We start from the raw sequence: 56361 nt of genomic DNA, 5'->3' as shown, positions 1-56361 counted from the left end.
GAGTTCACCCGGGAGACCGGGGCCGCCACCACCCGGCAGCTCCTGGAGGAGCACCCGGACCTCGACGCGCTGTTCGTCGCCTGCGACCTGATGGCCTCCGGCGCGCTGCAGACCCTCGCCGCGGCCGGGCGGCGGGTGCCGCAGGACGTCGCGGTCATCGCCTTCGACGACAGCCTCATCGCCGCGTGCACGACCCCGCCGCTGACGTCGGTGCGCCAGCCCGTCGAGGAGATGGCGGCCGCCGCGACCCGGGCGCTGGTCGCCGGCGAGGTCGGCAGCGGCTGGCAGAGCACGTTCCCGACCACACTGACCGTCCGCGACAGTTCAGGCTGAGTTCTCCCGGCCGTATTCGAGCCGGGGTTACCGTGCGGGCATGGCTGCCCGTCAGACATTGATCTCGGGGGTACTGACCACCGCCGCCGCCGGCACACTCGTGCTGCAACTGCTGATCCTGCCGGTGTGGCTGCTGCCCGCCGACCCACGCTGGGGCTGGCTGCTCGTCCCGGTCGTGCTCACCACCGTCCCGCTGTGGTCGCTCATCCACGAGGGGATCCACGGCACCCTGCTGCGCGACCGCGGCTGGAACGACCGCCTCGCCCGGATCCTCGCCACCGGCTACGGCGCGCCCTTCGCGCTGCTGAAGGTCGGGCACCTGCTGCACCACCGCTACAGCCGGACCCGCCGCGAACGGACCGAGGTCTACGACCCGGCGGTCACCACCTGGCTCGCGGCGGCCCGTGGCTACTATCCGCGGCTGCTCGGCGGGCTCTACCTGCTCGAGGCCGCGTCGGTGGTCCTCGCGGTCGTGCCCGCCGCCGGGTGGCGGTGGCTGGTGCGCCGCACCGACTCCCTTGACTCCGTCACCGGGCTGCTCTTCGAACGGGTGTCGCGGCGCGACACGCTGCGCCGCTTCCGCATCGAGGCCGTCGCCGTCGTCGCGACCTACGCCGCCGCCGTCGCCGGCTACGGACGGCACACGTGGATGCTCGCCGCCGCCGTCGGCGGCCGGGCGCTGCTGGTGTCCCTGGCCGACAACGCCTACCACTACCGCACCCGCCTCGAGCGGCCCCTTGACGCGATGAACCTGCGGCTGCCAAGGCCGCTGGAGCTGTTCGTCCTCGCGTTCAACCTGCACAGCGTGCACCACCGGCACCCGGGGCTGCACTGGTTCGAGCTGCGCGCCGCCTTCCACGCCGACGCCGACGAGTGGCATCTCGGCTGGGCCACCGCCGTCGCCCGGCAGCTGCGCGGGCCGGTCCCCGAACCGGCCCTGCTGACGCTGGAGCCGCTCACTCCGTCACGGTGACGAATCCCTCCGTCCACTGGTCGTCGTCGAGGACCGAGGCGGCGATGAGGAAGCACTCCGGCTCCTCGGCGAACCCCGGCAGCTCGCGCGCCCGCGCGATGCGCTGCCGGGCGCGCTCCTCGGTCGAATAGACGCCGAGGATCTTCACGTCGTCACCGTCGGCCTCGTCCCAGCTCAGCTCGCCGTCACTGTCACGGTGGTCAGGGCCCGCATGGTGCACGTGCCACAGCAGGAACACGTCCATGCCCGGTAACCTACATCGATGCCGGGCACCCCCGCCGGGTGAGATGCACCGAGTGCGCACAGCGCATACCGACGGTGACCACGGCGGCGGGAAACGTTCAGTGGCGCGGCTACGAGGTCGCGGACCGGACGCCGGGCGCCGGCGGCGGGGTGTCGGGCGCCGCCTGAGGCAATGGGCGGGCGCCCCGGGCCCACCCGCCGCGCTCCCCGTGGCGGGGGCGGTCGGCGTGGGGAGCCCGGGCGCCCCACGGTGCCGGGCTCGGCGGAAGGGCCGCCTGGTCGCCGCCGGCGTCGAACGCGACGCGGTGACCGCCTCGGACACTGCGGGTGCCGGCCACCACGAGCGCCGCCGGCACGGCTTCCAGGAAGCGTTCCAGGTTGTAGTGGCATTCCCTGGCGCGCAGATAGGAACGGCTGGACATGCCGACGGTCGTGCCGCCGACCTCCGCCCGCCAGACCCACTGCCCGTTGGACTCGACGGCGGCGACGGTGCTCCGTACATCGGCGAACCCGGCACGCAGGTGCAGCACCGCGTCGCGGCACGCCCCGTAGGTGTCGAACGTCCGTGCCGCCCTGCCCAGCGGCCGGTTGTTGGGCGACACCAGCATCCAGGTCATGGCCTCGGCGACCGTGCCGTCACCGGTGACCGCCCCGGCCAGTGCTAAGAAGACGAACCTCGATTGGTGCACCCGTTGCCCCCTGCTCGCCATGCGCTCCCACCCGCTGGGACAAACGTTCGGGACAGCGCATGACCAACAGGCGCGGGGGCACGCGCACACCGGACATGCATGAGGTGAACAACGGGAAGGGGCAGTCCCGTTGCTATACCGCCGATCCATCCGCAATCGGGCGGGCGTCGCGGCGAATTGCGGCGGTCCGCGCCGGACCGCTCCGGCCGCACCGGAGCCGGCCCGCGGCCTTGACGAAGACATCGACATCCGTTAGACCTCTTGGAGATTCCCAAACTTCGATGGAGGACAACGTGGTCCGGATCCGTCTCGCCGTGGTCGTGCTCGCCGTGCTTGCCGCGTCCGCGTTCGCCGTCACCCCCGCCCAGGCGGCGACCGGCACGCCAGGGCCGACCGGCGGGCCGTGCGCGTACACGCCGACACCCGAGGATCCGGCGGTCCGGCCGGTGCCGCTGCCCAGGGACCCGCGGCACACGCCGTCCCGGGGCACGGTCACCGTCACGCTGTTCACCAATCTCGGCATCGTCCCGCTGACGCTGGACCGGGCGCAGGCGCCGTGCACGGTGCAGAGCTTCCTGCACCTGACCCGGCACGGGTTCTACAACCGCACCATCTGCCACCGGCTGACGACCTACCCGACGCTGAAGGTCCTGCAGTGCGGCGACCCGTCCGGCACCGGTGAGGGCGGGCCGGGGTACAAGTACAAGGACGAGCTGCCGACCGACCTGCCGCCGGCGCCGACCGACCCGACGGGGGTCCGCAAGGTGTACGCCCGCGGCGTCCTCGCGATGGCCAACGCCGGCCCCGACACCAACGGCAGCCAGTTCTTCCTCGTCTTCGCCGACTCGGCGCTGCGCCCCAACTACACGATCTTCGGCAGCGTCCGGCCGCTGGGCCTGCACACCCTGGACCGGATCGCGGCCGGAGGGGTCGCCCCGACGCCCGAGGACCCGGCCCCCGTCGACAGCGCCCCGGCGCTGCGCACGTCGATCCTGCTGGCCGCCTGACGCCCCCGGTACATTCTGGGCCGTGGCTCACTACAGCAGGCTCTACACGATCGTCCTGGACGTGCCCGCCGCCGACCACGACGCGACGGTGACCTTCTGGCGGGGCGCCCTGAGCGCCCCGCTGGAGCAGGTCGCGAAGTATCCGGAGTTCCACGGCGCGCTGATCCCGCACCACGACCTGGTGCTGCTCGCCCAGCAGCTCGGCGACGGCGCCCCGCGCGTGCACGTCGACATCCACACCGACGACCTCGACGCCGAGGTGGCCCGCCTGGAGGCCCTCGGCGCGACCCGGGTCGAGCGCCAGGACCGCTGGTGGGTCATGCGCGACCCGGCCGGCCTCACCTTCTGCGTCGTCCTGGACCGCCCCGGCACCCTGACCGACGCCAACGCCACCCGCTGGCCCTGATAGCGGCTTGCAGACTAGTGCTCATAAGCCTATAGTTGTTGCATGTCAGCACCGACACCAGATTGCATCCCGTCTCGGTACCATTCTGGTATGACGACACAGATCGCGGTTCGCCTGCCGGACGACATCGTGAAATACATCGATCAGGAGATCGCCGACGGCACCGCATCGAGTCGTGCGGCCGTCGTGCTCCGCGCCCTTGAACGGGATCGTCGGCGGCAGGAGGCGGAGCACGACGCGCGGATCTACGCGGCGGACCCGGATTCCGAATTCGACGACCTCGCCGCATGGGCCGCACGACGGCCGATGGACATCGACTGATGCGGCCGATTCATCTGGCCCGCCTGGACAAGACCCGCCCGGTCGTCATCCTCACCCGCGAGCGAGTCAGGCCCTACCTTCAGCGGGTGACCGTTGCCCCCATCACCACGACCATCCGTGGCCTGCACACCGAGGTCGAAGTTGGCCCGCGCAACGGTCTTGAGCGGGATTCCGTCATCGCCTGCGACAACATCGTCACGATGCCGCGAAGCGACATCGGCCGCATGCTGGGTTACCTGCTCCCCGATCAGGAGCAGGCACTCACCAGGGCGATCACGACCGCGTTCGACCTCGAGTCCTGACGCGGCAGGACCTCAGGCGACCGTGTTGCGCCAGGCGCGGCCGCTGCGTTCGATGAGGCGGTTGGCCTCGGTCGGGCCCCAGGAGGCAGCCTCGTAGGTGGGGATCGGGCCGGTGTCCTCGGCCCAGCGCTCCAGGATCGGGTCGACGATCCGCCAGCACTGCTCGACCTCGTCGGAGCGGATGAACAGGGTCGTGTCGCCGATGAGGGCGTCGAGCAGGAGGCGCTCGTAGGCCTCCGGGGACTCCTCGCGGAAGGTCTTGTCGTAGGAGAAGTCCATGCTCGCGGAGCGGACGCGGAACGAGTGGCCCGGGACCTTCGCGCCGAAGCGCAGGGCGATGCCCTCGTCGGGCTGGATGCGCAGGATGAGGGCGTCGGGCTGCAGCTCGGTCAGCTGCCGGTTGGGGATCGGCAGGTGCGGCGGGCGCTGGAACTGCAGGGCCACCTCGGTGACCCGGCTCGGCAGGCGCTTGCCGGTGCGCACGTAGAAGGGCACGCCCGCCCAGCGCCAGTTGTCGACGTCCAAGCGCAGCGCCGCGTAGGTCTCGGTGCGCGACAGGGGGTCGACGCCGGGCTCCTCGCGGTAGCCGGCCATGAGCTCCTCGCGGGAGCCGCCGCGGGTGTACTGCCCACGCACCGCGATGTCGTCGATCGCGCGGCCGCTGGGCAGGCGGATCGCCTGCAGGAGCTTGACCTTCTCGTTGCGGACCGCCTCGGCGCTGAACGACGCCGGCGGCTCCATCAGCGCGAGGGCGAGGACCTGCAGCACGTGGTTCTGCACGATGTCGCGCATCGCGCCGGCGTGCTCGTAGAAGCTGCCGCGGGTGCCGACGCCGAGGGTCTCCGCGACGGTGATCTGCACGTGGTCGACCCAGGTGCGGTCCCAGATCGGCTGGAAGATGGCGTTGGCGAAGCGCAGGGCCAGCACGTTCTGGACGGTGTCCTTGCCCAGGTAGTGGTCGATGCGGAAGACCTGCGTCTCGTCGAACGCGGCGTGCACGGTGGCGTCGAGCTGCTTGGCGCTGGCCTCGTCGTGTCCGTAGGGCTTCTCGATCACGAGCCGGGCGAAGGAGTCCTCGCCCGCCTGGTGCAGGCCGGCGCCGGCGAGGCCGTTGATGACGAGCGGGAACGCCTCGGCGGGCGTGGACAGGTAGAAGATCCGGTTGCCGGCGGTGCCGCGGTCGCGGTCGAGCTCGTCGAGCACGGTCGCGAGGCGCTTGTAGGTCTCCGGGTCGTCGTAGCCACCGGAGAGATACCGCACGGCGCCGGCCAGCTGCGGCATGCCGGACAGCCCCCGGTCGCCGAGCACCGCGTGGATGAACTGGTCGTCGTCCATCGGGGTCCGGGCGACGCCGACGACGGCGAACTGCTCGGTGAGCCGGTTGTGCCGGGCGAGGCTCTCGATCGCGGGGATCAGCTTGCGCCGCGTCAGGTCGCCCGAGGCGCCGAAGATGACGACGGTCGCCGGTGGGGCATGCCGGTCGTCGGACTCCTGGGGGATGGTGACGTGCTCGCCGATCGTGCCGTTGTCGCTGGGCATGGATGCGCGCCTCTCCTCGGACTGCCGCCGTGACACTACGAGTCAACCGCCGCGCACAGCAACGATTCCAGAACGTGACCGGCGTCTCGCGAATCTCAGCCTACGGTCCGGCAAGCGTTTGCATGACCCTCGATTCCCCCGCCGCGTCCCACGCACCGGGATCAAGCGCCCTCATCGAACACACGGGTAACACTGGGCACCCGGTGGGCGGTCGGCTGGTTACGAACGATCACGGCGGGTAACCTGGAGTCGTCAAGAGCATTCGGAGAGTAATCGGGTCGCAGGACGGGGATGCGCGATGTCGATCACACCGGTAGCAGCCACCACCACCGGTATCACGGCCACCCAGGTGCAGCAGCAGCGCCAGGCCGACCAGGTGGATCAGCAGCGCCTGGACGACCAGCGGTCGCAGGGCCGGCTGCAGGACCAGCGGGTGCAGGACCAGCGCAGGGTCGAGGACCAGCAGGACGTCCGCCAGGATCTGGTGCGCCAGGACCAGCAGCGCGCCGACGACGTGCAGCAGTACCGCGACGACCAGTACCGCGTCCAGCAGCAGCGGGTCCAGGACCAGCAGCGGCTCGACGACCAGCAGCGCATCCAGGAGCAGCTGCGCCTGGAGGATCAGCTGCGGCAGCGGGCGGAGGACACCCGCCTGCAGTTCGAGCGGACCACCGACGCCGCGGCGGCCCGGCTCGCCCAGGGCAACGGCATGTTCAGCGGCCGCCTGGACGTCTACCTCTAGGCAGCAGCCGCCAGCCGGGCCAGCCGCTCGGGGGTCGGCCAGCGCACGTCCCAGGCCCAGCCGGCCCGTTCGAAGCGCCGGATCAGCCACGCCGACACGTCGATCTGCCCGGGCAGTACGCCGTGCCGGGCGCTGGTCGGGTCGGCGTGGTGCAGGTTGTGCCATGACTCGCCCATGCTGAGGATCGCCAGGGGCCAGAAGTTCGCGGACCGGTCCCGGGCCGCGAACGGCCGTTCGCCGATCATGTGGCAGACCGAGTTCACCGACCACGTGACGTGGTGCAGGGCGGTGACGCGCACGAGACCCGCCCAGAAGAACGCGGTGACCGCGCCCCACCAGCTCCAGGTGACGAGCCCGCCGATGACGGCCGGCGCGAGCAGCGTCACCACGGTCAGCGGGCCGAAGAGCCGGTGCATCAGCCGGATGTCGCGGTCGGCCAGGAGATCGGGGATGAACCGCTGCTGGTTGGTGAGGTCCCGGTCGAGCACCCAGCCCAGGTGCGCGTGCCAGAACCCCCGTACCAGCGCCGCCGGCGACGTGCCGAACAGCCATGGGGAATGCGGGTCGCCCTCCTTGTCCGCGAACGCGTGGTGCCGTCGGTGGTCGGCGACCCAGTGCAGGATCGGGCCCTGCACCGCCATGCTGCCGGTCACCGCGAGGGCGATGCGCAGCCACCGGCGGGCCTTGAACGCGCCGTGCGTGAAGTACCGGTGGAAGCCGACCGTCGCGCCGAGACACGTCACGGTGTAGAAGACCGCCGCGAGGGCGACGTCGAGCCAGGTGAGGCCCCACCCCCAGGCGAACGGGACCGCGGCGCACAGGGCCAGGAACGGCACGATCACGAACGCGTAGACCGCCACCTGGGCCGGCAGGGGCCGCTTCGCGGCCAGCATCGGGAGTGCCACGCCCGGCACGCTAGCGCGCCGCGGTGACCGGCACCCCGCGAACAGGATGCCGGTCGGGGACGTTCAGGAGGACGTTCAGATGCCGTGGTTGGCGACGAACAGCCCCGACGGGTCGACCGCGGCCCGGATCGCCCGGAGGCGGCGCAGCGCGGCCGGCTCGTACGCGGTCTCCGCCGCAACCCGCTCCTCGGCGAAGTTCAGATACTGCGACCCCGTCGCCCACGGCTGCAGCGCCGACACGACCCGTCCCGCGTCGGCGACGGCGGCCGCGCCCATCTCGGGTGTGGCCGCGATCCCGCACGAGAACAGCGCGAACGCGCCGTCGAGACGGGCGAGGGCGCCGGCGCCCTCGCCCGCTCGGCCCAGCGCCCCGCCGAGCTGGCGCAGCTCGGCCGGGACCAGCAGGGACGTGCCGGAGTCGGGGCCGGCCGCGCCGAGCAGCGCGTCGACGGCGGCCGCGGGCAGGTCGCCGAGCATCGCCGTCTTCGACACCGCCGGCGTCGGGCCCTCCGGGTCGAGGTGCAGCCGGATCAGCGACGCGGGCGGCGCGTCGTCGAACGTGTCCAGGAACGGCTTGAGCGCCCGCAGCGGCGCGAGGATGTCGCGGCCGGCGGAGCCGAGGACGGCGCCGTCGACGACGAGCAGCTGGCGGCCCTGCAGCACCGGCGGCAGCTGCGGCATCGGCGGGATCTGCAGCAGCCGCAGCGAGGTGGTCACCTCGTCGGGGGCGGTCGCGGCCCAGTCGAGCCACGCCGGCAGGACCCGGGCGGCCTCGCGCCAGTCCCAGGCCAGCAGTCCCGCGTACACGGTGCTGATCGGGAACAGGTCGAACTCGACGGCGGTGACGACGCCGAAGTTGCCGCCGCCGCCGCGCAGCGCCCAGAACAGGTCCGGTTCGTGGGTCGCGTCGACGCGCAGCTGGGTGCCGTCGGCGGTGACCAGATCGACCGCGGTGAGGGCGTTGGCCTGCATGCCGAGGGCGCGGGCGTACCAGCCGAGGCCGCCGCCGAGGGAGTACCCGACGACGCCGACGTCCGGCGACGAGCCGTGCAGCGCGGCGAGCCCGTGCGGCGCGGCCTGCTCGACCACGTCGATCCACAGCGCGCCGGCCTCGACGCGGGCGGTGGGCCGCGTTCCGGGGGTGACGGTGACGCCGGTCATCGCGGACGTGCGCACCAGGACGACGTCGTCGAGGGGGCCGAGCGGGCCCGCGTTGTGGCCGGTGCCCTGCGCCGCGACCCGCAGCCCGGCGCCGGCGGCGGCGCGGACGACCGCGGCGACCTCGTCGGCGTCGGCGGGGTACGCGACGGCCGCGGGACGCTGGTCGACCGTGACGTTCCAGGGGGTGCGTGCGGTGTCGTAGCCCGGGTCGCCGGGAAGGTGGAGCGCGCCGCCGCACAGGCCGCGCAGTGAGTTCGCAACAGTGGTCATGCCGTACACGCTGCGGGAACGCTCTTGGGCCGGACTTGCGAGCGACCTGAGTCAGACGTGGGCTTGCAGCTCGGCGAGGGTGGTGACGCCCAGTTTGCGGCGGATCGCGGCGAGGGTGTCGTTCACGGTGTGCGGGGTGAGGAACAGCGCCTGCGCGATGTCGCGGTCGTCGGCGCCGCCGACGGCGAGGGAGACGATACGGCGTTCGCCGGTGGTCAGCGACGCCGACGGCTGCGCCGGCACCTGCTCGCCGAGGCCGGCCAGGGCGGCGGCGACGCGGGCCCGCAGCGGCGCGGCGCCGCACTGCTCGGCGAGGCGCAGCGCGTCGCGGAGCATGGCCGCGTCGCGGTCGAGGCCGCCGAGCGCGGCCAGGGCCTGCGCGTGTTCGAGCCGGGCGGCGGTGCCCGCGAGCAGCTCCACCGCCCCGAGCAGGTCCGAGCGGTCCCGGCGCAGCTCGCCGACGGCCCGCAGCGCCCGCCCGACGCCGCGCGGCGACCCCCAGCGCCGCATGTCGGACAGGTCGAGCAGCGCCAGCTCCAGCGCCTCGCCGGTGCGGCCCAGCCCGGCCAGGGCCTCGGCGCGCAGCGACCGCTCCTCGAACCACATCGGGTTGCCCTCGTGCCACGTGCTGAGCAGCGCCAGGGCCAGGTCGTGGCGGCCCTCCGCCATCAGCAGCTTCGCCTGCGACTGGTGGAACAGCCGGATCCCGTCGCCGATGCGCGGCCGGTCGTGCCGCTCGTCGACGAACGCGCGCGCCTCGGCCAGCTCGCCCCGGTCGACGAGGGCCCGCACCAGGAACGCCTCGCCGTACGCGATGCCGATCGCGGGCACGCCGCCCCAGCGCAGGTTCTGATCGTTGGCGGCGACCAGTGACGTGCACGCCTCCGGAAGGTCGCCGCGCTGCCATTCCCGCCACCCGCGCCACAGGTGCGCGGCGAGGACGGTGAACATCGACCCGCGGGTGTGCCCGAGCGTCAGCGCGTCGTCCCAGAGCGTGCCGACGTCCTGCTCGGCCTCCTCCAGGACCAGACCCGCGATGACCCAGAAGAGCCCCGGGTCGCCGCGCAGGAGAACCCCGTCGGCGAGCGCGAACCTGGCCAGCCGCACCGCGTCGTCGAACCGTTCACCCTGGACGAACGCCTGCCAGGACTGGCACACGGCGAGCATCCGCGCGCCGAGCCCGTCGCCGGACAGCACCGCCTCCTCGGCCGGGAACGAGCCCGGGTCGCCGCTGTACATGTACCCGGCGATGCGTTCCAGGGCCTGCAACCCCTGCCGCTCGTCGGTGAACGAGGCGTGCAGCCGCGCCGACGCCCGCCGCGCGAACACCGGCGCGTTGCCCTCCGGCCCCATGAAGATCAGCGTGTGGATGAGCATCCGTGCCACCGCGGCGAACGTCGCCGGGTCGGTGATCGGGTCGTCGTACGCGGCCCGCAGGTGCGCGATCGCCGCCGGGCCGTTGTTGAGCGTCTCGACCTGCCCGAGCGCCAGCAGCACCGCCGGTCGCTGCTGCGGCGCGGGCGGCTCGGCCAGGGCCCGGCGCAGGTACGCGGCGGCGCCCTCGGGCGCACCCCGGTGCAGCGCCGTGTCGGCCGCGGCCCGCAGCACGTCGACGACCCACTGGTCGGCGCGGTGCGGGATCTGCAGCAGGTGCGCGGCGACCTGCTCCGGGGCCGCCGACAGGCCGCTGAGGACCCGGGCGGCCCGCTCGTGGTGCAGCTGCCGCTCCCCCGGCGGCAGGTCCTGGTAGACCGCGTCGCGCACGAGCGGGTGCACGAACCCGACCGGGTACTCGTGCCGCACCACCTCGGCCCGCGCGAGCGCCGCGACCGCCGCCGCGGCGGCCGGCTCGTCGACCCCGGCGAGGGCGGCGATCGTCGGCAGGCCCGCGCCGTCGCCGAGGACCGCGATCGCCCGCGCGACGGCGGTGCTCGTCGCCGGCATCCGCCGCAGCCGGATGAGCACCATGCTGGACACCGCCCGCGACCCGATCGCGGTGACCGTGCCGGCGTGCGCGTCGGTGGGCCGCACCCCGTTGGTCTCCAGGGCGCGCAGCAACTGCCGCAGCAGCAGCGGGTTGCCCGACGTGGTCCGGTGGCACGCGGCGACGAACCGGGGTTCGGCGCCGTCGCCGAGCCGCTCCCGCACGAGGTCGGCGACGCCCTCGGCACTCAGCGGCCCGGGCCGCACCGGCGTGGCCGCCGGGTCCAGCTGCAGCTCGGAGATCAGCGCGTCGTCGTCGTACTGCTCCCCGGTGCGCAGCGTCGCCACCAGCAGCACCGGCAGCCCGTCGAGGCGGCGCACCAGGTATGCCAGGAACCGCAGCGAGCCGGTGTCGCACCACTGCAGGTCGTCCACGACGACGGCGACGGGCCGGGTCGCGGCGACGTTCGCGGTCAGCCAGTAGAGCCCGTGCAGCGCCGCGAACGTGTGGTCGCCGCGCTCGCTGTGCGCACCAAGGTCGAACACCGACGCGGCCGACGCGGCGGCACCGCCCAGCAGCTGCTCCCGCGCCGCCGGGTCGGTGAGCAGCGCCTCGAACAGCTGCCGCACCACCCCGAAGCCGAACTCCTTCTCCAGCTGGCTGCCCCGCGCCGTGAGCGTCAGCGCGCCGTGACCGTCCGCGATCCGGCGCGCCTCGGTCAGCAGCCGGCTCTTGCCGATCCCGGCCGGCCCTTCGATCATCACCAGTCGCGGCACCCCGCCGAACGCGTCGCCGGCCGCGACCCGGAGCTCCGCGACCTCCCCGTCCCGGTCCACAAGGTGCTCGCCAGTCGTTTTCCGCGTCGGTACCGCAGGCCCGTCCTGTGCCGCCTGCGGCGCCCGGGCCGGACCGGTCGCCGCCACCGGCGGGGCGTCGCCCCCGGAGGTGCGGCCCACTGCTCCTGATCCGCCCGCAAGGCCGGCCCCGCCATCCGCCTCCGGTGGGCCCGCCGGCCGCTGCGGCGCGTCGAGGGTCTCCGCCTGCGCCAGGACCTCCGCCTCCAGGGCCCGCAGCGCCGGCCCGGGGTCGACGCCGAGCTGGTCGGACAGCGTCTGCCGGGCCCGCCGCAGCGCCGCGAGGGCGTCACCCTGCCGGTGCGCCCGGTACAGGGCCAGGACCAGCAGCCGCCAGCGCTGCTCCCGCAGCGGCTCCTCCGCGACGAGCTGCTCCAGCTCCGGCACCAGCAGCGCGCTGTCGCCGAGCGCGAGCCGCGCCGCGAGCAGCTGCTCCCGGGCGAGCTCCCGCAGCTCCGCCAGCCGCGCCGCCTCGGCCTGCGCCCACGGCTCGTCGGCGTACTCCGCGTACGGCGGCCCCTGCCACAGCTGCAACGCCGCGCTGAGCAGGTCCCGCTGCGCGCCGTGCTCGCCGGTGCCGAGCGCCGCGGTGATGCCCCGCTCGAAGCGCCACGCGTCGACCGCCTCCGCGTCCAGCGTCAGCGCGTAGCCGGGCGGCCGCGACACGATCACGTTGCCGCGCGCCCGGGCCGTCGCGCCGGGTTCGAGGCGGCGGCGCAGGTGCGACACGTACGCCTGCAGCGCCCCGGCCGCGTTCGCCGGCGGCCGGCCGCCCCACACGCAGTCGATGAGCCGGTCGGTGGGCACGATGTCGCCCCGGTGCAGCACCAGCACCGCGAGCACGGCCCGCTGGCGCCGCCCGCCGAGGTCGACGAACGCGCCGTCGACCGTCGCGGTCATGTCCCCGAGCACGCTGACCCACAGCCTGCCGGACACCGGCGTGACCTGCACCGATCCTCCCCGTCCGCACCGACCCGAGCGATCAAGGTACCGCGGTTTCCCCGAACGCATCCTCAGCCGTTCACCCGGATCACCCACCGTCCATGCGGACCTGCGTCACCGGCGTACCTTCAATCACGGTCGGGTCGTGCCGGATCGGGAGGTTTCCGCCATGGAGGAACGTTCGCCGCGGATCGTCGACGCGAGCTGGGGACGCATCGAGGTGGAAGGGCTCGGCGTGGTCAAGGACCTCAAGGTGTGGCCCGGCGGCGGGCGGGAGTGGGACTGGGGCGAGACGGGCACCCGCCACTCCCCCGGGATCCAGCCCGCCGACGCCGAGGAGCTCCTCGAACACGGCGCGACGGTCGTGGTGCTGTCGCTGGGCATGGACGAGCAGCTCGGCGTACCCGACGCCACCGTTGCCGCGCTGGAGGCCCGTGGGGTCGAGGTGCACGTCGCCGAGACCCGCGAGGCCATCGAGCTGTATAACAGCCTGGTCGGGTCCGCGGCGGTCGGCGGGTTGTTCCACAGCACCTGCTGACCGCACACGACAGGAACGGGGCGGCCGGTGCGACGGGTGTCGGTGGTGGGCAACTCGGGTTCGGGCAAGTCGACCCTCGGCAGGGCCCTGGCGGCGCGGCTCGGGGTGCCGTTCGTGGAGCTGGACGCGATCCATCACCTCGCCGGCTGGGAGCCGATCGACGCCACCGAGTTCCGCAGGAAGGTCGGCGAGATCGTCGACGGCGACGGCTGGGTGATCGACGGCAACTACAGCGCCGTGCGGGACCTGGTGTGGTCACGGGCGGACACGGTGATCTGGTTCGACCTGCCGCGGCGCACGGTCATCCGGCAGGTGCTGTGGCGCACGATCCGCCGCGGCGTCACCCGCGAGGAGCTGTGGAACGGCAACCGGGAGCGGCTCACCAGCCTGTTCCGGCTCGACCCGGAGGTGTCGCTGCTGCGCTGGTCCTGGACCCGGCACCAGGTCTACCGCGACCGGTACGCGAAGGCCGCGGCCGAACGCCAGGATCTCGCGTTCATCCGCATCGGCTCCCGCAAGGACGCCGGCCGGCTTCTCAACTGAAAGTTTCGCCGTCTTTTTCGGTACACAACCGGAAAAATGCGGCAGGTGGCTCCCGTCCCGACCGGACAGCACTCATGGTGCTCGATGGAAGGGAGACACCATGGGCATTCGCCTCCGCGCTGGCCTCGCCGCCATCGGGCTCCTCGCCGCGACCGGGACCGCCATCCTGGCCGGCGCGACCAGCGCACACGCCGACACGACCATCTGTGAGAAGTACGGCTCCACGACCATCCAGGGTGGCCGGTACGTGGTGCAGAACAACGTCTGGGGCACCGACCAGACGCAGTGCATCAACGTCACCAGCACCGGCTTCAGCATCTCGCAGGCGAACCACAACGTGCCGACCAACGGGGCGCCCGCCTCGTATCCGTCGGTGTTCTACGGCTGCCACTACACCAACTGCAGCAGCGGCACGATCCTGCCGCTGCGGGTCAGCGACTCCCGGTTCGCCGGCATCCAGACCAGCGTCAGCATGAGCTACCCGGGCTCCGGCCAGTGGGACGCCGCATACGACATCTGGTTCGACCCGACGCCCCGCACCGACGGGCAGAACACCGGCGCCGAGATCATGGTGTGGGTGAACCACGCCGGCGCCCCGCAGCCGGTCGGCAGCCGCGTCGCGACCGTGAACCTCGCGAACGGGACGTGGGACGTCTGGTTCGGCAACATCGGCTGGAACGTCATCTCCTACGTGCGCACGCAGGGCACCGGCTCGGTGAGCTTCGCCCCGTCGGCGTTCCTCAACGACGCGGTGAGCCGTGGCTACGCGCAGACCAGCTGGTACCTGACCAGCATCCAGGCCGGCTTCGAGCCGTGGACCGGCGGCCAGGGCCTGGCCGTCAACAACTTCTCCGTCACCACCGGCGGCACCCCGCCGACCAGCAACCCGCCGACGTCGTCGTCCCCGCCGCCGAACCCGGGCAACGGCAAGTGCGCCGTCACGTACACGAAGAACGACTGGGGCGGCGGCTTCACCGCCGACGTGAAGGTGACCAACACCGGTAGCGCGGCCCTGAACGGCTGGACGGTCGGCTGGACGTTCAGCGGCAACCAGCGCATCACCAGCTCCTGGAACGCCACGGTGACCCAGTCTGGCACCGCCGTGACGGCCCGCAACATGTCCTACAACGCGACGATCCCGCCGGGCGGTTCGACTACGTTCGGCTTCCAGGGCACCTACTCCGGCGCCAACCCGGTCCCGTCGATCACCTGCAGCTGAACGCTTGAGGGGGCGGCCCGCCGGCCGCCCCCTCACCTTTTACTGCGTTGCCGCGTCGGTGCCCGGGTCCGTCGTGCCGGCGAGTTCCGTGAGCCGGCGTTCGAGGAAGCGCCGCTCGGCACCGTCGTCGGTGAGGTCCCTCGCCCGCCGGTACGCGGTGCGTGCCGCCTCGGTCCGCCCGAGCCGCCGCAGCAGGTCGGCCCGGGTCGCGTGCAGATAGCGGAAGTCGTCCAGGCCGAGCCCGTCGACGATGCAGAGACCGGCCTCGGGTCCTTCGGTCTCGGCGACCGCGATGGCCCGGTTGAGCTCGACGACCGGCGAGCCGGTCAGGCGGGCGAGCTCGCCGTAGAGCGCGGCGATCTGCGCCCAGTCGCACGGCGTCTCGGCGTGCAGCGAGGCGATCGCGGCCTGCAGGACGTAGGGCCCGCGACCGCCGAGGGCGATCGCCCGGTCGAGCTCGCCACGCCCGCGGGCGATCTGCGCGGCGTTCCACCGGGACCGGTCCTGATCGTCGAGCAGCACGATCTCGCCGTCGCGGAACCGCGTCTCGCGGCGGGAGTCGTGCAGCAGCATCATCGCCAGCAGCCCACGAACCTCGGGATCGGCGGGGAGCAGCTCACTCAGCGCCCGCCCCAACCAGATCGCCTCGGCCGCGAGCTCGTCCCGACCGCCGTACCCTTCGTTGAAGATCAGGTACACCACGGCGAGCACGGCGTCGAGCCGCTCGCGGAGCAGATGCTCCGGCGGCACCCGGAACGGGATCCCCGCCGCCTTGATCTTCCGCTTGGCCCGCACCAGCCGCTGCGCCATGGTCCGCTCCGGCACCAGGAACGCGCGGGCGATCTCGTCGGTGCTCAGGCCGCCCAGGGTGCGCAGCGTCAACGCCACCTGCGACTCGAGCGCGAGCGCCGGATGGCAGCAGGTGAAGATGAGCTCCAGACGCTCGTCCGGAAACGCGGTGGTGGTCATCGGCACCTCAACGGGGCGGGCAGCGGCGAGCAGACCGACCTTGGCGGCGAGGGCCCGGTCGCGGCGGATACGGTCGGTGGCGCGGTTGCGTGCCGTCGTCATCAGCCAGGCGCGCGGGTTGGCCGGCACGCCGTCACGCGGCCAGCGATCGGCGGCGATGGCGAACGCCTCCTGCGCGGCTTCCTCGGCAAGGTCGAAGTCGCCGAGGAAGCCGATCAGGGTAGCCAGGACGCGGCCCCACTCCTCGCGGAAGACCTCGTCGAGCGTCGCTACCAATAGACCTCCGACGGCCGGATCTCGACGGCACCGCCGTAACGGGCCGCCGGGACACGGGCGGCCACCTCGATCGCCGCGTCGAGGTCGTCGGCCTCAAGGATGAACAGACCGCCCACGGCCTCCTTCATCCCGACGAACGGCCCGTCGGTGGTCAGAGTCCTGCCGTCCTCAACCCGCACCGTGGTCGCGTGCTCCGCAAGCCCCATCGGCGGCATCGAGGTGACCCCCGGCGTCTGGTTGATCCGTTGATAATCGGCGTAGACCTGCTGCTGCTCATCCTCCGCAAGCGCAGCCTGCCGCTCCAGCGCCGGACCTTGATAGATCAACATGATGTACTTCATCTTCACCACCTGCTCGATATCAGCATCGTCGCAGTGAGACGAACAACAAGCCGAGAAATCGACAGCTCACCACGAAAACACGCCCAGCTACGCCTCGCCACCATCCCCGGGCGCTCCCGTTGGCGTCTCACCTTCAGTGCGGGTTACCTCGCTCAGCCTCTCCCGGCTGAATGCCAGATCGCGTTGCCATTCGATGTTGGTGGGGTCGGCGGCGACAAGCCGTTCGCGGATTGCGAGGGCGGCTTGGTAGTGCTCGGTGGCGGTGGTGAGGTCCCCGGCAGCCTGCGCCACATCACCCAGCTTGTTGCGGCTGACGGACAGGTCACGCTGCCATCCGCTGTTGGTGGGGTCGGCGGCAGCAAGCCGTTCGGCGATGGCCAGGTCGGCTTGGTAGTGCTCGGCGGCGGCAGTGAGGTCCCCGGCCGCCTGCGCCACATCACCCAACTTGTTGCGGCTGATGGACAGGTCACGCTGCCATCGGCTGTTGGTGGGGTCGGCGGCGGCAAGCCGTTCGGCGATGACGAGGGCGGCTTGGTGGTGCTCGGCGGCGGCGGTGAGGTCGCCGGCAGCCTGCGCCACATCGCCGAGCCGTTCCCAGCTGATGGATAGATCGCGTTGCCATTGGCTGTTCGTATGGTCGGCGGCAGCAAGCCGTTCGGCGATGACAAGGCCGGCCCGGTAGTGCTCGGTGGCAGCAGTGAGGTCCCCAGCCAGCCGCGCCACATCGCCCAGCTTGTTGCGGCTGATGGACAGGTCGCGTTGCCATTGGCTGTCGGTGGGGTCGGCGGCGGCAAGCCGTTCGGCGATGACAAGGCCGGCTCGGTAGCGCTCGGTGGCAGCAGTGAGGTCCCCAGCCGCCCGCGCCACATCGCCTAGCTTGTTCCCGTCAACGGACAGGTCGCGTTGCCATCGGCTGTTGGTAGGGTCGGCGGCGACAAGCCGTTCACGGATGGCGACGGCGGCTTGATAGTGCTCAGTGGCGGTGGTGAGGTTTCCGGCCGCCTGCGCTACCTCGCCCAGCCGACTGTTAAGCAGTGCGTCGCGGTTCTGCCACCAGGTGTTATCGGTGTCCTGGGCAGACCATCGCCCGGCGTTCTCGACCGCGGCCTGGTAGTGGCTCTGGGCGGTGCGCAGGTCACCCGTGTTGGCGGCGAGGTCACCGAGGTCGACGAGCACGACGTTGAGCTGAGCGGCGGTCATCGGGCTGTCCGGGTCGGCGGTGAGTCGTTCGGTCACGGCGTCGTAGGTGTCGGTGAGGATGTTCCGCGCGGCGACGAGGTTGCCGGTGGTCGTGACCGCGTCGTATTCGGCCTTGGCGACGTTGCACCAGGCTGGCTCGGTGCGGGGTAGGAGCGGCCGGATTTCGGCCAGGTATGCGGCTGCCGCCATCGCGCCCGGCAGGATCCGGTCAATGCTCCGGGCAATGCCGGTGATGTCGTCGTATTGGTGCAGCGCGGCCTGGTGCCGGGTCAGGTCGAGCAGATCGTCGTAGCCTGCCCGTCGCTGCTCGAATCGGGCCAGCCGCATCCGCAGGGCACGTTCGTGCAGGTCCACGGTGTCGGCGGCGGCGACCTGACGCTGGAGGATCTCAGCCGTCCACGGATGCATCTGCAACTCCGCGCCACCGGAGACCTGGGAGAGCAGGGTCAGGTCGGTGAGCCGTTCAACCACCCGGCGCAGGTCCTCCGCACTGAACCCGGACGGCAGACCCGGCGCGTCGCGCAGCGCGGCGTGCAGGTCGTCGACGGTCATCGGTGCCCTGCACACCGACACCTGGTTCAGCACCGCACGCTCCTCGGCGGTGAGCAGCTCAAGGAGTTCAGCTAGGAGGATGTCGGCGCTGCCGAGCAGCAACGCTGTGTCGATGGCGGCCTCGACCGGGCGGGGACGGCGCAGGTCGATCCCCTGCGCCGCGGCGAGCGTCTTCAGCTTCGCCTGCACCGCCCGGAACCGGGTCGGCTTGCCACGCACCAACGCATCCACATACTCGACCAGCCGCGGATGGCCACCGATCACCCGGTACAACAACCGCCGTTCGTCGGCGGGCAGGTCGGCCAGGGCAGGGTGGCGCAGCAGCAACCGGCGCAGTTCCGCCGGGGACAACGGCGGCACTGGCACCCGCACCAGGTAGCGGTCGTCGTCAGGCAACGGATACCGGCAGGTGACCAGGATCGAACCGGTCTCAGCGGCCTCGCACCAGCCGGTGAAGACCGTTTCGAAGACGGGGTCCAGGAATGCGCCGCCGCCCGGGGTCAGGTTCTGTTCGAAGTCGTCGAAGACCAGCAGCAACGATGCTCCACCAAGCAGCCGGCCGACCAGGTCGACCTTCACCGCATCCGACACCCCCACATCGACCAAGGCGCCGGCGGCCTGCGCCAGGCCGGGGACCGCCGCGACGGCGTCGGCGACCGCGGTCATCAGCGCGGTGGGGTTCCAGCGGCCCTCGTGCACCGCGACCACCACGCCGTCGCCGCGGCGGCGGGCGATGAGCCGCCCGGCCAGGGCGGTCTTGCCGATGCCACCGATCCCGAGGACCTGCACGCCGGCGATCGTCCCGTGCTCGCCGCGGGCCGCGTCGGTGCGGCGCAGCACCGCGGTCGCCGCACGCAACGACGCCCGACGGCCGATCAGCTGCCCGAGAGACAGCTCCCGCACCGAGGTCCCGGACGGCGCCGCTGGCGCTACCCGCAACGGCTCAACCACCGCGACCGGATCGATCATCGGCGGGTCATCGCCCGCGGTCAGCAGCGTGGCAACGGCGAACTGCCCCGGCCAATCACCATCCCGCGTGCTCTGTGCCACCGTCCGACGAGCCAACGCCAACGCCGCGGACACCGGTGCGTCCGGCCGGTGGGTCAGTTCCTGATACAGCGCGGCGGCCAAGGCGGTGGCGTACGTGTCGTTGACCGCCGCTTGCATGGCGATCACCCGATCAGCGCCGGCCCGAACCAGACTCGCGGCCATCGCCCCCGCACGACCACCAGCCCCGGAACACGACGACAACATGATCAGCGGCACCGGCGTGCCCGCGTCACGAATGACCCCGATCAGGTCCCGGGTCGTCACCTGCTGCGGACGGCCGTCCTCATCCTCCAACTCGATCATCTCGGGCGAGCCGTGCGCGGACAGGTGCAACACGTGGAAGGTGTCGCGGCGTAGTGCGTCGCGGATCTGCGCCAGCGACGCAACCTCCAAAATCCGCGCCTGCCCAGCATGCGGCGTGACAGCGTCCATCACCGCCTGCATCTCCGCCTCAACATCCAACGGCACATTCCCAGTCAGGGTCTCCAGCGGCGCGGCCACCGCCGCCAGGATCTTCAACGGCCCCGCCAAAGCCGCCGGAGGCACCGGCGATGAACCCGGCAACCGACGACGCACGCTCACCCCACCGATCAACGCCAGCGGACCCAGATCCTCCCCCGTGCTGTCCACCAACCGAAGCAGCTCGAACGGCACCTCCAACGCGGCACCGTCCCCAGTCACCACCACATCAACCCAACTACCCGGACGCAGCCTCGCCACCAGATCAGCCACCAACCGATGCCCCGCCTCGTCGAACACCGCCGCCGCCAACAACCTGCCGACCTGCAGCAGCCGCTCACCCGCCACCGCACCACCAACCCGCAACCCCGACCACACCCCCACCACGTCGGCGGGCAGGCGCACGCTGCGAGTGCCGAGCACGGTGCCAGCCAGCGACACCACCGCCGTCAACTGACCGTCCTCGACCGTCGCACCGATCTCCAACAGCGTCCGCAGCCCCTCGGCCCGCACATCCGGAATCGCGAACGGACGTGGTGGTCGCGGCCGCACCTGGCCCAACGGCGGCTCGACGTCCAACGGCTGCCCGGTCAGCAACCGCAGCAACCCGTCCACGCCCTCCGACGTGAACGCCTCCACCCGATACGTCGTGCTGCCCGTCGGCAGCACCCAATCCGGCAGATCCGCCGCGTCCTCGCCCGGCAACACCACCGGCACGATCTTGCGCGTCCCAGCCTGGAAATCCGCGTACAACATCTCCTGCAGCTGCCGCGCCTCCCACCGCACCCCACGCCCCACCGACCGATCACCGGTGTCCTCACCCCGCACCCGATACCCAGCCGACGCCACCACCAGCACAAACCGCGCCACCCGGATCTGCTCCGCCATCCACTGCGGCCAAAACTGCCGCTCCCCCTCCGCCACCACATCCAACACCGCATCAACACCCTCAGCCCGCAACAACGTCCACAACCGCCGAACCTGCTCCTCATGCACCACATCGCCGTGCGCATAAGAGATCAACACCCGCACCGCCGCGACGTCCACCGAACCGAACCCCCTCCGCAGCACCGAACCCCCAACCGCAGTCTGTCCACCCACCACACATCGATACAAGGCCACACACCCATGCCAACGGCCGCACTCACCCGACCGGGCGGCCCACCAACCCGCCACACCGGCAGATCCACACCGACGAACGGTCCAGTCACCCGGCTCCGTCCGCGAGCGCGGCGGCCAACAGCGTCACGCCCTCCTCGATCGCCCGCTCCGACAGGGAGCCGTACCCGAACAGCAGCCCCGGCGGCCCAGGAGCAATCCGGTACCGGCCCACGCCGAGCACCGACAGTCCCCGGGCCAGGGCCGCCGACTCCACCACCGGCTCCGACAGGTGCGGGGGCAGCCAGGCGACGAGGTGCTGTCCGGCCGCCACCCCGGCCGGCCGTAGCTGCGGCAGGTGCCGGGCGAGGGCGGCGAGCAGGACGTCGCGGCGGCGCCGGTACAGGGGGCGCATCCGCCGCAGGTGCCGGTCGAACTCGCCGCAGCCGAGGAAGTCGGCGAACGTCAGCTGGTCGATCGCCGGTGAGCCGCGGTCGGCGAGGACCTTCGCCTCGACCACTGGGGCGACGAGCCGCGGCGGCAGGACCATCCAGCCGAGCCGCAGCCCCGGCGCCAGGGTCTTGCTGGCGGAGCCGACGTACGCGACCCGGTCCGGGGCGAGTCCCTGCATGGCGCCGACGGCGGCGCGGTCGTAGCGGTACTCGGCGTCGTAGTCGTCCTCGATGACCAGTGCGTCGCGGGACGCGGCCCAGCGGATCACGGCGGCGCGGGCCGCGGCGGGCAGGACGCCGCCGGTCGGCCACTGGTGCGAGGGGGTCAGCACGAGAGCATCTGCGTCCACTGTGGACAGTGCGGCGACGTCGACGCCGTCGGGGCCGACGGGCACGCCCACGACCGACATGCCGGCGGCGGCCGCCAGGGCCCGGACGTCGTCGTCGGCGGACGGGTCCTCCACGGCCAGGCGGGTGCTGCCGTCGGAACGCAGCACCTGGACGAGCAGGTTCGCCGCCTGGGCGTAGCCGGCGCAGATCACCACGGTGTCGGGGTGGGCGTCGGTGCCGCGGACCCGGTTGAGGTACGCGGCGAGGGCGGCCCGCAGCTCCGGGGTGCCCTGGCCGCTGGTGTACCCGAACCGGTCCGACGGCGCGGTCGTCAGCACCCGGCGGACCGACCGGAGCCACGCGGCGCGCGGGAACTGCGACACGTCGGTGCGCCCGTAGCCGAAGCTGATCCTCGCCGGCGGCGGCGCGACCGGCGGTGGCACCGCGGCCCCGCCGGCCGCCCTGGCCGCGACCGTGGTGTACCCGCCGGACCGGCTGGTCAGGTAGCCCTCGGCGGTCAGCTGCTCGTACGCCGTGACGACGACGCCGCGGGAGACGCCGAGCGACGCGGCCAGGGCCCGGCTCGGCGGCAGCGCACTGCCCGCGGCGAGCCGCCCGCTGCGGATGCCGTCGCGGATCGATGCCTCCAGCTGCCGGTGCAGCGGCCCGCCCGCACCGGTCCGGTCGAGGGGGACCAGCAGGTCGGCCGCGGAATTGGTCCTGTCTCCGGTCACAGGAACGGACCTTATCGCAGGGACCAATCGGCGGGAACCTAACTGCATGACGATGACAGGGACAGCAGAGGTGCTCCGGCCCGGCGACCATGGTTACGACTGGGCCCGGCAGGTGTGGAACGCGATGTTCGACCGGCGCCCGGCGATGATCGTGCGGTGCCGGACGGTCCGGGACGTGGTCGCCGCCGTCCGCACCGCCCGGGAGCGGGACCTGGAGGTGTCGGTGCGCTGCGGCGGGCACAGCGCGGCCGGGTTCGGCGTCACCGACGGCGGGCTCATGATCGACCTGACGCCGATGGGCCTGGCCAGCGTCGACCCGGCGCGGCGGCGGGCGTACGTGCAGGGCGGCGCGCTGCTCGGCGCCCTCGACGACGCCGCCCAGGCGCACGGCCTGGCGACCACCGCGGGCAACGTGTCGCACACCGGCGTCGGCGGCCTCACCCTCGGCGGCGGCATGGGCTGGCTCGCCCGCCGGTACGGTCTCGCCTGCGACAACGTCGTGTCCTACGAGCTCGTCACGGCGGACGGCGAGGTGCTGCGGGTCGACGCCGAGCAGCACCCGGAGCTGTTCTGGGGGTTGCGTGGCGGCGGCGGCAACTTCGGGATCGTGACGGAGTTCGAGTTCGCGCTGCACGACACGGGCACCGAGGCGCTCGTCGTGGAGTCCACGTTCACCGGCGCGGCCCGGCACGCGGCGATGCGCCGCTGGCGGGACGAGCACCTGACCGCGCCGCGGCAGGCGACGTTCACCGCGTCGGCGGGCCCGGACACGCTCACGCTCGGCTACGTGTGGACCGGCCCCGACACCGGCTACCGGCCCACGTTCGGCGCCGGCGGCGCCCAGACCCGGCAGCCGATGTCGTACCTGGAGCTGCAGCGACGCGACGACACCGCCGGGCGGCACGCGCTGCGCCGGTACGGCCGGGCCCACTACCTCAAGTCGATGCCCGACGCCGCCGTCGACGCGTTCATCGCCGCCGGCGAGCTGTGCGGCGCCGGCCTGCAGGGGTACGGCGGCGCGATCGCCGACGTGCCGCAGGACGCGACCGCGTTCGGGCACCGCGACACGATGTTCGAGTTCGGCGCCGGCTCGTCCTGGACCGACCCGGCCGACGACGACGCCGGGCGGGACCGGGCGCGGGCCGCGGCGGCGCTGCTGGAGCCGTTCGCCGGCGGCGTCTACGTCAACGCCCTGGGTGACGAGGGGGCCGCCGGGGTGCGCCGCGCGTACCCGGCCGCGAAGCTGGCCCGGCTGACCGCGATCAAGGACCGCTACGACCCGCACAACGTCTTCCACCTGAACCAGAACATCAAGCCCACCACTGGGCGGAAAACGGGTTAATGCGAGTCGCGAAGAAATACTAGGCTCGCGGCGATGGCACTCGTGGAGGCTCGACAACTGACCAAGGTGTTCCGCAGGCCGGACAAAGATCCAGGGATGCGGGGGGCCGTCAAACATCTCTTCGTGCGGCGGTTCGTGGACAAGACCGCCGTCGACCATGTCGATCTGTCGATCGAAGCCGGTGAGGCCGTCGCCTACGTCGGGCCCAACGGCGCCGGCAAGTCGACGACCGTGAAGCTGCTCAGCGGGATCCTGGTGCCGACCTCGGGTGAGGTGCGCATCGACGGGCTGTCGCCGCAGAAGCACCGCATCGCGGTGTCGCACCGCATCGGGGTGCTGTTCGGGCAGCGGACCCAGCTGTGGTGGGACCTGCCGGTGTCGGAGTCCCTGGCCGTCCTGCGCGACGTCTACGGCATCGACCACGGCACCTACCGCAAGCGCATGGCCAGGTTCGAGGAGGTCCTGGAGCTCGGCGAGGTGCTGCCGGTCCTGGGCCGGAAGCTGTCGCTGGGGCAGCGGATGCGGGCCGACCTCGCCGCGGCGCTGCTGCACGACCCGCCGGTGGTGTATCTCGACGAGCCGACGATCGGCCTGGACCTCGCGGTGAAGGACCGGGTGCGGGAGTTCTTCCGCACGGTCCGCGACGAGGGCACCACGGTCATGCTGACCAGCCACGACCTCGGCGACATCGAGGGCTTCTGCCGGCGGCTGGTCATCATCGACGAGGGCCGGATCATCTTCGACGGGGACCTGGAGGCGGTGAAGGACGCATTCGCCCGCGAGCGGCTGCTCAACGTGCAGACGGAGACCGCGGCCGACCTGGACCTGGTCCGGGCCGCGCTGCCCGGCGCGGCGGTCACCGCCGGGGAGACGCCGCTGCTGTTCTCGGTGCGCTTCGACCGGTTCACGATGACCGCCGGGCACGTCGTCACCGCCCTCGCGCCGCTGGCCAATCTCGTCGACTTCGGCGTCGACGAACCGTCCATCGAGGACGTCATCCGGCGGGTGTACTCCGGGGAACTGGTGCTGTCGTCGTGAGGCCGTACCTCGCGCACGCGCGTGCCACGGCGCTGAGCGTCCTGGCGTACCGTGCCAACTTCCTGCTGTCCCTCGGCGGCGTCGCGTTCCAGCTCGTCGCGCTGCTCGCCGTGTGGCGGGTGCTGCTCGCCGACGGCCCGGTCGGCGGCTTCGACTGGTCGCAGATGCGGGCGTATCTCGTCGTCGCCTTCGCCTCGGGCACCCTGGTCAGCAACCTCGTCGACTTCCGCATGTCGTTTCGGATCCGCTCCGGGCTGGTCGCGCTGGACCTGGTGAAGCCGGTCGACTACCAGCGGGCCCGGTTCGCCGAGGCGATCGGCGGCGTGTGGATCGAGGTGGTGGTCATCGCGGTCGTCACCGCCGTCACCGTCGCGGTCAGCGGGGCCCTGGACGCGCCGCCCGGGCCCATGCTCGGCCTGTTCGCCGCGAGCATGCTGCTGCTGGTGCCGTTGAAGTTCGCGTTCGTCTATCTGAGCACCCTCGCCTGCTTCTGGACCGAGAACTTCGTCGGCGTGCTGTGGGCCCGGCAGGCGGTGACCGGCCTGCTGTCCGGTGCGCTGGTCCCGCTGGTGTACTTCCCGGGCTGGCTGGCCACCGTCGCGCAGTGGTCGCCGTTCGCGGGGCTGACGTCCACCCCGGCGCTGATCTTCATCGGGCAGGCGTCCGGCACGCACGCGGTGCTGCTCGTCGTCGCCCAGCTCGGCTGGGTCCTGGCGTTCTGGTTCGGCGCGCGGGCACTGTTCCGGCGGGCGCTGCGCCGGCTGACCGTACACGGGGGATGACATGCTGCGCACCGTCCGGCTCTACCTGCGGCTGCTCGGCGCACACCTGCGCTCGCTGCTGGAGTACGAGCACGACTTCTGGGTCATGATGATCGGCACCGTCCTCATGCAGGTCGTCAACGTCGCGTTCCTGTCCGCGATCTTCGCGAAGGTGCCGCAGATCAACGGCTGGTCGTTCTGGGCTGTGGTGGCGATGTTCGCGATGGTGGCGATCGCGGAGGGCGTCGGCTCGCTGTTCTTCGAAGGCATGTGGAACCTGGCCTGGCAGATCAACCAGGGTGACCTCGACTACATGATGGTCCGGCCGTTCCCGGTGGTACTGCAGGTCAGCAGCATGATGATCGGCATCAACGGGCTGTCCAACATCGTGACCGGCGGTCTCATGCTCGGCGCGGCCCTGACCCACCTGGACATCGCGTGGTCCGCGGGCCGGGTCGCGGCCGCCGTGGTCGTGCTGCTGTCCGCGATCGCCATCAAGGTCGCGATCAACCTCGCGACGAACTCGGTGTCGTTCTGGATGCAGAGCCCCAGCCCGCTGTTCGCGATGGCGGTGCACCAGGTCGGCGACCTCGCCCGGTTCCCGCTGTCGGTCTACCCCCTCGCGCTGAAGGCGGCGCTGGGCTTCGCGCTGCCGTTCGCGTTCGTCAGCTTCTTCCCCATCACGTTCCTGCTCGGCGGCGGCACCGCCTGGGTCGGCCTGCTGACCCCGCTCGTCGCCGCGTACTGCCTGGCCGTCGCGTGGCTCGTCTTCTCCCGTGGGCTGCGCCGTTACGAGAGCGCGGGCAACTGAGGGTGCACCGTGCGCGGCGAGGCCCTCGTCAGGGCAGCAGCTCGACGTACCCGTCGCTGCCGTGCACACGGATCCGCTGCCCGTCGCGGATCAGCCGGGTGGCGTCCATGACACCGACGACGGCGGGCAGGCCGTACTCCCGTGCGATCACCGCGCCGTGGGTCATCAGGCCCCCGACCTCCGTCACCAGGCCCGTGATGGCGACGAACAGCGGCGTCCAGCTCGGGTCCGTGTGGGCCGTGACGAGGATGTCACCCGGTTCGAGGTCGGCCTGGGCCATGTCCAGGATGACGCGGGCGCGCCCTTCGACGGTCCCGGCGGAGACCGGCACGCCGGCCAGGGCGCCGGCCGGCACGTCGTCGCGCCGGTACGACCCGGTGAGGGCCTCGCCCTCCGACGTCAGCACCCGGGGCGGCGTGAGCGCGTGGTACGACCGGAACGCGTCCTTGCGCCGCTGGATCAGCGGGCCGTCGACCCGGTTGGTGCGCACGACGTCGTGGAGCTCCTGGAACGTGAGGTAGAAGGCGTCCTCCGGCTCGGCGAGCACGCCGGCCCGCACGAGGCGCCCGACCTCTTCCAGCAGGGCCTGCTTGTAGATGAAGTAGCGGCTGATGATGCCGTATTTCGGGTACTCCCGGTAGCCGATGAAGGTCCGGACCCGGTCGATCATCCGCTTGGTCTCGTCGGCCTTCTGCTCCCCGTCCGGCAGGGCCCGCAGGCGGGACAGCACGTCCTGTTCCTTCTGCAGCGCCTCCTGCCGTCCCTGCTCGAAGCGCCGCCCGGCCGCACCCGGCTCGAAGAGCTTGACGTTGTCGAGGATCACGGGCACGAGCGTGCTGGGGCGTTCCCGCCAACGCGGCCTCGTGATGTCGATCTCGCCGACGCAGCGCATGCCGTACCGGTCGAGGTAGGCCTCGATGGCGTCGCGCGCCTCGGTCCCGCCCGCGAGCTTCGGCAGCTCGTCCAGGAAGCCCTCGTCCCGCACGTCCTGCAGGAACGCCACCACCTGCGGATGCGGGCGGATCACGTCGGCGACGTCGAGCAGCGCCAGGCCCATCTCCGAGGTGATGTTGCCGGGGGCGGACAGCGTGAGGGTGTCGGCCGCGTTCTTCTCGCCCAGCCACTCCCGCAGCTGGTCGTTGAGCCACCAGGTGGCCTCCATCCCCGCCATGATCGCCTGCAGGCTCAGCGGATCGCCGAGGGACCGTTTGTGCTCCTGGAACGCCTCCAGCAGGAAGTCGAACAGCGCCGGCCCGGTCACCGTCGCGATGTCGCGCCGCAGGACGGCGATGGACGCCTCGCTGCGCTCGATCAGCTCGGTGACGATGGCCGGATCGGTCGCGATCGGGGCGGGCGCGCCGCCGACCGGTGCCCCGCCGGCCCGTGCGCCGCCGGGCACCGGGTCCGGCAGCACCGGGACGAGGTCGCCGCGGTCGAGGACGGTCTCCAGCGCGTCCCTGACCAGCGGATCGCCTCTGCCCATGACCTCCAGGAGGGCGGCGCGGCCCGCGGGCGAGGCCAGGCGCCCGGTGACGTCGACGAAGAGCCGCCCGCCGGCCTCGTGCATCGCCACCATGGCCGTCAGCCGCCAGCAGGACAGGCCCAGGGGCTTCATCGGGTCGGTCATCATCTGCCCATGACCGACGGACACGTAGACGTGCGGCTCCTGGTCGCCGGCCTCGGGGACGGGGAACAGGGTGGTGATCGGCCGGCTCTGCACGATCTGGAAGTCGTCGCCGGCCAGGCACCATTCGATGTCCTGCGGGCGGCCGAAGTGCGCCTCGATCTTCCGCCCCAGCCGCACGAGCCGCACGACCTGCGCATCCGTCAGCGCCGGCTGTGCCTGCCGCTCGGGGTCGATCGCCACCTCCTGCGTGCCGCCCGCCGGCAGGGCCTGCACGGCGAGCCGCTTGGCGGCGACCGTCCTGGCGACGACCTCGCCGTCGCGGACCTTGAAAACGTCCGGGTTCACCAGGCCGGAGACCAGGGCCTCGCCGAGGCCGAAGCCGGCGTCCACGGTGGCGACCTTCCGGTTGCCCGTGACCGGGTCGGCGGTGAACAGGATGCCGGCCGCCTGCGGGAAGACCATCCGCTGCACGACCATGGCCATGTGGACCGCACGGTGGTCGATGCCGTTGCGCACGCGGTAGGTGACGGCCCGCTCGGTGAACAGCGACGCCCAGCACCGGCTGACGTGCCGCAGGACCGCGGCCGGACCCACCACGTTCAGGTACGTGTCCTGCTGGCCGGCGAACGAGGCCGTCGGCAGGTCCTCCGCCGTCGCGCTGGACCGCACGGCGTAGGCGGCGTCCTCGCCGAGCCGGGCGAGCGCACCGGTGATCGCCGCCGCCAGCTCGCCCGGGACGGCGGCGCCGTCGATGATCCCGCGGAGCTGGGCGCTGAGCGTGCGGATCGCCTCCCGGTCGTCCGGCTGCAGGCGCGCCAGCTGATCGAGCCGGTCACCGATCCCCGGCGCGTCCGCCATGACCTGCCGGAAGGCGTCCGTCGTCACGCAGAAGCCGGCCGGCACGCGGATGCCGTCGATCCGCGACAGCTCCCCCAGGTGCGCGCCCTTGCCGCCGACGACCGCGACCTGCGTCGCGTCGATCTCCTGAAGCTCCAATATCGACAACACACCCACGTCGTGCCCCCAATTCCCCGTCGGTGCCGGGACCAGCCGCCGATTCTGCGCCACGACCCGGGTCTTGCCGCAAGACCCCCTCTGCGCTATACGTTAGAAGTGGCGGGGAGTGTGATCTCCTTGCATAAGGCTGCGCTGCGAGCGCGTCGGCAACCAAGCGGTGTTCACAGGGTGCGGCCGAGGCCTGCCTCGCGGGCCTGGACGATCGCCTGGGTCCGGGTCGGGACCTGCAGCTTCGTGAGGATCGTCGACACGTTGTTGGCAACCGTCTTGCCCGACAGGTGCAGCGTCCGCCCGATCTCGGTGTTGGACAGGCCCGCCGCGAGCCGGTCGAGGATCTCCAGCTCCCGCGCGGTCAGCTGCGGGAAGGGCCGTTCCCGCAGCGGTGGGGCCGCGAACCAGTCGCGCAGCCGCCCGGCAAGGGCGGCGCCGAAGACCGGCTGGCCGGACGCGGCGGCGCGGACCGCGGCGATGATGTCGCGCCCCTCGGCGCCCTTGACGAGGTAGCCGAGCGCGCCGGCGCGGACCGCGGCGAAGACCGTGTCGTCGTCCTCGAACATGGTCAGGACGAGGACCGCGGTCGCGGGGCGGCGGGCGAGGATCTCCCGGGTCGCCTCGATGCCGTGCAGGCCGGGCAGCTGCAGGTCCATGAGGACGACGTCGGGGGCGAGCTCGACGGTGCGGCGGACGGTTTCCCGGCCGTCGCTGACCTCGCCGACGACCTCGATGTCCTCGACCGTGCCGAACACCGCCCGCAGCCCCTGGCGGACCAGCGGATGGTCGTCGACGAGCAGGACCCGGGTCACGGCGCCACCACCGGAGCCGACGCCGCGTCGCCCCTCGGGGACGGGACCTCGGCCGGAGGCAGGACCGCGGCCGAGGCCGGGACCGGGGCCGCAGCCGGGACCGGGACCGCAGCCGCAGCCGGGACCGCAGCCGCAGCCGAGGCCGCAGCCGAGGCCGCAGCCGAGGCCGAGGTGCCGGGCGGGAGCGGGAAGCGGGCCGTCACGGACGCGCCGCCGGCCGGTGCCGGCCCGGCGAGCAGCGTGCCGCCCAGCTCCTCGGCGCGCTCGCGCATCGCGGCCAGGCCGACGCCCGGCTGCCACGGCCCGCCGCCGGTGCCGTCGTCGCCGACCTCCAGGACCAGGTCGTGCCCGCGCACCGCGATCCGGATCCGGCAGTGGCCGGCGTCGCCGTGCCGGACCGTGTTGGTGACCGCCTCCACCGCGATGCGGAACACCGCCACCTCGACAGCCGCGGGAAGCTCCGGCAGGTCACCGGCGGTGACGGTGACCGCGAGCCCGGCGCCGGCGCGCAGCCGGTCCGCCTGCGAGCGGAGCGCGCCGACGAGGCCGAGCTCGTCCAGCGCGGGCGGGCGCAGCCCGTGCACGAGGCGCCGCAGCTCGGCGAGGGCCTGGGTGGTCGCCTCGCGGGCCTCGCCGACGTACCGGGCGGCGCTGGGCGGGTCGGCGTCGAGCCGGGCGGCGGCGGCGTCGAGGGTGAGCCCGACCGCGGTGAGCACCGGGCCGATGCCGTCGTGCAGGTCGCGCCGCAGGCGGCGGCGTTCCTCCTCGCGGGCGGTGACGAGCCGCTCCCGGGAGCGCAGCAGCTGCTCGGTCAGGCCGGCCGCGTGCACGGCGACGCCGAGCTGCCCGGCGACGTCGTCGAGCAGCGCCGCGTCCCGGTCGTCGAAGCCGTCCTCACCGCGCCGTGGACTGGCGGCGAGGAACCCTTCGACGCGCTGCTCGTACCGCAGCGGCCAACGCCTGACGAGCGCGCCGGGGGATCCGGTGCCGGCGAGGACGGCGCCGTCGGCCCGCTCGATCGCGACATAGGGCAGGCGCAGCGACGTCGCCGCCGACTCGACGAGGGAGCCCAGCACGTCGCGGTGCGGGACGGCGTTCAGCCGCCGGCCGAGCTCCCGCAGCGTGCGGTACGGGTCGCTGCGGTCGCCGTAGAACAGCCGCTGCACGACCCGCTGCACCCGGGCCCGCAGCGGCGCGAACAGCAGCACGATCGCGGCGGCGGCGACCGGGGCGGCGAGCCGGTCGGCGGCGAACCGCACGAGCAGCGCGGAGACGCCGAGGTACGCGCAGGCGAGCAGCACCGTGACCGACGCGTAGACGGCGGACCGCGCCACGATCGTGTCGATCGCCCAGAGCCGGTAGCGCAGCACCGGCACGGCGAGCGTGAGCACGAACAGCACCGGGTCGAGGACGTTGAACACGCTGAAGTGCTCGGTGACCGCGAACGGGAAGAGGACCAGGGCGCCGATGACGCCGGCGGCGCGCCACTTGAGCTGCTGGCGTTCGACGCCGCGGGCCCGCAGGTAACGCACGACGACGCCGAGCCCGGCGACCAGGCCGAGCAGCACGACGCCTGGCGCGAGCACCATCAGGGCCGCGCCGACGGCGCCATGCGGCTCGAGGCCGTCCACGTCGGGCGCGGTGAACGCGATCACGCCGCCGGCGCCGGCGACGACGAGGACCGTCCCGGTGATCAGCGCGACCTCCAGGACCCGGCCCCGCCACGTGGCCGGCCGGCCCGACGGGAACCGGACGTTGATCAGGCCCTGCACGGCGATCGGCAGGAAACCGAGGCTGGAGGCGGCCAGCCCGCACCGCACCAGGAGGCCGTCGGCGCCGCGGCTCGCCGCCTCGTACGCCGGGGGCACCGCCGCGACCTGCACGACGATCAGGACCGCGGCGCCGGCGAGCAGCCAGCCGAACGGCAGGTCCGGCCGGCGCTGGACGAGCACGGCACCGGCGACGCCGTAGGACACCATCGTGGCGAGCGACTCCAGCCACGGCAAGGGCCCTTCGGCGGGCCAGGCGCGCCCCTCGGCCACCCGGGTGAGCAGCAGCACGACGCCGACGATGACGACGGCCAGGGTCGCCGCCGCGCATCGGGCGGCGGCGGGGCTGGGTTCGCGGGCGGTGTCGATGCGAATGAGCATCGCGCCCGGCCGGCCGGTGCGGCAATGGCCGGTCTTCCCGCGGGGGCGGGAGTTCCTCCCGGCGGGGCGGGACCGGCGGCCCTGGGCCGGGGCACGGCCGCGCCCGCACGCTCAGTGGACTTCGACAACCATTGAGGAGAAGCCATGAGGATCGTCCGGTACACCGCCGCGTTCGCCACCGTCGTCATCTCGCTGATGAACCTGCCGTTCGCGTTCGACGACGGCGGCGCCGATCTCGCCCTGCCGGTCCGCTACCTGATCAGCCTGCTCGGCGTGCTGGGCATCGTCGCCGCGGTCGCGCTGCTGGCCAAGGCGTCGTGGGGCGCGCCGGCCGTCGCCGCGGTCGCCGTGGTGAACCTGATCGGTGCCGTCGTCAGCGTCGCCGTGGGCATGGAGGGCGGCCTGATCGGGCTCACCGTCAGCCTGGTCGCCACCGTCCTGGGGGTGGCGACGCTGCTGCAGGGGCGCCGCACGCCGCAGGCCGCCGCCTGACCCGGTGCTGCCACGGGCTCCGGCTTCGCCGAGCCGGGGCCCGTGGTGTGCGTTACAGCCGCCCCGCTCCCGCCATGCGATAGTTCACCGGCGGAATGTTTGACTCGGCAGCTATGTTCTACTGCCCGTCAGACCCAGGAGAGCTTGGAGCGTGCGAGATGCAGTTCGGAGTGTTCACCGTCGGTGACGTCACCCAGGACCCGACCACCGGCCGGGTGCCGACGGAGGCTGAGCGGGTCAAGGCGATGGTGACGATCGCGCTCAAGGCCGAGGAGGTCGGCCTGGACGTGTTCGCGCTCGGCGAGCACCACAACCCGCCGTTCGTGCCGTCGTCGCCGACCACGATGCTCGGCTGGATCGCGGCGAGGACCAGCCGGCTGCAGCTGTCGACCGCGACCACGCTGATCACGACCAACGACCCGGTGAAGATCGCCGAGGACTACTCGATGCTGCAGCACCTGGCCGACGGCCGGGTGGACCTCGTGATGGGCCGTGGCAACACCGGGCCGGTGTACCCGTGGTTCGGCCAGGACATCCGCAACGGCATCGCCCTCGCGGTGGAGAACTACGCGCTGCTGCGCCGGTTGTGGCGCGAGGACGTGGTGGACTGGGAGGGCAACTTCCGCACCCCGCTGCAGGGCTTCACGGCGACCCCGCGCCCGCTCGACGGCGTCCCGCCGTTCGTGTGGCACGGCTCGATCCGCAGCCCCGAGATCGCCGAGCAGGCCGCCTACTACGGCGACGGCTTCCTGGCGAATCACATCTTCTGGCCCAAGGAGCACACCGCTCGCATGGTCGGGCTGTACCGGCAGCGCTTCGAGCACTACGGGCACGGCTCCGCCGACCAGGCGATCGTGGGGCTCGGCGGGCAGGTGTTCATGCGCAAGAACTCGCAGGACGCCAAGCGGGAGTTCCGGCCGTACTTCGACAACGCCCCCGTCTACGGGCACGGCCCGTCGATGGAGGACTTCACCGCGCAGACCCCGCTGACCGTGGGCAGCCCGCAGGAGGTCATCGACCGGACGCTGTCGTTCCGGGAGTACGTCGGTGACTACCAGCGGCAGCTGTTCCTGCTCGACCACGCGGGCCTGCCGCTGAAGACGGTCCTGGAGCAGCTCGACATCCTCGGCGAGGAGGTCGTGCCGGTGCTGCGCAAGGAGTTCGCGGTCGGCCGCCCCGCGCACGTGCCGGACGCACCCACGCACGCCTCGCTGAAGGCGGCGCAGGAGAGCAAGGCGGCGCAGCAGAACACGGCCGCGCAGGAGAACACGGAGAAGGTGGGCGCATGAAGCATCTCGTGGTGATCGCCGCCGGGCTCAGCCAGCCGTCGTCGACCCGGCTCCTCGCGGACCGGCTCGCGGCGGCGGCCGCCAGCTCACTGGACGCGGGCGCCGACGTGCGGGTGGTGGAGCTGCGCGACCACGCGCACGAGATCACCGACCACCTGCTGACCGGCTTCCCCGCGCCGGCGCTCAAGGACGTCCTGGACGCGGTCGCGGCCGCCGACGGGCTGATCGCCGTGTCGCCGATCTTCAACGCCTCCTACAGCGGCCTGTTCAAGTCGTTCTTCGACGTGCTCGGCGACGACGTGCTCACCGACAAGCCGGTGCTGCTCGGCGCGACCGGTGGCACCGCCCGGCACTCCCTGGCCCTCGAGCACGCGCTGCGGCCGATGTTCACGTACCTGCACGCGGTGGTGGCGCCGACGTCGGTGTTCGCCGCCACGGAGGACTGGGCCGCCGGCGGCGACGCGACCCTGCACCGGCGCATCGACCGCGCCGGCCGGGAGCTCGCCGACCTCGTCGGCCGGCGGGCGGCGCCGGTGGTCGCGGACCCGTTCGCGCTGACGACCACGTTCGACGCAATGCTGTCCGGGCAGGGCCGTGCGGTGACGAACGACCTGCGGCTCTAGCTGCCGGGGCGGACCAGGCCGCACTCGTAGGAGAAGATCACGGCCTGCACCCGGTCCCGCAGGCCGAGCTTGGTCAGGATGCGGCTGACGTGGCCCTTCACGGTCCCCTCGGTGAGGAAGAGCCGGCCGGCGATCTCCGCGTTGGACAGGCCCCGGGCGATGAGTTCGAGGACCTCGCGTTCCCGCTCGGTGAGGACGCGCAGCTCGGCCTCGGTCCGGGGCAGCGGGTCGCCGGCGGTGCCGATGTGCCGTTCGATCAGCCGCCGGGTGACCGGCGGCGCGACGATCGCCTCGCCCCGGGCCACCACCCGGATCGCGGAGAGCAGGTCGGCGGCGAGGGTGTCCTTGAGCAGGAACCCGCTGGCGCCGGCCCGCAGCGCGGAGTACACGTACTCGTCCAGGTCGAACGTGGTGAGGACCAGGATGCGCGGCCCGTCCGGCAGCAGCGCGCGGATGCGGCGGGTGGCCTCGAGGCCGTCGACCCCGGGCATCCGGATGTCCATCAGGACGACGTCGGGTGCGGTGTCCGCGGCCAGGGCGGTGGCGGTGGCGCCGTCGCCGGCCTCCCCGACGACGGCCATGTCCTCGGCGTTCTCCAGGATCATCCGCAAGCCGGCGCGCAGCAGCGCCTGATCGTCGGCCAGCAGCACCCGGATCATGCGGTCCCCGCCGGGTCCAGGGGGATGCGGGCCCGCACCAGGTAGCCGCCGTCCGGCCCGGGGCCCGCGGTGACCTCGCCGCCCAGCAGCGCCGCGCGTTCCCGCATGCCCCGCAGGCCGTTGCCGGTGCCGCCGGCGGTGGGGGTACGGGTGCCGTCGTCGCCGGCGTCCAGCCGCAGCTCGGCACTGCCGTAGGCGACCACCACCGTGGCGCGGGCTCCGGGGCCGGCGTGCTTCATGGTGTTGGTCAGCGCCTCCTGCACGATCCGGTACGCCGACACGTCCACGCCGGTCGGCAACGGCCGTGGCGATCCGGAGACGTGCAGGTCGACCGGGGTCCCCGCCTGCCGGACCTGCTCGACCAGGACCGGCAGCTGCGCCAGGCCCGGCGTGGGCCGGGCGGGCCCGTCGGACAGCACCCGCCGCATCTCCGCCAGGGAGCCGCGGCCGGTCGCCACGATGGTGTCCAGGGCGGCGAGGGTGTCGGCGGGCCGCTTCGCGAACGCCGCCGCGCCGCCCTGCGCCTGCATCACGATGACCGCCAGGGCGTGCGCCACCACGTCGTGCACCTCCCGGGTGATCCTGGCCCGCTCGGCGGCCACCGCAAGGGCGGCCCGCTGGTCGCGGTCGCGTTCCAGCTCGCCGAGGTAGGCGCGGCGGCTGTGCATGCCCCACCCGACCGCCCACGCGACGACCAGCAGGGGGCCGAGGACCGGGAGCCCGCCCCAGTCCGTCGGCCCGAACGTCGTGGGCTCCCCGACCGGCGGCGGCAGGTCCTCCGGGTCGCGGCGCGGCGCGGCGTCCATGGCCGACCGGTCCAGCCAGCCGTCGGGGCGGCCGTCGAGGGCCACGTACGCCATCCAGGCCGTCACCGCGACCAGGGCGGCGCCGAGCAGCGTGAGCGACACCGCGCGCCGCCGCCGCACGGCAAGGGTGTACATCGCGATCGGCACGGCCAGGTCCGCGGGCGCCGGGGTCTCGGCGAGGGCCATCTGCGCCACGGCGGCGAGCGACGCCGCGGCGAGCGCCGGGACCGGCCACCGGCGGCGCACCGCCACGGCGGCGACGCAGATCCCGATCAGGATCCAGCGGGCCGCCGGCGGGCCGCCCATGACGCCGGTCGTGGCGCCGTTGCCCACCAGCGAGCCGATCAGCAGCAGGGCGGCGAGGCCGGCGTCCTGCAGGCTCGGCCGGCGCAGCACCGCGGGAATGCTCATACCGGCCTCACCTTAGGGCGCGTGGCACCGCCGGAGAACCCGTCGGAAGTCATGGTCCGGGACATGACCTCGGGCAGGTGCGCGGCCGTTGCCGCGCCGCGCAGCCTGGGACGTATGACGAAGCTCAGAGCCGTGCTGCTGGCCGCATTGGCGTGCGCGCTGCTCACCGGCGGCATCGCCCTGCTGGGCCGCACGGAGAAAGGGCTGGAGTGGGCCCGGGTCGTGCCGGCCGGCGACTGCCAGTGCGCCGACGGCAGCGAGTTCGCGTTCTGGGAGCGCCGGGCCGACCCGGCCAGGGTCGTGCTCTTCCTCAACGGTGGCGGCGTCTGCTGGGACGCGAAGACCTGCGCCTTCACCGGCGAGCACGGCGAGAGCGACTTCTACGACTGGAGCTCCCGGGGCGTGGAACCGGAGAACCGCAGCGGGATGTTCGACGTCACCCGCGGCGACAACCCCTTCGCCAACTTCTCCTACCTCTATGTCAGCTCCTGCACCGGCGACGCGCACCTGGGTGACGTCGCTCAGGCGTACACCCCGGAGCTGACGGTCCAACATCGCGGCTACGTGAACGGCACGGCCGCGCTGGCCTACCTCGCCGCGCACTATCCCGGCGCCACCGAGGTCGTGGTCGTCGGCAAGACCGCCGGGTCGGTCGCCGCGCCCATCTACGGCGGGCTCGTCGCCGACCTGCTGCCGAAGGCGAGGGTGACGGTGTTCGGCGCCCAGTCCGGCGCCTGGCCGGACCACCCCGGCTTCAACGCCGACGTCCTCGACGCGCGGTGGGGCGCTTACAAGGCCGTGCCCGCCTGGGCGGTCGACGGCCTGACCGCGCGCGACTGGGGCGTCCCCCGGTTCTGGATCCAGGCCGGTCGGCACAATCCGGAGCTGGTGCTGGGCCGGTTCGACTTCGCCTACGACCCGCACGCCGCGTCGGAGCTGGCCCCGTGGGCGAGCGGCAGCACCCTCGACGTGATCACCGCCAACGAGACGGCGATCGAGGCGGCCGGGGTGCGGCTGCACAGCTACACCGCACCCGGCGACGATCACGGGCTCTTCGAGTTCGACAAGTTCTACACGATCAAGGTCCGAAGTGTACGGCTGGTCACGTGGCTCGACGCACTCGTCGGCGACGCGCCACCCGTTGACGTCGGACCCTAACGGCCGGTGCGGCGGGACGTGGTGCGGCGGCGGGTGGCGGCGGACTTGGCCTTGCGCTTGGCCTTGCGCCGCGGGACGACCGCCTGCCAGCGCCGCTGGCGCAGAATCTTCTCGTAGCGTTCGACGAGCCGCTCCCGCTGCTTCTTCGTGCAGCCGAGCTGCTCGGGTTCGAGGCGGGCGATCCGGTCGGCGATGACGGCGGCCGCCGCGTAGCGGTCCCATGTCGGCTTCTGCCGCGCGAGGCGCCGGGCGTGCGCGGCGAGGACGTAGCGGGCCGGCGGGTAGTCGGCCAGGCGCATCCCCAGCGCCGAGCCGTCGGCCATGGCCCGCAGCAGCGCCCCGGCGTGGTCGACGAGTTCGTCGTCGGCGTCCTCGGCGATGATCGCGGCGTGCAGGTGCGCGGCGGTCGCGACGGCGCCGGCGGTGACCGCGTCGAGGTCGTCGCCGGCGCAGGCGTGCCGCAGCAGCCAGTCGCGCACCTCGGGCAGGACCGCGACGGTGCACAGCGCCTCGATCGCGTGCACCCGGCCCCAGCCGGTGGTCCGCGCGGCGAGCCACAGCAGCGCCTCGATGCCGGCGTCGCCGCGGTGCCGCAGCGACTCGACGGCGAGGGCGCCGAACTCGGCGGACAGCAGCCCGATCGTGCGGATGAGCTCGATGTCCTTGTCCGACGTGGTCGCCTCGGTGCCGAGCAGCGCCAGCCCGACGGCGACCTCGCGCCGGTCGACGCCGTGCCGCACCAGCCACCGGCCGGTCCGCCGGACCCGCTTGCGGCCCGCCCGCAGCGCCGCGGCGGCGACGTGCTCGTTGTCGTGGACCGGCACGTACACCGCGTCGAACGCGCCGACGAGCGCCCTGGGCGCGGCGGCCGGCTCGGCGAAGTGCTTGTCGAGGATCGCGGCGACGTCCGCGCCGACCCGCCGGGCGTCGGGCCCGATGGGTGTGCGCGGGCGCTGATCGTCGGGATACGGCTCGCCACCGGCGGGCAGCGGGTCGTCCTTGCCCTGGCGGTGCAGCAGCACCGCGTGGTCGTGCAGCCGTTCACGGATCATGGCCAGAGATGGTGTCACACCGCAGGTCACATGACGAGACGCAGTTTTCTGGCGGCGACGCCGATCGTGACGCGCTGCCCCCAGGACAGCTCGAGGCGGTCGGCTTCCAGGCCGTCGGCGAACACGACGAGGCCCTCACCCTCGCTCGCCAGCTCCAGGGTCTCGGTGCCGTCGAGGCGGCCGCTGGTCAGCGTGACACCTGTCGCCGGCGACGGCCACGCCTCCCGCACGAACCAGGTCAGCGCCGGCTCACCGGGCGCGGGGCTGGCGGGCGCGTCGGCGCGCTGCCGGGCGATCGAGGAGCACCAGCCGGTCGCGCCCGTCCCGGTGCCGGCGACGACCCCCGAGGACGAGTGCCGCTCCCGTGCACCGTCCGATGTGGACAGTGTGTAGCGGGCCGACTGGTGCGTCACGTGCCCGAAGTAGATCTCGTTGAGGCCGAGCAGCTCCTGGCCGTCGTCGAGGGCGGCGGACACCATCGTGCGATCCTGCACCGGCAGGCCGGGCAGGTCCCGCAACAGGCGCCGCAGTGCCGTGGGCGCATGGCGTACGAGCACGCCCGGGTTGCGCTCCGGTGCCGGGTTGACGCCGATCACCGGCTGCCCGTCGAGGTACTTGGCGACGTTCGCCACCAGGCCGTCCTGCCCGACGGCGACGACGACGTCCTCCGGCGCGAACAGGAACCGCGACAGGTCGGCCCGGTCGAGGTGGCCGCGGCGCCAGTCGGCGGGCACGGCCGCCCCGGCGGCGGTGAGCGCGGCCTGCTGGGCGGCGTGCCGGGCCGCGACCTCGTCGAGGTCGCGGCCCCGCTGGCGCAGGAAATACGCGGCGGCGGCGCGGGTGCCGTGCCGGCCGAGCAGCTCGTCGAGCTCGCTGCGCCGCGACACCAGCACCACCCTGGGCGCGAGAGTGCTCACGACGGCCCTGCCCACGTGCTCATGCGATGCGCTCCTTCGGGTCGGCGGCGGGCAGGTGCAGGCGGCGACGCCTGGTGCGCACGATCCGGTGGACCGCGGACCAGCGGCGGGCCATGACGGTCCGCCGCGACGCCGCGCTCACGACCGCCCGCCGAGCCGGTTGACCAGGCCGGTCAGCACGTCCGGGGTGACCGTCAGCTGGCCGATCTCGGGCAGGTTGCCGGCGAGCTCGCGCAGCGCCAGGGCCTGCAGGACACCGGGCGGCAGGTCCCGGTACGCCGCCAGGCGCGCGGTCTCCGCCTCGGCCTCGGCGAGCCCGACGGCGCGGACCCCCGCGGCGCGGGCCTCGGTGCGGACCCGGTCCGCGTCGGCCTCGGCCGCCGCGGTGAGGCGGGCCCGCTCCGCGTCGGCGAGCGCGGTGACCTTGGACCGTTCCGCGGCGGCGGTCGCCGCGACCTGCTCGCGCTCGGCGACGGCCTGCGCCGCGACGAGCGCCGCGGCGGCGTCGACCTCGGCCTTGCGGCGGGCGTTGGCGCCGTGCTGCTCGACCAGCTGCTGCTCCCGCCGGGCCAGCTCGATCTTGCTCTGCAGCTCGTTCTCGGCGATGGTGCGCTCCTGCTCGACGGCGCGGGCGCGGCGCGCGTACGTGGCCCGGTCCGCCTCCTGCTGCACCGCCTCCCGGGTCGGGGTCTGCAGGGCCCGCTCCAGGTCCGGCTCGGGGCGGATCGCGACGACGCGGGCGCTGACGACGTCGACGCCGGTGTCAGTGAGGCGCGGGTCGCCGCCGAGTGCCTCGGCGACCGCCTCCCGCACCGGGGCGATCCCCGAGGTCAGCGCGTCGGTGAGGGTCAGCCGCGCGAGGAGGTCCAGGGCGGGCTGCTGGGCGAGCTCCGCGAGGAGCGTGGCGACCTGGTCCAGGGGCTGGCCGCGCCACGATCCGGCCTCGGGATCGACGGAGAAGTCGAGGCGGGACGCGGCGACGTCGGGGGCACTGATCCGGTAGGTGACCGTCGCCTGCACCGTGACGTCGGCGAAGTCGGCCGTCCGCGCGTGGAACAGCAGCGGCAGCTCGCGGTCGTCGACGGGCACCTCGGACAGCACGGCGGTCAGCGGCCGGTAGTAGAACGACTGGCCGATGCCCTCGTGCCGCACCTTGCCCTTGACGTGGTGGCGCACCCAGGAGGTCGGCGCGCCGCGCAGGTGGCGCAGGAAGAAACGGGTGGTCACGTCGGCCATGATGGCCCTCCCCTGTAAGTTATCGTCGTACTGACGATATAAGTCGTCACCGTTTCTCGTCAATGTGGTGATAAATACATGACATTCGCCGTGACCGTCGACCTGGTGATGCTGACGATCCGCGACGGCGCCCTGTGCGCCCTGCTCATCCGCCGGGCGATCCCGCCGTTCCAGGGCGGCAGCGCGCTGCCCGGCGGCTTCGTGCTGCCGGACGAGGACCTCGACGACGCCGCCGAACGCGAACTGGTGGAGGAGACGGGGCTGCGCGGCGCAGGGCACCTGGAGCAGCTCGGCAGCTACGGCACGCCGGGCCGGGACCCGCGCGCACGGGTCGTCACGGTCGCCTACCTCGCGCTGGTGCCGGACGCCCCGTCACCACGCGCCGGCAGCGACGCCGCGGCGGCGGACTGGGTCCCGGTCGCCGCGCTGCCACCGCTGGCGTTCGACCACGGCCGCATCCTCGCCGACGGCATCGAACGGGCCCGGGCCAAACTGGAGTACACCCCGCTCGCGGCGGCGTTCTGCCCGCCGGAGTTCACGATCGCCGACCTGCGCGGCGTCTACGAGGCGGTCTGGGCCACCCGCCTCGACCCCCGAAACTTCCACCGCAAGGTGACCTCCACCGACGGCTTCGTCGAGCCGACCGGCCGCGCCACCACCGGCGACCGCGGCCGCCCCGCCCAGCTGTTCACCCGCGGCACGGCCACGGTGCTGTTCCCACCCCTGCTCCGCAAGGGCCAGGACCTCTCCTGACCAAGCACCTCCGGACACGCACTCAAGCCGATGTCCGCGCATTCAATCTTGCGGGCGCCGGCTTTGGTCCCAACCGCCCCCTTGTCGCCCGCGAGGCGATGCCATGCCATGCCGTTATCGCGGTTTGCCGCTGCTGTCCGTCAGGTAGGCACGGGGGACGGCACTGGCGGCGACGGCCGCACTTGCGAGTGTGGACGGCTCTTCCTTCCAAACGTTTCGCGCTCAGAAGGAAGCCACATGACAACGACAAGATTTCAGTCCACGAAGCGCGGGAAAACAGGTCTACGCTTCTCGCTACTGACGGCAATGCTGACCGGAGGCGCCGTCGCGGTCAACGCCCCACCGGCGCTCGCAGACACCACACTGTGCAGTGGCGTGAGCTACAGCACTTGCACCACCGCTGGTTACACCGATCATGGCTTCGGTCCGAACTATGGCTCCAGCTACTGGGGAGCCGTCGTCGGCCACAACTGCACAAATTACGTTGCCTACGTTCTCCAGACGGTCAACGGCGCTTCCCCGCCGGGCTACCAGTTGGGCAACGGCTCGGACTGGGACAACACTGCCAGCGCGCACGGCGTGCTCGTCAACGGTGCGTCCAGCCGCGGCGCCGTCGCTCAATGGGACGTCGGCCCGACCCGTCCGTCAGGGCACGTGGCATACGTCGAGTCTGTCAACGCCGACGGGTCCGTCACGGTCTCGCAAGATGTCTGGTCGGCCGGTCCATTCAGCTGGAAGACCATCACGCCCGGCAGTGCTGACTGGCCGAACCATTTTATCCATTTCAAGGACTTGCCGAGCGGCGGTAACCCCGCCGACATCTACGCCGTCAACCGGCAGGACATCGGAAGCAGCAGCACGGCCGTCCACATCGTGAACGGCGGCAACTGGGGCCAGTACCTCATGAACACCGGCTCGGCCTTGATTCAAACCAACGCCCTTTGGGACTTCGCCGTCGGCGACCTCAACCACGATGGCCGTGACGATGTCTGGAGCTTCAACCGCAATCCGGGCGGCAGCAACACGGTCGTGCACGTGCTCAACGGTCTCAATCCCATGCAATACCTCCAGGCGGGCAGCATTGTTCTGCCGGGGGTAGGTCAAGATTGGAGTTTCGCACTCGGGGATTTCAACGGCGACGGGACGGCAGACGTCTACGCCATCAATCGGGCGCCGGGCACGAGTCACACCGAAGTGCGCGTCATCAACGGCGCCAACTGGGGCCAGTACCTTCAGGTCGGCAACATCGTGCTGCCGGCGACCGACTCCAACTGGGCATTTGGCGTCGGGAAGTATGACGGCGACAGCCTGCCGGACATTTACGCCATCAACCGGCAAGACGTCGGCAGCAACAGCACGGCTGTCCATGTCATCAACGGTGCCAACTGGGGCTTGTACCTTGCCAACAGTGGGTCAGCCCTGATTCAGACCAATACGCTTTGGGACTTCACTCTCGGCGATCTTAACGGTGACGGCCGCTCGGACGTCTGGGCCATCAACCGAAATCCGGGTGGCGGCAACACCGTCGTTCACGTCCTGAACGGAACCAACTTCAACCAATATCTGCAGGCGGGAAACATTGTCTTGCCAGGTACCGACGCAAACTGGACCTTCCGAGTCGGCACCTTCAACTAGTCCGCCGGGCGGCAATGTTCTGTACTGACGCGAGGGTACTTGCCCTCGAAGTCGCTGGCAGCTGACCCGATTCCGGACAACGGACACCCGGCGAGGAGCACACACTGTTCGAGCACGTCCTGAACTCGACGGTCACGCAGGGCTCACTGCGGAGCATGTCGATGGAGATGCGGAGAACGGTCAGGCGGAGGCGCGCAGAATCAGTTCCGGGTTGAAGATGACGGAGCGCGGGGAGCGGCCGGGTTCGCGGATGCGGGTCAGCAGCAGCTGGGCCATCTCCCCCGCCATCTCCTCGACCGGCTGGCGGACGGTGCTCAGCGGCGGGTGGCACTCCAGGGCGGCGGTGCTGTCGTCGAAGCCGATGACGGCGACGTCGCCGGGGACGCTGCGGCCGGACTCCTGGATGACGCGCAGGGCGCCGTCGGCCATGAGGTCGTTGGCGACGAAGACGCCGTCGACCTCGGGGTGCTCGGCGAGCAGGGCGCGGGCCGCGCGCTCGCCGCCGCCGCGGGTGAAGTCGCCCTCGACGTAGGGGGCGTGGGTCTGGCCGTGGGCGGCGACGGCCGCGCGGAAGCCGGCCAAGCGGTCCTGGGCGGCCGGCATGTCCAGGGGGCCGGTGATGGTGGCGATGCAGCGGCGACCCAGGGACGCCAGGCGGTCGACGGCCATGCGGACGCCGGCGCGCTGGTCGACGTCGACGTAGCTGGTGTGCACAGGCTGGCCGGGGCGGCAGGACAGGACGCACGGCACGCCGAGGTCGACCAGCTGGCCGGGTAACGGGTCGTCGACGTGGCTCGAGATGAGCAGGGCGCCGTCGACGTGGCCTTGCCGCAGGTATCGCATGACGTGCTCACGGGCGGGCGGGTCGGCGAGGAAGATGACCAGGTGGATGCCGAGCGGGCGGAGGACCTCCTGCGCGCCCGCGGTGACCCGGCCCAGGTAGGGGTCGGTGAACGTGCGGGTGAGGAACGGGGTCTCGTAGCCGCGGTTCTCCGGCTCGGACACGACCAGGGCGATCGAGTCGGTGCGCCGGGTGACCAGTGACCGGGCGGCGAGGTTGGGCACGTAGCCCGTCGCGGCGATCGCGCGCTCGACGGTGCGCCGCAGTTCGGGGTCGACGGTCTGCACGCCGTTGATCACCCTGGAGACCGTGGCGCGGGACACCCCGGCGTAGTTGGCGACCTGTTCCAGGGTGGGTGGTCGCGTGTCGCTGCCCGTCATGGTTCTCACGGTAGATCGTGCCCCCGCGCGGTGAGAAAAGGGAGCCGTGGATGGACGGCAACTGAGGCACGTCCATCCACGGCCGGTTCCTAGGTGGAAACAGTGGATACGGTGGTTACGCTTGCCCGTTGGCGCCGCACTTGACCTTCAGGCGGATGCAGAAGTTGACCCGGCGGTCCATCTCGGCCTGCGGCCAGGCGTTGAAGAAGTCGCCGTGCATGGTGAACCCGGCACCCGAGCTGAGCCGGATGCGCGACGGGTCACCGTTCACCGGGTACCGCAGGACCTGCCGCAGCTTCGGCACCGCTACCGGGTGCGTGGCGGGGCAGGCGCCGTTGACCGGGTAGGCCATGTGGCTCTTGTGGTCGGCCGAGTCCAGGTCACGCCCGTTCCAGCACTGCGGGAAGTCCAGGTAGGACTCCAGCATCGAGTCGGCCGGGCAGTTGATGAAGTCCTTCCCCGCGCCGGACTCGTTGTGGTGCAGGCAGGACCAGCGGGAGATGGTCGTGGCGTCGGGTGCGGTCGCCTTGGCGTTGCCGGCGACGATCCGCAGCCCGAAGGGCAGCGACTGGGTGTTCTCGCGAACGGCGTCGTTGACCCCTTCACCGAGGTAGTAGAACGTGGTGATCACCGGCTCCTTCGCCACGCCGTCCTGGTACAGGGTGGGCACCCAGTACGAGGACTTGTCGACGGCCGGGTTGCAGTTGCTCGGGCCGTTGGCGAGGTCGTTGACCGTCGTGTTGCCGTTGGTGACGGTGCTACCGAAGAAGCTGTGCATGTGCGACGCGCCGGGCAGGCCGGGGAAGACGATCGGGTCGTCCGGCAGCCGGTGCGAGAACGGGCAGTCGGCGAGGAACTCCGCGACCCGGACCGCGCCCGGCGGGATGGTCGGGTTGCCGGTCGGGCCACCGGTCGGCGTGGAGCCACCGGTCCCGAACACCTGGAACTCCCAGAGCGAGACACCGTACTGCGTGGCCCGGCGGGTGGTGTTCAGCTTCACGTACCGGCCGGAACCGGCCACGTTGAGCGTCTGCACCCCACCGGTGCCGTTGACGGTGGTGTTGATCGTCGTCCACGAGGTGCCGTTGGCCGACGTCTGAATGGTGAAGTCGCGGGCGTACGCGGCCTCCCAGTTCAGCACCACCCTGGTGATCGTGGCCGGTGCGCCCAGGTCGACCTGCAGCCACTGCGGGTCACTGAACGTGCTCGACCACCGCGTGCCGGCGTTGCCGTCAACCGCGTTCGCGGCGGCGGATCCGCCGTTCTCCGCCGAGGACGCCGTGACCGGCTTCCCCTGCGAGATCGGAAGTTCGGCCGCGTCCGCGGACCCGAGGGCCCGCGTCGCGACGTACGTGCCAATCAGCGCCGTGAGCGCCAACCCGATCAGGCTCTTCCTGACCAGGCCTCTCCCCAGGACCGTACTCATTTGTAAACCCTCACGTAGTCGACGTACATCCGGGACGGGAACGGTGTGGTCGCGTCGATCGGGCCGGGGAAGTCTCCACCGACCGCAAGGTTGAGGATCAGGTAGAACTGGTGGTCGTAGACCCACGGACCGCGGGTCGTCTCGACGGTGTCCTTGTTGGCGACCAGGATGATCTGGTTGTCGACGCGGAACGTCATGTGCTTGCTGTCCCACTCGGTCGAGTAGGTGTGGTAGTCCAGCGACAGGTCGACCGTGGTGATCTTCTGGCCGTAGCCGCCACCGCCGTTGTAGGCCGGCGCGTGCAGCGTCGAGTAGATCTCACTGGTGTTCTTGCCGAGGATCTCCATGATGTCGATCTCGCCGTTGTACGGCCAGGGCCGGCCCTGCAGGAAGTCGGTGCCCATCATCCAGAAGGCGGGCCAGAGGCCGTTGCCCTTCGGGACCTTGATCCGGGCCTCGACGCGGCCGTACTGGGTGGAGAACTTGTTGCTGGTGTTGATCCGGCCGGAGGTGTAGTCCCGGCCGCCGAGGGTCTGCTTGCGGGCCTCGATGACCAGCGAGCCGCCCTGGATGGAGGTGTTCTCCAGGTTGGTGTAGTACTGGATCTCACCGTTCTGGCCGGTGCCGGGGTCGACCGTCCACTTGGACGTGTCGACGTTGGTGCCGGTGTTGAACTCGTCCGCCCACACCAGGTTGGTGGCCGGGAACACCGGGTCGGCCGGGAACGCCGGCGGCTGCACCGGGGCGCCACCCGTGCCGTACACCTTGAACTCCCACAGCGAGTAGCCGTAGCCGTTGGAGCGGGCGGTGCCGTACATCCGGACGTAACGGCCGGTGCCGTTGACCGTCAGGGTCTCCCTGAAGCCCTTACCGGTCGTGGTGGTGTAGATCGGCGTCCAGTTGGTCGCGTCCGCCGACGTCTGGATCTGGTAGGCCACGGCGTAGGCCGGGTCCCACTGCAGCACGACCTGCTTGATCTGCGCCGTGGCGCCGAGGTCGACGTAGATCCAGCCCGGGTCGACCCAGCCGCCCACCGGGTTCGTCGCCCAGCGGCTGGCGGGATCGTTGTCGAACGCCTTGTCCGGCGTGCACGGGTTGCAGTTGGTGTCGTTCTGCGAGGTCGACGCGAACGCCGGCTTCTTGTACGACAGCAGCACGTTGGTGCCGGGCGGGGTGCTGGTGCTGCCGCTGGGGCTGCTGCTCGGGCTGCTCGGGCTGTTGCTCGGGCTGCTCGGCACGTCGTTGGTGGTCGACGGCACGCCCTGCACGCGGACCTGGAACTCCCACAGCGAGTAGCCCCACTGGGTGGCCCGGGCGGTGCCGTTCATCCGCACGTACCGGCCGGTGCCGGTGACCGTGAGCGTCTGCACGCCGCCGGTCGAGCCGGTGGCGGTGTGGATCGTCGTCCACGTGGTGCCGTTGGTGGAGACCTGGATCGTGTAGGCCGTCGCGTACGCGGCCTCCCAGTTCAGCGTCACGCCACAGATGACCTGCGTGGAGCCGAGGTCGACCTGGACCCACTGCGGGTCACTGGCGGCGCTGGACCAGCGGGTGCCGTTGTTGCCGTCGAAGGCGGACGACGCGGGGGTGCCGGCGTTCTCCGTCGAGGAGGCGCTGTAGGTCTTGCCCAGCGCGGCATTGGCGGTGCCACACGTGCCGGGCGGGGTGGAGCCACCGAAGACCTGGAACTCCCACAGCGACACGCCGTACTGCGTGGCGCGGGCGGTGGTGTTGACCCGCACGTAACGGCCGGAGCCCGAGACGGGCAGGCTCTGGTTGCCGCCGGTGCCGGTGGTCGTGGTGTAGACGTTGGTCCAGGTGGTCCCGTTGGCGGAGGTCTGGATCTGGTACGCGGTCGCGTACGCGGCTTCCCAGTTCAGGGCGACCCGGGTGATGGCCTGCGTGGAGCCGAGGTCGACCTGGATCCACTGCGGGTCGCTGTACGCGCTGGACCAGCGGGTCCCGGCGTTGCCGTCGGTGGCGCTGGCGGCGGGGGTGCCGGCGTTCTCGATCGAGGACGCGGTGGTGGGCTTACCCTGCGACAGCAGGGTCTCCGCGGCGTCGGCGCGGGTCACGACCAGGACGATGTAGGTACACAGCATCGCGGCCACCGCGGTGACGATGGCGCCGGTGCGCACCGCGCGCCGGCTGGCCGTAAATCGGGTGAGACGTCGATGGCCGGGGGCGGGTGCCGACCAATCCATAAAGAGCTCCATTCGTGTCGCTCGGGTGACCAGTGTGTTGCGAGGCGATGAGAGAGCGCTCTCTCATCCGGTCACTGTGAACCCTTGCTCGAATCGTGTCAATGCCTCGGGCCGAATGGGAGAGCGCTCTCCAAACATCGACTACCAGCAGCTCACGGCCGATTGACGCTGCGTCGCACAGTGACAAAGCCTGATGCGACGGGTTGCGGGAGCGCTCTCCCCAGGTCAGCGCGCGGGTACCGCAGTGTTACGGGCGACGCATGATCCAGACCGGCAGGTCGGCATCGACGGTGAGCCGTTCCAGGACGTCGAAGCCGACGCTGCGGTACACCTCGACGTTGCCGGGATTCGAGGTCTCCAGCAACGCCGGCAGCCCGTCCTCCTCGGCCCGCCGCAGCCCAGGGGCCATCGCGGCGCGGGCGAGCCGCCGGCCGCGGTGCTCCGGGTGGCACGCGAGCACCCCCAGGTACCAGCGCGGATACGTCGGCATCACGGCGGCGACGGCGTGCTCGTACACCGCGAACCGCCCGGTCGGCGGGTGGCTCGACGGCGGCGCGTCCGGCCCGTCCCACATGGCGACGGCCGCTCCCCCGTCGGCGACCCAGACAGTGCCGCGCCCGACCCGGGCGTCGAACAGCCCGGCGGCGATCACCTCCGCGTCGCTGAGGTAGGTCTCGTCGTCGGGGCAGAAGAACCGGAACGCGGGGTCGGCGGCGAACGCGGCAACGACGGTGGCGACCGCCGCGGCACGGTGCGCGGGGGTCGCCACCTCGATGACCGGCTCGGTGACTGGCTCAATGATGGGTGTGGTCACGCCCAGGTCATACCACGGACGATCTCGTCGAACTCGGATTTTTCGATCGGTCCGCCGGACACCTCCAGCGTGAAGCGCACGCCTTCGTCGGCAGACCACCAGGCGGCCGCGAGGCTGCCGCCCCGGTCGTACATGTCGACCCGGTGACCATCCACGACCAGGGTGTGATCGGACGGTGACAGCCGGCCGTCGGACTCCGACTGCCAGCGGACCGGCACGATCCGCAGGTCCGGGCCGCCGGCCCGGGTGAAGCCGAGCGCCAGGACGGCGGCGCCGGAGCCGAGCCACACCGGCGGCTGCTCGCTCCAGCCCCCGGCCGCGAGGTCCGGCAGGTCCGCGTCGACGAAGACGAACGGCTGGCCGGCCGGGCTCCGGGCGTCCTGCAGGAGCCGGGTGCCGACCGCCTGCGGCAGCTCGAACGTCCGCGCGGCCACCTGCGTGTCGTCGGCGCAGCCGGTGTACGTGCCGTCGAGGAACATCGTGACCCGGTCGTCGGAGACCACCAGGTCGTCGCGGACGGGGTCCCGCTCGATGCACTTGCCGAGCAGCGGCGCCGCGTACACGGTGATCCTCGTGCCGGTCCGGTCGATCCGCGCGGCCAGCCACGGCACGCCCGGCGCCGCCGGCGGGACCACGGACGGGACCGCGGACGCGGCCGGCTCCGGGCGCACGACCGCCGGATCCGGTCGCGCGACGGCGAACCCGGCGAGGACCGCCAGAACGGCGAGCGTGGCGGCCCCCCAGCCGGCGGCGCGACGCCGGCCGATCCGGCGGCGGATCGCGGCGTGCGGCGCCGGCAGCAGCGGCGGCGGTACCGTGGCGACCGCGCGCTCGATGAGGTCGATGACCTGTTCCTCGTCGCTCATCGGCCGACTCCTTCGCTCAGCAGTGCCCGCAGCTGCGGATCGTCACGCAGCGCCGCAAGGGCCCGCGACGTGTGCGACTTGACGGTGCCGACCTTCAGCCCGAGGGCCCGCGCGGTGTCGGCCTCGGTGAAGTCGCCGTGGAAACGCAGCATCAGCACCGCCCGCTGCTGCCGCGGCAGCCGGGCGAGGGCGCCGGCGAGCAGGTGGCGCAGCTCGACCCCCTCGAGCTCACCCCCGCCCGCCGGCTGTTCCGGCAGGTGCTCCGTCGGCAGTTCCCCCCGCCAGCGCCGCCGCCACCAGCTCAGGTACGTGCTCGCCAGCATCGCGCGCAGGTACGCGTCGGGCGCGCCGTCCCTGATCCGCGGCCAGCGGCCGTATGCACGGGCCAGCACCGTCTGGACCAGGTCCTCGGCACGGTGCCAGTCGTGCGTGAGCAGCCACGCGGACCGCAGCAGCCGCGGCCACGCGACGCTGACGTACGCCTCGAAGTCCTCCACCGGTCACCTCCACGCCCGCTCAACAACGCGGGCCGGGCGAATGGTTGTCAGCCCCGCTGTGGTTGCCGGGCGGCTTCCACCTGGCGCAGGTACGCGGCGATGGCGTCGCGGTTGCGGGCCAGGCAGGCGATCCGCGCGTCCATCTTGTCGCGCTCCGCCTCCAGCAGCCCGACGAGTTCGTCGCTGGCGTCGGAGACGGTGATCGTGCACGGGTTGTCGGTGCACGGCAGCACCTCCCGGATCACCCTGGTCGGCAGCCCCGCGTCCAGCAGCCCGCGGATCTGCTCCACCCGGTCGACGAGCCGGTCGGCATAGTCGCGGTACCCGTTCGCCAGCCGCACCGGCGTGAGCAATCCCTGCTCCTCGTAGTAACGCAGCAGGCGGGTCGGGGTACCCGTTCGGCGGGACAACTCACCTATGCGCATGCTCACTCCCCCTTGACGTTCACACCAGTGTGAACCTCCGAGGATCCGGGCATGCCACTGCTCCTGCTGTCCCTCGCCCAGTTCCTGCTGGCCCTGGACTACTCGATCGTCTACGTGGCCCTGCCCGGCATGGCCAGGGACCTGCACCTAAACCTGCCGGCCGCACAGTGGGTGGTGAGCGCGTACGCGGTGCCCTTCGCCGGTTTCCTGCTCGTCGGCGGCCGCCTCGCCGACCGGGTCGGCGCGGGCCGGCTGTTCGTCGCCGCGACCGTCGCGTTCGGCGTGGCCAGCGTCGGCGGCGGCCTCGCGTCGTCCGGCGGGGTGCTGCTCGCCGCCCGGTTCGCCCAGGGCCTCGCCGCCGCGCTGCTGCAGCCCGCGATCCTGGGGCTGCTCGGCACCATGTTTCCGGCCCGCTCCCGCGCCCTGTCCGTCTGGGGTGCCGTCGGCGCGTCCGGCCTCGCCGCGGGCGTCGTCCTCGGCGGCGTCCTCACCGACGTCTCGTGGCGCTGGACGTTCTTCGTCAACGTGCCCGTGACGCTGCTGTGCGCCGCCGGCGGCCTCAGCTGGCTCCGGTCCACGGCGGCCGGCGGCGACCGCGTCCCGCTGCCAGGCGCGCTGCTCGGCACCGGCGCGGCCCTCGGCGCGGTGCTCGGCCTCACCCTCGCCGGCACCACCGGCTGGACCGCCCCGGTCACCGTCGCGACGCTGGTCGCCGCCGTGCTGCTGGCCGCCGGGTTCGTCGCGCACGAGCGCCGGGGCCGCACCCCGCTCGTGGAGCCGTCCCTGCGCCAGATCCGGAGCCTGCGGGTCGGCGTGGCGGCGACGGCCCTGTACATGGCCAGCGTCGGCTCCGAGTTCTACGTGGTGACCCTGCTGCTGCAGACCGAGCGCGGCTACCCGCCGCTGCGGGCCGGCCTGGCGTTCCTGCCGCTCGCCGCGCTGGTGACCCTGGGCAGCGCCGTCACCGGCCGGGCGGTGCGCCGCTTCGGCACCCCCGCGGTCCTGTCGGCCGGCTTCACCCTCGCGGCCCTCGGACTGGGCTGGCTGGCGGTGGCCGGCGGCGCCTCCTACGCCGGCGGCCTGCTGCCGGGCCTGCTCGTCAGCGGCTTCGCGCACGGCATGATCTACACCGCGATGTTCCTGCTCGGCGGCCGCGACGTCCCCGCCGCCCACCAGTCCTCCGCGGGTGCGGTGCTGACGACGTCGCAGTACCTGTCCGGCGCGGTCACGGTCGCGCTGCTGACCCTGGTCCTCGGCGGCGGAGGCTCGTTCGGTGCGGCGTTCGCGCTGACCGGAGTGGCCGCCCTCGCCGGTGCCGTGCTGGCGGCCCGCGAGGCCGTCGCCGTGCCGGTGTCCCGCTTCTCGTGATCGCCGATTCGCTTGTTGTCTTGCGTTGCGGTTCGCGTGGGGGTACGCCGCCTGGACTGATTCCTGGTGCAGTCCGCGTAGGTCGGTGGCTCCGCACAGCCTCCGGCCGCGCGTATGGGTGGCGTGGTTGCGGTCCGTGCCGTGTCGAGGTGATCCCAAGCCAGGTCCGCGCTCACATGGTCCAGCGCCGTCGAGGTCATCATTCGGTGGTGCCACACCGTCGCCAGTTTCAAAAACCGAACAACCCGAACGATCCGAGGGGTCAGAGCCCCGCAGATCCTTCGGGTTGTTCGACCAATGATCGATGGTTTTCGTTTTTGACCAACGACGGTGTTGTAGCACCGAATGATGCGCTCGACGGCGCTGGACCATGTGCGTGCGGACCTGGCTTGGCATCACCGCAACTACGGCACGGACGGTGACCGCGCTACCCATACGCGCGGCCGAAGGCTGTGCGGAACCACCGACCTACGCGGACCTGCACCAGGAACCACTCCAGGCGGCGTACCCCCACGCGAACCTCAACCGCAAGACGACCAAAGGATCTTGGGGGGTGGACAGAAAAAGACCGCCACGCCGAAGGAGAAGGCGTGGCGGCCGTCGAAACGGAGAAAAGGATCAGGCGCCGTATTCCTTCTTGTCCCCGGCCCACTGCGTGTGGAACGACCCCTCGCGGTCGGTACGCCGGTACGTGTGCGCCCCGAAATTGTCCCGCAGCCCCTGGATCAGCGCCGCCGGCAGGCGCTCGGCGCGCAGCCCGTCGAAGTACGCCAGGGACGACGAGAACGCCGGCGTCGGGATGCCCGCCTGGGCCGCCGCCACGACCACGCGACGCCAGGACGGGACACCCGAGTTGACGGCGTCCGCGAAGTACGGCGCGACCATCAGGCTCTTCAGCGACGGGTTCTCGTCGTAGGCCTCACGGATGCGGTTGAGGAACCGGGCGCGGATGATGCAGCCGCCGCGCCAGATGGTGGAGACGGCGCCGCGGTCGATGTTCCAGCCGTACTCCTCGCTGCCGGCCTCGATGTGGTCGAAGCCCTGGGCGTACGCGACGATCTTCGAGGCGTACAGGGCGAGCCGCACGTCCTCGATGAACTGGTCACGGTCGGAGACCGTCAGGCCGCCGGACGTGGTCGGGAACGCGGCACGGGCCGCGGCGCGCTGGTCGGCGTGGCCGGACAGGGAGCGGGCGAAGGTCGCCTCGGCGATGCCGGTGATCGGCACGCCCAGGTCGAGGGCGCTCTGCACGGTCCAGCGGCCGGTGCCCTTCTGTTCGGCCTGGTCCAGGACGATGTCGACGAACGCCTTGCCGGTGTCGGCATCGACGTGGCCGAGGACGTCGGCGGTGATCTCGATGAGGAAGGACTCGAGGTCGCCGGTGTTCCAGGTGCGGAAGATGTCGGCGATCTCCGCCGGGGTGGCGCCGATGCCGGCGCGGAGCAGGTCGTACGCCTCGGCGATGAGCTGCATGTCGGCGTACTCGATGCCGTTGTGGACCATCTTCACGAAGTGGCCGGCGCCGTCGGGGCCGATGTGCACGCAGCAGGGGGTGCCGTCGACCACGGCGGCGATCTTCTCGAACATGGGGCCGAGGGTCTGGTAGGACTCCGGGGAGCCGCCGGGCATGATCGACGGGCCGAGCAGGGCGCCCTCCTCGCCGCCGGAGACACCGGTGCCGACGAAGTGCAGGTCATGGGAGCGCAGCGACTGCTCGCGGCGGCGGGTGTCGGCGAAGTGGGCGTTGCCCGCGTCGACGATCATGTCGCCGGGCTCCAGCAGCGGGACCAGCTCGTCGATGACGGCGTCGGTGGGGCCGCCGGCCTTCACCATGATGATGACGGCCCGGGGGCGGGCCAGGGACGCGACGAAGTCGGCCATCGACTCGCTCGGCACGAAGGTGCCCTCGTGCCCGAACTCGTCCACGAGGCGGCGGGTCCGCTCGTAGGAGCGGTTGTGCACGGCGACCGCGTAACCGTTGCGGGCCAGGTTACGGGCCAGGTTACGTCCCATCACCGCGAGACCGGTCACGCCGATCTGAGCAAGGTCGGACATCTGAACCTCTCCAGTCAAAGACGATCTCGCGCCGACCGGCGATCACTACCCCGTGATCACGGTTCGAAGCGCGCGTCGGACCAGGCTACCCGCCTACTGTCGCGCCTCAGCACGGCACGGGCGGCGGTTTCCAGGATCCAGGGGTCGCGGACCGTGTCGCGCTCGTACCCGAGCAGCCGCCCCCACGCGCCGCGCACGACGATCAGCGCGACGACCTCGGTACCTTCGACCTCGAGGTCGGCGACCTTGCCGGTGAAGCCGTCCGGGAGGTGCACCCGGCGGCCGATGAGATCACTCGCCCGCATCGGAGGACCCCGGGATGCGTCCCACCACGTGGTCACGGAGCCACTCCTCCAGCAACGGCGTGGCGAGCAGCTCGCGGCGGACGGTGAGCTTGACCGCGCTGTCGTGGGAGGCGACGAGGTCCCACGGGATGCGCAGCGGGTCGGGGTTCTCGGCGGGGTGGAACCGGCCGGCCACGCCGCTGATCCAGCCGCCGAGCCGCCCGCCCAGCCGGCGCCCGAGCGCCTGCGGTCCCGACAACAGCGCGGCGACGTGCGGTACACCATCCACCACCGTCAACTCGACGTCGTCGACCTTCCCGATCGGCTCGTCCGCAAGGTCGACGATCTGGCGGTCGAGGAGCTCGAATCCGACGAGGATCATTCTCAGCCTCCCATTCCGGTCATGATCGTCAACGGGATCGCGGCGGCGGCGACGCCGAGGATGATCAGCAGGTAGAGCACGCCCAGGGTGTTGCCGAGCCTGCCGTTGACGTGTTCGCCCATGTACTGGCGGTCGTTGGCGACGACCAGGATCGGCAGGTAGGTCAGCGGCAGGACGATCGCGCTGAGCACCAGGGTGGTCTCGGTGAGCAGGACCGGGTCGATCGTGGTGGCCAGGGCCGCCGTGCCGAGCAGGACGCTGACCAGGACCACGACGTGGAAGCGGGCGGCGTCGCGGGGCTTGAGGCGTTTGCCCCAGGACCAGCCGAAGTATTGCGCGACGGTGTACCCGGCGGACAGGCCGGTCTCCAGGGCGGCGCCGAAGGTCGCGGCGAAGAAGCCGAGGATCGCCACGGCCAGGCCGAGCTTGCCGAGGGCCATGGCGACGGGCAGCGCCGTCTGTCCGAGGTCTTCCAGCTCGACGCCGAGGGGGTGGAAGACGACGGCGGCGGTCGCCATGAGCGCGAGGGACAGCAGGCCGCCGAGGGGGAAACCGATGAACACGTTGGCCCGGGACACGGTCAGGTCCTTGGCCGTCCAGCGTTCCTCGACGCCGCCGGAGGAGAAGAAGAACACCTCGTACGGGGTCATCGCGGCGGCGAACAGCGCGACGCCGGCGAAGGCGTAGGTGCCCCAGTTCTCCTCGCCGCCGGGGGCCGGGGTGCGGGCCTGGTCCCACAGCTGCGCCCAGTCGGTCGGCAGTTTCAGCAGCGCGACGACGAAGACGACCAGGGTGAGCCCGAGCAGGCCGAAGACCCGTTCCATGGTCTCGAACTTGACCCGCCACAGCACGACCCAGCACACGAACGCCGCGACCGGCACGATCAGCAGGTAGTGCACGCTGGTGGCGAGTTCCGCGGCGAGCGCGACCCCGCCGATCTCGGCGCCGAGGGTCAGGACCGTGACGAGGTAGGACCCGCCGAGGTTGAGCAGGCCGACGCGGGGGCCGAGCCGCTCCCGGACGAGGTCGAACACGGGCCGGCCGCTGACGGCGGCGACCCGGCCGGCCATCTCGGCGTAGACGCAGATGCCGAGCACCCCGACGAGCACGACCCAGGCGAGGGACATGCCGAAGCGGGAGCCGGCCTGGGAGTTGGCGACCATGTCGCCGATGTCGACGAACCCGCCGATGGCGGTGAGGATGCCCAGGGTGATGGCGAAGAACTTCTTCACGCGTACCGGTCCAGGAAGTTCGCCAGCCGTTCGGTGAGCGCCGGCAGCGCGTCGATGTCGGTGGGGTCGGCCGCGGCGTCGCCGAGGCGCTGCACGGCCTCGGTGAGCATCGGGTCGAGCTCGTCGCGCAGTTCGCGCATGTCGGCGTCGGGCGGGCTGAGCAGGGCCAGCTTCTGCACCGTGGTGGCGGTCCGCCGGACGCCGCCGTCGAGCAGCACGGTGACGTAGAGGGCGGTGGCGCGGCCGTCGCGCAGCGCGACCCCGGCGAGGTACGCGGTCTGCAGGGCGTCGTGCGCGGACTGGGCGGCCTCGACCGCGGTGGTGCGGAACTCGTGCCGGTCCGGCGGCTGGGTGGAGGCGTAGGCGCCGTAGCCGAGGGCTGCGAGCAGGGCCACGGCGACGATGACCACGGCGCGTCGCATGCCCGCCGGGATACCCCACGGCCGTTGTCGATCAAACACACTGGCAAAACGGACCAACCCGGTCGTAACCCGCCATGCCGGCGGGGCGTTGAGCGAAGGTGCACACCGACTCGCCGCCGACCACCCGCGTGCTGTACCTCGCAGGGTGGGGGCGCAGCGGCAGCACCCTCGCCGAGGGCATGCTCGACCAGGTGCCGGGCCTCGTCGGGGTCG

At 72.1% G+C, this 56361-nt stretch carries 53 protein-coding genes (2 of these 53 running past the window's edge); 22 read left to right on the top strand and 31 right to left on the bottom strand.

Going from position 1 to position 56361, the window contains the following annotated elements:
- Nucleotides 1-333, top strand: partial view of a LacI family DNA-binding transcriptional regulator gene (locus tag AB0K00_RS16545; protein WP_363521389.1) — the final stretch only. The gene continues 657 nt to the left of window position 1, outside the view; 333 of the gene's 990 nt are visible here — the last part of the coding sequence; its start codon lies beyond the left edge, outside the window; its stop codon occupies nt 331-333.
- A gap of 40 nt (nt 334-373) precedes the next feature.
- Nucleotides 374-1306 (top strand): fatty acid desaturase, encoded by a 933-nt coding sequence (locus tag AB0K00_RS16540; RefSeq protein ID WP_363521386.1) that lies wholly within the window; start codon nt 374-376, stop codon nt 1304-1306.
- Here the strand turns inward: AB0K00_RS16540 and AB0K00_RS16535 are convergent.
- Entirely contained in the window at nt 1290-1550 is a 261-nt protein-coding gene (locus AB0K00_RS16535) for a hypothetical protein (RefSeq protein WP_363521384.1), read from the bottom strand. The two genes, AB0K00_RS16540 and AB0K00_RS16535, sit on opposite strands and share 17 nt — an antisense overlap.
- Nucleotides 1551-1659: 109 nt before the next feature.
- Entirely contained in the window at nt 1660-2238 is a 579-nt protein-coding gene (locus tag AB0K00_RS16530) for a hypothetical protein (protein WP_363521381.1), read from the bottom strand.
- Nucleotides 2239-2540: 302 nt separating this feature from the next.
- Between AB0K00_RS16530 and AB0K00_RS16525 the strand changes: the two genes are divergently transcribed.
- The 4 genes from AB0K00_RS16525 to AB0K00_RS16510 all read left to right on the top strand — a co-directional run bounded on the left by AB0K00_RS16525 (nt 2541) and on the right by AB0K00_RS16510 (nt 4274).
- Entirely contained in the window at nt 2541-3245 is a 705-nt protein-coding gene (locus tag AB0K00_RS16525; RefSeq protein WP_363521629.1) for a peptidylprolyl isomerase, read from the top strand.
- 22 nt (nt 3246-3267) lie between these two features.
- Nucleotides 3268-3651: a VOC family protein gene (locus tag AB0K00_RS16520; protein ID WP_363521379.1), complete on the top strand. Its 384-nt coding sequence runs from the start codon at nt 3268-3270 to the stop codon at nt 3649-3651.
- Between the two features lie 90 nt (nt 3652-3741).
- The gene (locus tag AB0K00_RS16515) at nt 3742-3972 is read left to right on the top strand and encodes a hypothetical protein (protein WP_363521376.1); all 231 of its coding nucleotides are present in this window, start codon (nt 3742-3744) and stop codon (nt 3970-3972) included.
- A complete protein-coding gene (locus AB0K00_RS16510) occupies nt 3939-4274 on the top strand; it encodes a type II toxin-antitoxin system PemK/MazF family toxin (RefSeq protein ID WP_363521374.1) in 336 nt (111 codons plus the stop codon). Before AB0K00_RS16515 ends, AB0K00_RS16510 begins: the two co-directional genes overlap by 34 nt.
- Nucleotides 4275-4286: 12 nt before the next feature.
- On the opposite strand, the gene zwf is transcribed toward AB0K00_RS16510, so the two are convergent.
- Nucleotides 4287-5813 (bottom strand): glucose-6-phosphate dehydrogenase, encoded by a 1527-nt coding sequence (gene zwf, locus AB0K00_RS16505; protein WP_363521372.1) that lies wholly within the window; start codon nt 5811-5813, stop codon nt 4287-4289.
- A 298-nt stretch (nt 5814-6111) separates the two neighbouring features.
- Between zwf and AB0K00_RS16500 the strand changes: the two genes are divergently transcribed.
- On the top strand, nt 6112-6555 hold the full coding sequence (locus tag AB0K00_RS16500; RefSeq protein ID WP_363521370.1) for a hypothetical protein: 444 nt from the start codon (nt 6112-6114) through the stop codon (nt 6553-6555).
- On the opposite strand, the gene AB0K00_RS16495 is transcribed toward AB0K00_RS16500, so the two are convergent.
- From AB0K00_RS16495 to AB0K00_RS16485, 3 genes are all read right to left on the bottom strand, one after another.
- Nucleotides 6552-7448 (bottom strand): acyl-CoA desaturase, encoded by an 897-nt coding sequence (locus AB0K00_RS16495; RefSeq protein WP_363521627.1) that lies wholly within the window; start codon nt 7446-7448, stop codon nt 6552-6554. The two genes, AB0K00_RS16500 and AB0K00_RS16495, sit on opposite strands and share 4 nt — an antisense overlap.
- Before the next feature lie 87 nt (nt 7449-7535).
- The gene (locus tag AB0K00_RS16490) at nt 7536-8891 is read right to left on the bottom strand and encodes an FAD-binding oxidoreductase (RefSeq protein WP_363521369.1); all 1356 of its coding nucleotides are present in this window, start codon (nt 8889-8891) and stop codon (nt 7536-7538) included.
- Nucleotides 8892-8942: 51 nt separating this feature from the next.
- Entirely contained in the window at nt 8943-12620 is a 3678-nt protein-coding gene (locus tag AB0K00_RS16485) for a BTAD domain-containing putative transcriptional regulator (protein ID WP_363521366.1), read from the bottom strand.
- Nucleotides 12621-12780: 160 nt separating this feature from the next.
- Between AB0K00_RS16485 and AB0K00_RS16480 the strand changes: the two genes are divergently transcribed.
- The 3 genes from AB0K00_RS16480 to AB0K00_RS16470 all read left to right on the top strand — a co-directional run bounded on the left by AB0K00_RS16480 (nt 12781) and on the right by AB0K00_RS16470 (nt 14911).
- Nucleotides 12781-13149 carry an Mth938-like domain-containing protein gene (locus AB0K00_RS16480; RefSeq protein ID WP_363521364.1) on the top strand — a complete coding sequence of 123 codons (369 nt, stop codon included), beginning with the start codon at nt 12781-12783 and terminating at the stop codon, nt 13147-13149.
- Between the two features lie 27 nt (nt 13150-13176).
- Nucleotides 13177-13692 (top strand): shikimate kinase, encoded by a 516-nt coding sequence (locus tag AB0K00_RS16475; RefSeq protein WP_363521361.1) that lies wholly within the window; start codon nt 13177-13179, stop codon nt 13690-13692.
- 100 nt (nt 13693-13792) lie between these two features.
- On the top strand, nt 13793-14911 hold the full coding sequence (locus tag AB0K00_RS16470) for a cellulose binding domain-containing protein (protein ID WP_363521359.1): 1119 nt from the start codon (nt 13793-13795) through the stop codon (nt 14909-14911).
- Between the two features lie 39 nt (nt 14912-14950).
- Here the strand turns inward: AB0K00_RS16470 and AB0K00_RS16465 are convergent, their stop codons facing one another.
- The 4 genes from AB0K00_RS16465 to AB0K00_RS16450 all read right to left on the bottom strand — a co-directional run bounded on the left by AB0K00_RS16465 (nt 14951) and on the right by AB0K00_RS16450 (nt 22372).
- Nucleotides 14951-16156, bottom strand: coding sequence for a DUF6596 domain-containing protein (locus tag AB0K00_RS16465; protein WP_363521356.1), 1206 nt, complete (start codon nt 16154-16156; stop codon nt 14951-14953).
- Entirely contained in the window at nt 16150-16497 is a 348-nt protein-coding gene (locus AB0K00_RS16460) for a YciI family protein (protein ID WP_363521353.1), read from the bottom strand. Before AB0K00_RS16460 ends, AB0K00_RS16465 begins: the two co-directional genes overlap by 7 nt.
- Before the next feature lie 87 nt (nt 16498-16584).
- A complete protein-coding gene (locus AB0K00_RS16455; RefSeq protein WP_363521351.1) occupies nt 16585-20805 on the bottom strand; it encodes a CHAT domain-containing protein in 4221 nt (1406 codons plus the stop codon).
- A 160-nt stretch (nt 20806-20965) separates the two neighbouring features.
- Complete coding sequence (locus AB0K00_RS16450) at nt 20966-22372, bottom strand: PLP-dependent aminotransferase family protein (protein WP_363521348.1); 1407 nt, start codon at nt 22370-22372, stop codon at nt 20966-20968.
- A gap of 46 nt (nt 22373-22418) precedes the next feature.
- Here AB0K00_RS16450 and AB0K00_RS16445 point away from each other — a divergent pair, with 46 nt between their 5' ends.
- From AB0K00_RS16445 to AB0K00_RS16430, 4 genes are read left to right on the top strand one after another with little or no spacing between them, the layout of a single operon-like run.
- Entirely contained in the window at nt 22419-23714 is a 1296-nt protein-coding gene (locus AB0K00_RS16445) for an FAD-binding oxidoreductase (protein ID WP_363521345.1), read from the top strand.
- A gap of 33 nt (nt 23715-23747) precedes the next feature.
- A complete protein-coding gene (locus AB0K00_RS16440; RefSeq protein ID WP_363521342.1) occupies nt 23748-24752 on the top strand; it encodes an ATP-binding cassette domain-containing protein in 1005 nt (334 codons plus the stop codon).
- Nucleotides 24749-25534 (top strand): ABC-2 family transporter protein, encoded by a 786-nt coding sequence (locus tag AB0K00_RS16435; RefSeq protein WP_363521339.1) that lies wholly within the window; start codon nt 24749-24751, stop codon nt 25532-25534. Before AB0K00_RS16440 ends, AB0K00_RS16435 begins: the two co-directional genes overlap by 4 nt.
- Nucleotide 25535: 1 nt before the next feature.
- On the top strand, nt 25536-26324 hold the full coding sequence (locus AB0K00_RS16430) for an ABC-2 family transporter protein (protein WP_363521337.1): 789 nt from the start codon (nt 25536-25538) through the stop codon (nt 26322-26324).
- A gap of 28 nt (nt 26325-26352) precedes the next feature.
- Here the strand turns inward: AB0K00_RS16430 and rph are convergent, their stop codons facing one another.
- The 3 genes from rph to AB0K00_RS16415 form a co-directional block, all read right to left on the bottom strand.
- On the bottom strand, nt 26353-28956 hold the full coding sequence (gene rph, locus AB0K00_RS16425; protein WP_363521624.1) for a rifamycin-inactivating phosphotransferase: 2604 nt from the start codon (nt 28954-28956) through the stop codon (nt 26353-26355).
- Between the two features lie 173 nt (nt 28957-29129).
- Complete coding sequence (locus AB0K00_RS16420) at nt 29130-29771, bottom strand: response regulator transcription factor (RefSeq protein WP_363521334.1); 642 nt, start codon at nt 29769-29771, stop codon at nt 29130-29132.
- On the bottom strand, nt 29768-31921 hold the full coding sequence (locus AB0K00_RS16415; RefSeq protein ID WP_363521331.1) for a sensor histidine kinase: 2154 nt from the start codon (nt 31919-31921) through the stop codon (nt 29768-29770). Before AB0K00_RS16415 ends, AB0K00_RS16420 begins: the two co-directional genes overlap by 4 nt.
- Nucleotides 31922-32065: 144 nt before the next feature.
- Between AB0K00_RS16415 and AB0K00_RS16410 the strand changes: the two genes are divergently transcribed.
- From AB0K00_RS16410 to AB0K00_RS16400, 3 genes are all read left to right on the top strand, one after another.
- Nucleotides 32066-32413, top strand: a complete 348-nt coding sequence (locus tag AB0K00_RS16410; RefSeq protein ID WP_363521328.1) for a hypothetical protein — start codon at nt 32066-32068, stop codon at nt 32411-32413.
- Between the two features lie 158 nt (nt 32414-32571).
- Nucleotides 32572-33702: an LLM class flavin-dependent oxidoreductase gene (locus tag AB0K00_RS16405; protein WP_363521326.1), complete on the top strand. Its 1131-nt coding sequence runs from the start codon at nt 32572-32574 to the stop codon at nt 33700-33702.
- Nucleotides 33699-34325, top strand: coding sequence for an FMN reductase (locus tag AB0K00_RS16400; RefSeq protein ID WP_363521323.1), 627 nt, complete (start codon nt 33699-33701; stop codon nt 34323-34325). The genes AB0K00_RS16405 and AB0K00_RS16400 overlap by 4 nt, the downstream gene beginning before the upstream one ends.
- Here AB0K00_RS16400 and AB0K00_RS16395 read toward each other — a convergent pair.
- Together AB0K00_RS16395 and AB0K00_RS16390 are read right to left on the bottom strand one after the other, a co-directional pair.
- A complete protein-coding gene (locus AB0K00_RS16395) occupies nt 34322-34984 on the bottom strand; it encodes a response regulator transcription factor (protein ID WP_363521322.1) in 663 nt (220 codons plus the stop codon). The two genes, AB0K00_RS16400 and AB0K00_RS16395, sit on opposite strands and share 4 nt — an antisense overlap.
- Nucleotides 34981-36201: a histidine kinase gene (locus tag AB0K00_RS16390; protein ID WP_363521320.1), complete on the bottom strand. Its 1221-nt coding sequence runs from the start codon at nt 36199-36201 to the stop codon at nt 34981-34983. Before AB0K00_RS16390 ends, AB0K00_RS16395 begins: the two co-directional genes overlap by 4 nt.
- Before the next feature lie 114 nt (nt 36202-36315).
- On the opposite strand from AB0K00_RS16390, the gene AB0K00_RS16385 reads away from it, so the two are divergent.
- Nucleotides 36316-37359 carry a pectin acetylesterase-family hydrolase gene (locus AB0K00_RS16385; RefSeq protein ID WP_363521317.1) on the top strand — a complete coding sequence of 348 codons (1044 nt, stop codon included), beginning with the start codon at nt 36316-36318 and terminating at the stop codon, nt 37357-37359.
- On the opposite strand, the gene AB0K00_RS16380 is transcribed toward AB0K00_RS16385, so the two are convergent.
- From AB0K00_RS16380 to AB0K00_RS16365, 4 genes are read right to left on the bottom strand one after another with little or no spacing between them, the layout of a single operon-like run.
- A complete protein-coding gene (locus AB0K00_RS16380) occupies nt 37356-38411 on the bottom strand; it encodes a hypothetical protein (protein WP_363521315.1) in 1056 nt (351 codons plus the stop codon). The genes AB0K00_RS16385 and AB0K00_RS16380 overlap by 4 nt on opposite strands.
- A gap of 26 nt (nt 38412-38437) precedes the next feature.
- Nucleotides 38438-39328, bottom strand: coding sequence for a hypothetical protein (locus AB0K00_RS16375; RefSeq protein ID WP_363521313.1), 891 nt, complete (start codon nt 39326-39328; stop codon nt 38438-38440).
- A 19-nt stretch (nt 39329-39347) separates the two neighbouring features.
- A complete protein-coding gene (locus tag AB0K00_RS16370; RefSeq protein ID WP_363521310.1) occupies nt 39348-39470 on the bottom strand; it encodes a hypothetical protein in 123 nt (40 codons plus the stop codon).
- Nucleotides 39467-40564, bottom strand: coding sequence for an SPFH domain-containing protein (locus AB0K00_RS16365; protein ID WP_363521307.1), 1098 nt, complete (start codon nt 40562-40564; stop codon nt 39467-39469). Before AB0K00_RS16365 ends, AB0K00_RS16370 begins: the two co-directional genes overlap by 4 nt.
- 78 nt (nt 40565-40642) lie before the next feature.
- Here AB0K00_RS16365 and AB0K00_RS16360 point away from each other — a divergent pair, with 78 nt between their 5' ends.
- Together AB0K00_RS16360 and AB0K00_RS16355 are read left to right on the top strand one after the other, a co-directional pair.
- Nucleotides 40643-41317, top strand: coding sequence for an NUDIX domain-containing protein (locus tag AB0K00_RS16360; RefSeq protein WP_363521304.1), 675 nt, complete (start codon nt 40643-40645; stop codon nt 41315-41317).
- A 237-nt stretch (nt 41318-41554) separates the two neighbouring features.
- Complete coding sequence (locus AB0K00_RS16355) at nt 41555-42952, top strand: FG-GAP-like repeat-containing protein (protein WP_363521301.1); 1398 nt, start codon at nt 41555-41557, stop codon at nt 42950-42952.
- A gap of 180 nt (nt 42953-43132) precedes the next feature.
- Here AB0K00_RS16355 and AB0K00_RS16350 read toward each other — a convergent pair whose 3' ends face one another.
- From AB0K00_RS16350 to AB0K00_RS16320, 7 genes are all read right to left on the bottom strand, one after another.
- Nucleotides 43133-44173 (bottom strand): LacI family DNA-binding transcriptional regulator, encoded by a 1041-nt coding sequence (locus AB0K00_RS16350; protein WP_363521298.1) that lies wholly within the window; start codon nt 44171-44173, stop codon nt 43133-43135.
- Between the two features lie 115 nt (nt 44174-44288).
- On the bottom strand, nt 44289-45599 hold the full coding sequence (locus AB0K00_RS16345) for a DUF1996 domain-containing protein (protein WP_363521296.1): 1311 nt from the start codon (nt 45597-45599) through the stop codon (nt 44289-44291).
- On the bottom strand, nt 45596-47803 hold the full coding sequence (locus AB0K00_RS16340; protein WP_363521293.1) for a discoidin domain-containing protein: 2208 nt from the start codon (nt 47801-47803) through the stop codon (nt 45596-45598). The genes AB0K00_RS16345 and AB0K00_RS16340 overlap by 4 nt, the downstream gene beginning before the upstream one ends.
- Nucleotides 47804-48050: 247 nt before the next feature.
- Nucleotides 48051-48617, bottom strand: coding sequence for a GNAT family N-acetyltransferase (locus AB0K00_RS16335; RefSeq protein WP_363521291.1), 567 nt, complete (start codon nt 48615-48617; stop codon nt 48051-48053).
- Entirely contained in the window at nt 48614-49483 is an 870-nt protein-coding gene (locus AB0K00_RS16330; protein WP_363521288.1) for a hypothetical protein, read from the bottom strand. The genes AB0K00_RS16335 and AB0K00_RS16330 overlap by 4 nt, the downstream gene beginning before the upstream one ends.
- A complete protein-coding gene (locus AB0K00_RS16325) occupies nt 49480-49980 on the bottom strand; it encodes a SigE family RNA polymerase sigma factor (protein ID WP_363521286.1) in 501 nt (166 codons plus the stop codon). Before AB0K00_RS16325 ends, AB0K00_RS16330 begins: the two co-directional genes overlap by 4 nt.
- A gap of 47 nt (nt 49981-50027) precedes the next feature.
- Entirely contained in the window at nt 50028-50405 is a 378-nt protein-coding gene (locus AB0K00_RS16320) for a MerR family transcriptional regulator (RefSeq protein ID WP_363521284.1), read from the bottom strand.
- A 51-nt stretch (nt 50406-50456) separates the two neighbouring features.
- Here AB0K00_RS16320 and AB0K00_RS16315 point away from each other — a divergent pair, with 51 nt between their 5' ends.
- The gene (locus AB0K00_RS16315) at nt 50457-51773 is read left to right on the top strand and encodes an MFS transporter (RefSeq protein WP_363521282.1); all 1317 of its coding nucleotides are present in this window, start codon (nt 50457-50459) and stop codon (nt 51771-51773) included.
- A 618-nt stretch (nt 51774-52391) separates the two neighbouring features.
- On the opposite strand, the gene gndA is transcribed toward AB0K00_RS16315, so the two are convergent.
- From gndA to AB0K00_RS16290, 5 genes are read right to left on the bottom strand one after another with little or no spacing between them, the layout of a single operon-like run.
- Entirely contained in the window at nt 52392-53828 is a 1437-nt protein-coding gene (gndA, locus tag AB0K00_RS16310; protein ID WP_363521280.1) for an NADP-dependent phosphogluconate dehydrogenase, read from the bottom strand.
- Between the two features lie 56 nt (nt 53829-53884).
- Nucleotides 53885-54133: a hypothetical protein gene (locus AB0K00_RS16305; RefSeq protein ID WP_363521277.1), complete on the bottom strand. Its 249-nt coding sequence runs from the start codon at nt 54131-54133 to the stop codon at nt 53885-53887.
- On the bottom strand, nt 54120-54494 hold the full coding sequence (locus AB0K00_RS16300) for a hypothetical protein (RefSeq protein ID WP_363521274.1): 375 nt from the start codon (nt 54492-54494) through the stop codon (nt 54120-54122). Before AB0K00_RS16300 ends, AB0K00_RS16305 begins: the two co-directional genes overlap by 14 nt.
- 2 nt (nt 54495-54496) lie before the next feature.
- Nucleotides 54497-55726 (bottom strand): divalent metal cation transporter, encoded by a 1230-nt coding sequence (locus tag AB0K00_RS16295; RefSeq protein WP_363521271.1) that lies wholly within the window; start codon nt 55724-55726, stop codon nt 54497-54499.
- Nucleotides 55723-56148, bottom strand: coding sequence for a hypothetical protein (locus AB0K00_RS16290; RefSeq protein ID WP_363521269.1), 426 nt, complete (start codon nt 56146-56148; stop codon nt 55723-55725). The genes AB0K00_RS16295 and AB0K00_RS16290 overlap by 4 nt, the downstream gene beginning before the upstream one ends.
- A 98-nt stretch (nt 56149-56246) precedes the next feature.
- Here AB0K00_RS16290 and AB0K00_RS16285 point away from each other — a divergent pair, with 98 nt between their 5' ends.
- Nucleotides 56247-56361 carry the 5' end (the start) of a sulfotransferase gene (locus AB0K00_RS16285; RefSeq protein WP_363521266.1) on the top strand. 827 nt of this gene lie beyond the right edge of the window, so 115 of the gene's 942 nt are visible here — the first part of the coding sequence; the start codon lies at nt 56247-56249; its stop codon lies beyond the right edge, outside the window.

This window comes from Dactylosporangium sp. NPDC049525 (assembly GCF_040676755.1).
Taxonomy (GTDB): Bacteria; Actinomycetota; Actinomycetes; order Mycobacteriales; family Micromonosporaceae; genus Dactylosporangium.
The sequence above is the reverse complement of the archived record's forward strand: the minus strand, read 5'-3'. Positions and strand labels throughout refer to the sequence as shown.

What these genes read in the sequence shown, in the direction of transcription:
- AB0K00_RS16540 (WP_363521386.1), top strand. Translation starts at nt 374, where the DNA reads ATGGCTGCCCGTCAGACATTGATCTCGGGGGTACTGACCACCGCCGCC.
- AB0K00_RS16535 (WP_363521384.1), bottom strand. Translation starts at nt 1,550, where the DNA reads ATGGACGTGTTCCTGCTGTGGCACGTGCACCATGCGGGCCCTGACCAC.
- AB0K00_RS16515 (WP_363521376.1), top strand. Translation starts at nt 3,742, where the DNA reads ATGACGACACAGATCGCGGTTCGCCTGCCGGACGACATCGTGAAATAC.
- AB0K00_RS16510 (WP_363521374.1), top strand. Translation starts at nt 3,939, where the DNA reads ATGGGCCGCACGACGGCCGATGGACATCGACTGATGCGGCCGATTCAT.
- zwf (WP_363521372.1), bottom strand. Translation starts at nt 5,813, where the DNA reads ATGCCCAGCGACAACGGCACGATCGGCGAGCACGTCACCATCCCCCAG.
- AB0K00_RS16500 (WP_363521370.1), top strand. Translation starts at nt 6,112, where the DNA reads ATGTCGATCACACCGGTAGCAGCCACCACCACCGGTATCACGGCCACC.
- AB0K00_RS16495 (WP_363521627.1), bottom strand. Translation starts at nt 7,448, where the DNA reads ATGCTGGCCGCGAAGCGGCCCCTGCCGGCCCAGGTGGCGGTCTACGCG.
- AB0K00_RS16490 (WP_363521369.1), bottom strand. Translation starts at nt 8,891, where the DNA reads ATGACCACTGTTGCGAACTCACTGCGCGGCCTGTGCGGCGGCGCGCTC.
- AB0K00_RS16480 (WP_363521364.1), top strand. Translation starts at nt 12,781, where the DNA reads ATGGAGGAACGTTCGCCGCGGATCGTCGACGCGAGCTGGGGACGCATC.
- AB0K00_RS16470 (WP_363521359.1), top strand. Translation starts at nt 13,793, where the DNA reads ATGGGCATTCGCCTCCGCGCTGGCCTCGCCGCCATCGGGCTCCTCGCC.
- AB0K00_RS16460 (WP_363521353.1), bottom strand. Translation starts at nt 16,497, where the DNA reads ATGAAGTACATCATGTTGATCTATCAAGGTCCGGCGCTGGAGCGGCAG.
- AB0K00_RS16445 (WP_363521345.1), top strand. Translation starts at nt 22,419, where the DNA reads ATGACGATGACAGGGACAGCAGAGGTGCTCCGGCCCGGCGACCATGGT.
- AB0K00_RS16440 (WP_363521342.1), top strand. Translation starts at nt 23,748, where the DNA reads ATGGCACTCGTGGAGGCTCGACAACTGACCAAGGTGTTCCGCAGGCCG.
- AB0K00_RS16430 (WP_363521337.1), top strand. Translation starts at nt 25,536, where the DNA reads ATGCTGCGCACCGTCCGGCTCTACCTGCGGCTGCTCGGCGCACACCTG.
- AB0K00_RS16415 (WP_363521331.1), bottom strand. Translation starts at nt 31,921, where the DNA reads ATGCTCATTCGCATCGACACCGCCCGCGAACCCAGCCCCGCCGCCGCC.
- AB0K00_RS16410 (WP_363521328.1), top strand. Translation starts at nt 32,066, where the DNA reads ATGAGGATCGTCCGGTACACCGCCGCGTTCGCCACCGTCGTCATCTCG.
- AB0K00_RS16405 (WP_363521326.1), top strand. Translation starts at nt 32,572, where the DNA reads ATGCAGTTCGGAGTGTTCACCGTCGGTGACGTCACCCAGGACCCGACC.
- AB0K00_RS16400 (WP_363521323.1), top strand. Translation starts at nt 33,699, where the DNA reads ATGAAGCATCTCGTGGTGATCGCCGCCGGGCTCAGCCAGCCGTCGTCG.
- AB0K00_RS16395 (WP_363521322.1), bottom strand. Translation starts at nt 34,984, where the DNA reads ATGATCCGGGTGCTGCTGGCCGACGATCAGGCGCTGCTGCGCGCCGGC.
- AB0K00_RS16390 (WP_363521320.1), bottom strand. Translation starts at nt 36,201, where the DNA reads ATGAGCATTCCCGCGGTGCTGCGCCGGCCGAGCCTGCAGGACGCCGGC.
- AB0K00_RS16385 (WP_363521317.1), top strand. Translation starts at nt 36,316, where the DNA reads ATGACGAAGCTCAGAGCCGTGCTGCTGGCCGCATTGGCGTGCGCGCTG.
- AB0K00_RS16380 (WP_363521315.1), bottom strand. Translation starts at nt 38,411, where the DNA reads ATGATCCGTGAACGGCTGCACGACCACGCGGTGCTGCTGCACCGCCAG.
- AB0K00_RS16365 (WP_363521307.1), bottom strand. Translation starts at nt 40,564, where the DNA reads ATGGCCGACGTGACCACCCGTTTCTTCCTGCGCCACCTGCGCGGCGCG.
- AB0K00_RS16360 (WP_363521304.1), top strand. Translation starts at nt 40,643, where the DNA reads ATGACATTCGCCGTGACCGTCGACCTGGTGATGCTGACGATCCGCGAC.
- AB0K00_RS16355 (WP_363521301.1), top strand. Translation starts at nt 41,555, where the DNA reads ATGACAACGACAAGATTTCAGTCCACGAAGCGCGGGAAAACAGGTCTA.
- AB0K00_RS16350 (WP_363521298.1), bottom strand. Translation starts at nt 44,173, where the DNA reads ATGACGGGCAGCGACACGCGACCACCCACCCTGGAACAGGTCGCCAAC.
- AB0K00_RS16345 (WP_363521296.1), bottom strand. Translation starts at nt 45,599, where the DNA reads ATGAGTACGGTCCTGGGGAGAGGCCTGGTCAGGAAGAGCCTGATCGGG.
- AB0K00_RS16340 (WP_363521293.1), bottom strand. Translation starts at nt 47,803, where the DNA reads ATGGATTGGTCGGCACCCGCCCCCGGCCATCGACGTCTCACCCGATTT.
- AB0K00_RS16330 (WP_363521288.1), bottom strand. Translation starts at nt 49,483, where the DNA reads ATGAGCGACGAGGAACAGGTCATCGACCTCATCGAGCGCGCGGTCGCC.
- AB0K00_RS16320 (WP_363521284.1), bottom strand. Translation starts at nt 50,405, where the DNA reads ATGCGCATAGGTGAGTTGTCCCGCCGAACGGGTACCCCGACCCGCCTG.
- AB0K00_RS16315 (WP_363521282.1), top strand. Translation starts at nt 50,457, where the DNA reads ATGCCACTGCTCCTGCTGTCCCTCGCCCAGTTCCTGCTGGCCCTGGAC.
- gndA (WP_363521280.1), bottom strand. Translation starts at nt 53,828, where the DNA reads ATGTCCGACCTTGCTCAGATCGGCGTGACCGGTCTCGCGGTGATGGGA.
- AB0K00_RS16305 (WP_363521277.1), bottom strand. Translation starts at nt 54,133, where the DNA reads ATGCGGGCGAGTGATCTCATCGGCCGCCGGGTGCACCTCCCGGACGGC.
- AB0K00_RS16300 (WP_363521274.1), bottom strand. Translation starts at nt 54,494, where the DNA reads ATGATCCTCGTCGGATTCGAGCTCCTCGACCGCCAGATCGTCGACCTT.
- AB0K00_RS16290 (WP_363521269.1), bottom strand. Translation starts at nt 56,148, where the DNA reads ATGCGACGCGCCGTGGTCATCGTCGCCGTGGCCCTGCTCGCAGCCCTC.